The organism is Streptomyces sp. NPDC029674 (assembly GCF_044903205.1).
GTDB lineage: Bacteria > Actinomycetota > Actinomycetes > Streptomycetales > Streptomycetaceae > Streptomyces.
Genome location: NZ_JBJDPY010000033.1, coordinates 1 through 48,502, shown reverse-complemented (window position 1 = coordinate 48,502; position 48,502 = coordinate 1). Strand labels below are relative to the sequence as shown.

At 69.0% G+C, this 48,502-nt stretch carries 34 protein-coding genes and 1 pseudogene; 18 read left to right on the top strand and 17 right to left on the bottom strand.

The window, feature by feature from the left end; translation table 11 throughout:
- Positions 1 to 290: 290 nt before the first annotated feature.
- Entirely contained in the window at positions 291 to 3,809 is a 3,519-nt protein-coding gene (locus ACI2L3_RS39285; RefSeq protein ID WP_404757274.1) for a trypsin-like peptidase domain-containing protein, read from the top strand.
- Between the two features lie 142 nt (positions 3,810 to 3,951).
- The gene (locus ACI2L3_RS39280; RefSeq protein ID WP_404757273.1) at positions 3,952 to 4,899 is read left to right on the top strand and encodes a bifunctional riboflavin kinase/FAD synthetase; all 948 of its coding nucleotides are present in this window, start codon (positions 3,952 to 3,954) and stop codon (positions 4,897 to 4,899) included.
- Positions 4,900 to 5,001: 102 nt separating this feature from the next.
- Here the strand turns inward: ACI2L3_RS39280 and ACI2L3_RS39275 are convergent, their stop codons facing one another.
- From ACI2L3_RS39275 to eccE, 8 genes are all read right to left on the bottom strand, one after another.
- Positions 5,002 to 5,988: an ABC transporter ATP-binding protein gene (locus ACI2L3_RS39275; protein ID WP_404757272.1), complete on the bottom strand. Its 987-nt coding sequence runs from the start codon at positions 5,986 to 5,988 to the stop codon at positions 5,002 to 5,004.
- Positions 5,985 to 7,010 carry an ABC transporter ATP-binding protein gene (locus ACI2L3_RS39270; RefSeq protein ID WP_404757271.1) on the bottom strand — a complete coding sequence of 342 codons (1,026 nt, stop codon included), beginning with the start codon at positions 7,008 to 7,010 and terminating at the stop codon, positions 5,985 to 5,987. Before ACI2L3_RS39270 ends, ACI2L3_RS39275 begins: the two co-directional genes overlap by 4 nt.
- The gene (locus ACI2L3_RS39265) at positions 7,007 to 7,939 is read right to left on the bottom strand and encodes an ABC transporter permease (protein ID WP_404757270.1); all 933 of its coding nucleotides are present in this window, start codon (positions 7,937 to 7,939) and stop codon (positions 7,007 to 7,009) included. Before ACI2L3_RS39265 ends, ACI2L3_RS39270 begins: the two co-directional genes overlap by 4 nt.
- The gene (locus ACI2L3_RS39260) at positions 7,936 to 9,030 is read right to left on the bottom strand and encodes an ABC transporter permease (protein WP_404757269.1); all 1,095 of its coding nucleotides are present in this window, start codon (positions 9,028 to 9,030) and stop codon (positions 7,936 to 7,938) included. The genes ACI2L3_RS39265 and ACI2L3_RS39260 overlap by 4 nt, the downstream gene beginning before the upstream one ends.
- A gap of 3 nt (positions 9,031 to 9,033) precedes the next feature.
- Positions 9,034 to 10,920, bottom strand: coding sequence for an ABC transporter substrate-binding protein (locus tag ACI2L3_RS39255; protein WP_404757268.1), 1,887 nt, complete (start codon positions 10,918 to 10,920; stop codon positions 9,034 to 9,036).
- A gap of 321 nt (positions 10,921 to 11,241) precedes the next feature.
- On the bottom strand, positions 11,242 to 14,553 hold the full coding sequence (locus tag ACI2L3_RS39250) for an SCO5717 family growth-regulating ATPase (RefSeq protein WP_404757267.1): 3,312 nt from the start codon (positions 14,551 to 14,553) through the stop codon (positions 11,242 to 11,244).
- Between the two features lie 296 nt (positions 14,554 to 14,849).
- Positions 14,850 to 15,617 carry a hypothetical protein gene (locus tag ACI2L3_RS39245; RefSeq protein WP_404757266.1) on the bottom strand — a complete coding sequence of 256 codons (768 nt, stop codon included), beginning with the start codon at positions 15,615 to 15,617 and terminating at the stop codon, positions 14,850 to 14,852.
- Positions 15,617 to 16,852 carry a type VII secretion protein EccE gene (gene eccE / locus ACI2L3_RS39240; RefSeq protein ID WP_404757275.1) on the bottom strand — a complete coding sequence of 412 codons (1,236 nt, stop codon included), beginning with the start codon at positions 16,850 to 16,852 and terminating at the stop codon, positions 15,617 to 15,619. The genes ACI2L3_RS39245 and eccE overlap by 1 nt, the downstream gene beginning before the upstream one ends.
- Positions 16,853 to 17,165: 313 nt before the next feature.
- Between eccE and eccB the strand changes: the two genes are divergently transcribed.
- Positions 17,166 to 18,698, top strand: coding sequence for a type VII secretion protein EccB (gene eccB, locus ACI2L3_RS39235; RefSeq protein WP_404757265.1), 1,533 nt, complete (start codon positions 17,166 to 17,168; stop codon positions 18,696 to 18,698).
- 19 nt (positions 18,699 to 18,717) lie between these two features.
- Positions 18,718 to 19,992, top strand: coding sequence for a type VII secretion-associated serine protease mycosin (mycP, locus tag ACI2L3_RS39230; RefSeq protein WP_404757264.1), 1,275 nt, complete (start codon positions 18,718 to 18,720; stop codon positions 19,990 to 19,992).
- A gap of 5 nt (positions 19,993 to 19,997) precedes the next feature.
- Here the strand turns inward: mycP and ACI2L3_RS39225 are convergent, their stop codons facing one another.
- Positions 19,998 to 20,237: a hypothetical protein gene (locus ACI2L3_RS39225; RefSeq protein WP_404757263.1), complete on the bottom strand. Its 240-nt coding sequence runs from the start codon at positions 20,235 to 20,237 to the stop codon at positions 19,998 to 20,000.
- 224 nt (positions 20,238 to 20,461) lie between these two features.
- Positions 20,462 to 20,824, bottom strand: a complete 363-nt coding sequence (locus ACI2L3_RS39220; protein ID WP_404757262.1) for an alpha/beta hydrolase — start codon at positions 20,822 to 20,824, stop codon at positions 20,462 to 20,464.
- On the opposite strand from ACI2L3_RS39220, the pseudogene ACI2L3_RS39215 reads away from it, so the two are divergent.
- Positions 20,742 to 20,970: pseudogene (locus ACI2L3_RS39215) on the top strand (S8 family serine peptidase); the annotation flags it as partial. The gene ACI2L3_RS39220 and the pseudogene ACI2L3_RS39215 overlap by 83 nt on opposite strands.
- A gap of 1,574 nt (positions 20,971 to 22,544) precedes the next feature.
- Here the strand turns inward: ACI2L3_RS39215 and ACI2L3_RS39210 are convergent.
- From ACI2L3_RS39210 to ACI2L3_RS39200, 3 genes are read right to left on the bottom strand one after another with little or no spacing between them, the layout of a single operon-like run.
- Positions 22,545 to 23,177 (bottom strand): hypothetical protein, encoded by a 633-nt coding sequence (locus tag ACI2L3_RS39210; protein WP_404757261.1) that lies wholly within the window; start codon positions 23,175 to 23,177, stop codon positions 22,545 to 22,547.
- 7 nt (positions 23,178 to 23,184) lie between these two features.
- On the bottom strand, positions 23,185 to 25,479 hold the full coding sequence (locus ACI2L3_RS39205) for a hypothetical protein (protein WP_404757260.1): 2,295 nt from the start codon (positions 25,477 to 25,479) through the stop codon (positions 23,185 to 23,187).
- Positions 25,479 to 25,988 (bottom strand): hypothetical protein, encoded by a 510-nt coding sequence (locus ACI2L3_RS39200; protein WP_404757259.1) that lies wholly within the window; start codon positions 25,986 to 25,988, stop codon positions 25,479 to 25,481. The genes ACI2L3_RS39205 and ACI2L3_RS39200 overlap by 1 nt, the downstream gene beginning before the upstream one ends.
- Positions 25,989 to 26,320: 332 nt before the next feature.
- Between ACI2L3_RS39200 and ACI2L3_RS39195 the strand changes: the two genes are divergently transcribed.
- The 4 genes from ACI2L3_RS39195 (at position 26,321) to ACI2L3_RS39180 (ending at position 30,428) form a co-directional block, all read left to right on the top strand.
- Positions 26,321 to 26,794 (top strand): hypothetical protein, encoded by a 474-nt coding sequence (locus ACI2L3_RS39195; protein WP_404757258.1) that lies wholly within the window; start codon positions 26,321 to 26,323, stop codon positions 26,792 to 26,794.
- Between the two features lie 1,604 nt (positions 26,795 to 28,398).
- Positions 28,399 to 29,673, top strand: a complete 1,275-nt coding sequence (locus tag ACI2L3_RS39190) for a S8 family serine peptidase (protein ID WP_404757257.1) — start codon at positions 28,399 to 28,401, stop codon at positions 29,671 to 29,673.
- Positions 29,674 to 29,729: 56 nt separating this feature from the next.
- Positions 29,730 to 30,068, top strand: coding sequence for a WXG100 family type VII secretion target (locus ACI2L3_RS39185; RefSeq protein WP_404757256.1), 339 nt, complete (start codon positions 29,730 to 29,732; stop codon positions 30,066 to 30,068).
- Between the two features lie 57 nt (positions 30,069 to 30,125).
- Positions 30,126 to 30,428, top strand: a complete 303-nt coding sequence (locus tag ACI2L3_RS39180; RefSeq protein WP_404757255.1) for a WXG100 family type VII secretion target — start codon at positions 30,126 to 30,128, stop codon at positions 30,426 to 30,428.
- A gap of 119 nt (positions 30,429 to 30,547) precedes the next feature.
- Here the strand turns inward: ACI2L3_RS39180 and ACI2L3_RS39175 are convergent, their stop codons facing one another.
- A complete protein-coding gene (locus tag ACI2L3_RS39175) occupies positions 30,548 to 30,853 on the bottom strand; it encodes a DUF397 domain-containing protein (protein ID WP_404757254.1) in 306 nt (101 codons plus the stop codon).
- A gap of 137 nt (positions 30,854 to 30,990) precedes the next feature.
- Positions 30,991 to 34,965 carry a type VII secretion protein EccCa gene (gene eccCa, locus ACI2L3_RS39170; RefSeq protein WP_404757253.1) on the bottom strand — a complete coding sequence of 1,325 codons (3,975 nt, stop codon included), beginning with the start codon at positions 34,963 to 34,965 and terminating at the stop codon, positions 30,991 to 30,993.
- 367 nt (positions 34,966 to 35,332) lie between these two features.
- On the opposite strand from eccCa, the gene eccD reads away from it, so the two are divergent.
- The 7 genes from eccD (at position 35,333) to ACI2L3_RS39135 (ending at position 44,172) form a co-directional block, all read left to right on the top strand.
- Positions 35,333 to 36,859, top strand: coding sequence for a type VII secretion integral membrane protein EccD (gene eccD / locus ACI2L3_RS39165; protein ID WP_404757252.1), 1,527 nt, complete (start codon positions 35,333 to 35,335; stop codon positions 36,857 to 36,859).
- A gap of 51 nt (positions 36,860 to 36,910) precedes the next feature.
- A complete protein-coding gene (locus tag ACI2L3_RS39160) occupies positions 36,911 to 38,386 on the top strand; it encodes a PQQ-binding-like beta-propeller repeat protein (protein WP_404757251.1) in 1,476 nt (491 codons plus the stop codon).
- A gap of 265 nt (positions 38,387 to 38,651) precedes the next feature.
- Positions 38,652 to 38,939 (top strand): 30S ribosomal protein S15, encoded by a 288-nt coding sequence (gene rpsO, locus ACI2L3_RS39155; protein ID WP_362994044.1) that lies wholly within the window; start codon positions 38,652 to 38,654, stop codon positions 38,937 to 38,939.
- 359 nt (positions 38,940 to 39,298) lie between these two features.
- Positions 39,299 to 41,527, top strand: a complete 2,229-nt coding sequence (locus ACI2L3_RS39150; protein WP_404757250.1) for a polyribonucleotide nucleotidyltransferase — start codon at positions 39,299 to 39,301, stop codon at positions 41,525 to 41,527.
- Positions 41,524 to 42,903, top strand: a complete 1,380-nt coding sequence (locus tag ACI2L3_RS39145) for a M16 family metallopeptidase (protein WP_404757249.1) — start codon at positions 41,524 to 41,526, stop codon at positions 42,901 to 42,903. Before ACI2L3_RS39150 ends, ACI2L3_RS39145 begins: the two co-directional genes overlap by 4 nt.
- A 34-nt stretch (positions 42,904 to 42,937) precedes the next feature.
- Positions 42,938 to 43,690 (top strand): 4-hydroxy-tetrahydrodipicolinate reductase, encoded by a 753-nt coding sequence (dapB, locus tag ACI2L3_RS39140; protein WP_404757248.1) that lies wholly within the window; start codon positions 42,938 to 42,940, stop codon positions 43,688 to 43,690.
- 8 nt (positions 43,691 to 43,698) lie between these two features.
- Positions 43,699 to 44,172 (top strand): hypothetical protein, encoded by a 474-nt coding sequence (locus tag ACI2L3_RS39135; RefSeq protein WP_404757247.1) that lies wholly within the window; start codon positions 43,699 to 43,701, stop codon positions 44,170 to 44,172.
- Here ACI2L3_RS39135 and ACI2L3_RS39130 read toward each other — a convergent pair.
- Positions 44,169 to 44,750, bottom strand: coding sequence for a PH domain-containing protein (locus ACI2L3_RS39130; protein ID WP_404757246.1), 582 nt, complete (start codon positions 44,748 to 44,750; stop codon positions 44,169 to 44,171). The two genes, ACI2L3_RS39135 and ACI2L3_RS39130, sit on opposite strands and share 4 nt — an antisense overlap.
- A 117-nt stretch (positions 44,751 to 44,867) precedes the next feature.
- On the bottom strand, positions 44,868 to 45,107 hold the full coding sequence (locus tag ACI2L3_RS39125; protein ID WP_404757245.1) for a hypothetical protein: 240 nt from the start codon (positions 45,105 to 45,107) through the stop codon (positions 44,868 to 44,870).
- A 390-nt stretch (positions 45,108 to 45,497) separates the two neighbouring features.
- Between ACI2L3_RS39125 and dapA the strand changes: the two genes are divergently transcribed.
- Together dapA and ACI2L3_RS39115 are read left to right on the top strand one after the other, a co-directional pair.
- Positions 45,498 to 46,397, top strand: coding sequence for a 4-hydroxy-tetrahydrodipicolinate synthase (gene dapA, locus ACI2L3_RS39120; RefSeq protein ID WP_404757244.1), 900 nt, complete (start codon positions 45,498 to 45,500; stop codon positions 46,395 to 46,397).
- Positions 46,398 to 46,556: 159 nt separating this feature from the next.
- Positions 46,557 to 48,242: a ribonuclease J gene (locus ACI2L3_RS39115; protein ID WP_404757243.1), complete on the top strand. Its 1,686-nt coding sequence runs from the start codon at positions 46,557 to 46,559 to the stop codon at positions 48,240 to 48,242.
- Positions 48,243 to 48,502 lie beyond the last annotated feature (260 nt).

The window sequence follows — 48,502 nt, the reverse complement described above, 5'->3', positions numbered from 1 at the left end:
GGGGTGGGGGGTCTGGTCTGATCACATGTCGCTGGGCGCGCTAGCGGCCGGGCGGGGGCGGCCCCCCCCCCCCCCGCCCGCGGGGGGGGGGCCCCGCCCCCCCCCCCCCCCCCCCCCCACCATTCCCCCCACTAGAGGTGTTTCCACCGCCACCCGCCGATTCACCCCATCGGGCAGGCGCTCGGAGTGAACCGGGGGGTCGGAAGGGGGCGCGTTCGCGCCGCCTCCTGTCCCACTGATCACCCCCGACCTACGGTCGGGAAAACGGGGCAAGGTGGGGAGGTTCGAGCATGGCGGGACGCGGCGGGGGAGAGGCCCCGGTTCCGGCGCCGGACCGGTCCCTGGTGCGGATCTGCGACCTCGCCGGGCGCCCGCGCGGCACGGGGTTCGCGGCCGACGAGCAGGGCACGGTCGTCACCGGTCACGAGGCGGTCGACGGACTCGCCCGGATCGTCCTGCACGCGCCGGGCGAGCGGACGTGCGTGGTGCCCGCCGACGCCGTGGTGGCACTGCCCGGAGCCGGTCTCGCGTTCATCCGCACCGAGGGGCTCGGGCTGCGGCCCCTGCCGGTCACCGCGCGGAGCTCCGTGGCGACCGGCACCTATGTGCGGATCGCCGCGTGCGGCTGGCGCGAGGCACGCGTCCTCGGCACCTCGGCCGTCACGTACACGGCGACGGACCGCTTCCACCTGGTGGGCGCCGCCCTGGAACTCGCGATCGGCACCGACGGCGCCGACGCGCTGCGGCTCGGCGGCGGGGCCGCGGGCGGACCGGTCGTGGACGCCTCCACCGGAGCCGTCCTCGCCGTCATCGGGACCGCCCTGCTGCCCCAGGCCCACGGGCCCGCCGTCCCCGGAGAGGACGCCTGGACGCACCGCCCCGCGGGCTTCGCGGTGTCGCTGCGGGACGCGGCCGCCGCCGACCCCGGCGGACCGCTCGCCGAGCTCCTCGCGCGCAACGCAGCGACCGTCCCCGCGTACGGCGAGGACCTCAACCTCGCGGGCGCGCTGCACCTGACCGCCACGTCGGCCGGCTCCGACGGGCCGCGCGCCCAACTCCACGAACCGGTCGAACGACCTGACGTGTCGAAGGAGTTCGCCGCCTTCACGGCCGGCCCCGCGCACGTGCTCGGCCTCGTCGGCGACCCCGGCACAGGACGTACGACCGAGCTGGCCGGGCTCGCCGCCCGGCGGGCCAGGGGCGCCGAACCCGCCCCCACGCTGTGGCTGCGCGGCGCCGACCTGCTCGGCACGGACGCGTCCGTGGCCGACGCGGTGGAGCGGGCGCTCGACCGCGCGGGACGGATCCTGGCGGCCGCGGCCGACGAGGAGCCCGCGGCCCGGGACCTCGGGGACATCTCGGCACGCCGGGTGGCCCGGCTCGTGCGGGACGCGGGACGGCCGCTGCTCCTGCTGCTCGACGGCCCCGAGGAGATGCCGCCCCTGCTCGCCCACCGCCTCGCCGAGTGGAGCGACGGCACGGTCCGGTGGCTGCGGGACACCGGCGCGCGGCTCGTCGTCGCCTGCCGTGCGGAGTACTGGGAGCAGGCCGGGGCGCACTTCGACGCGGCGTCGCCGCACGGGCCGGACGGCGGCGCGGAGTACCCCGGCTGCGTACGCCTCGGTGAGCTGCCGGAGCCACAGGCGCGCCGGGCCCGGGCGCGGTACGGCATCCCCGACAGCGCGGTGGCCGACGCCGACGCGCGGCACCCGCTGGCGCTGCGGCTGCTCTCCGAGGTGCGGGCCGCCCGGCCGGACGCGCCGCCGCCGGGCACTCCGGACCGGGAGGAGATCTTCGGCGCCTATCTGGACCTGGTGTGCCTGCGGGTCGCGGTCCGGCTCGCGGCGTCGAAGGGGCTGCGCGGGAGCGCGGTGCGCCGCCTCGCGGCGACGGTGTCCGGCCAGGTCCACGAGGCGGCGCGACGCTGCCTCGGGCCCGGCCAGGGAGAGCTGGACAGGGCCTCCTTCGAGGCGGTGTTCCCGTGGGGAGCGCTGCCGGGTCGGGGGAGCGGCGGCTGCACGGGGTGGGCGTCGGCCGTGCTCACCGAAGGGCTGCTCGTACCGGCCGGGACGGGATACCGCTTCGCGCACGAGGAGGTGGCCGACTGGCTGCAGGGCATGCACCTGGATGTGGACGGGGCGCTGACCTCGCTGGTCCACCGGCACCGGGAGGCGGCACGGAATCCGACGGTTCCCGAACAGCGGCGGCGCGATCCGGCCCGCCCTGTGCCCGTGCCGCGGCACCGCATCGGCCCGGTGATCCAGGCGCTGCTGGCCCTCGGCAGGCAGCGAGGAGCCGCCGAACTGGCCTCCCGTCTGGTCGAGTTGGCGGACGCACTGGCGGACTTCGAGGCCCCGGGCGCGGACGGTTCCGGGGACGCCGTGTGGTGGGCCCGCCGGCTGCTGAGGGAGGTGCTGCTGAGGGTTCCCGACGCCTCCCCGTACCTCGCGGTGCTCGAACCGCTCGCCGACCGGCGGGAGTTCGGCACCGCCTTCTGGCTGCGGCTGCCGCTGGGCGAGGCCGAGCGATTCTCGCTGCTGCGGCGGCTCGTCGTCCACGACGCACCGCCGGGCGCCCCGGACCGCTGCCTCGACGCCGTCGCCGAACTGCTCACCGCCGACCCCGCGGGCGTACAGCCGCACCTCGCCCGGTGGTTCGACGACGAGCGGCCGCTGGCCGCCACGCCCGACGCCACCGTCGCATCCGCCGCGCAGGCGCTGCTCCACACCCACCGGCGCCGCGCCATCGACGACCTCACGGAGGCTCTGGTCGACCGCGCCCACACCCGCGCCGACGAGCTCCTCGCCGCGCTCGCCGAGGAGGAGCCGTCGGCCGTCTGTCGCGCGGTCGGCCGCTGGGCCCGTGACGAGCGCCCCGCCCGGCGCGTGGCCGCCGCCAGCTACGGCCTGCGCGCCGCCCCGCACGCCACCACAGGCGCCGACCGCGAGCTCCTGCGGCAGGCCGCCCGCGCACTGCTCGCCCGCCCCGCCGACGACACCCTGCACGGCGCGGCGCTCGCTCTCCTCGTCCGCGACCCGCAGACCCGCGCCCGGCACCTGCCCCACGCCCTGCGCCGCTTCGCCGCCGGGGACCCGCACCTCCCCGCGAGCGCCCTGGCCACCGCCCTGACCACCGACCCCGCCCCCGTCCTCGCCGCCTTCCGCACCCGTCTGCACGCCCAGGGCCCGGCCGTCGACGACGTCCTGTGCACCCTCGCCGACGTGACCACGCCCGCCCTCGCGCGCCGTGTCGCCACCCTCGTGCACGACCTGCTGGAGGCCCGCCCCGAGGCGGCCGGACCCGTCGCCGCGTACATCCACCGGCGGCTCGAACACGGCCCGGCCGTGCGCGGCGTCCTCTACCCGCTGGTGGCCGGGCTGCTGCACAGCAGGCCCGTGCGGGTGCGGGCCGCCCTCGCGCCCGTCCTTGCCGCCCCGGGCACCGCCGTCTCGCACGACCTGCGGGGCGAGCTGCTCGACGTACTGCTCAGCCAGGAGCGGGACGCCGCGGTCCTGGAGAGCGTCCTGCGGTCGGTGGCGCGGGGCGTGGCGGAGAGCAGGGCCGGGGAGCACGGGGAGGACCGGGCCCGTGAGCTCGTGCACCGCGTCGGGCTGCTGCTCGTCCGCACTCCGGAGGGCGCGTCCTGTTTCGACCGGTGCCTGGTCGAACTGGCCCGCGACCGGCCGGGCTTCGCCGCGCTCGTCGCGCGCTGGACCGGCGCCGCCCCGCAGGACTGGGCCGCCCTGATCGGCCCGAGCGCCCACCGCACGATCGAGAGCCTCGCGGGCGGCATCCGCGTGCTCACCTAGGCGGTGCCCGGAGGGAGTGACCCCCGCCACTCCCTCCGGTGCGAGCCGCGACCTGTCGGCATGGCAGTCTTAGACCTGCGCAATCGGCAATGGGAACGTACAGATGTACGTGACGTACACGGGTTCGGCGAGGAGCAAAGAAGTGCAGCGCTGGCGTGGCTTGGAGGACATCCCCCAGGACTGGGGGCGCAGCGTCGTCACCATTGGTTCCTACGACGGCGTGCACCGCGGTCACCAGCTGATCATCGGGCGTGCCGTGGAGCACGCGCGTGAGCTCGGCGTGCCCGCCGTGGTCGTCACCTTCGACCCGCACCCCAGCGAGGTCGTGCGTCCCGGCAGCCACCCGCCGCTGCTCGCCCCGCACCACCGGCGCGCCGAGCTGATGGCGGAGCTGGGCGTGGACGCGCTCCTTATCCTCCCCTTCACCACCGAGTTCTCGAAGCTGTCGCCCGCCGACTTCGTGGTCAAGGTCCTCGTCGACAAGCTCCACGCGCGCGTGGTCGTCGAGGGCCCCAACTTCCGCTTCGGCCACAAGGCCGCCGGCAACGTCGACCTCCTGGCCGAGCTCGGCCAGACGTACGACTACGAAGTCGACGTCATCGACCTGTACGTGAGCGGCGAGGCGGGGGGCGGCGAGCCGTTCTCCTCGACGCTGACCCGGCGCCTGATCGCCGAGGGGGACGTGACGGGAGCGGCGGAGATCCTCGGCCGCCCGCACCGTGTCGAGGGCGTCGTCGTGCGCGGCGCCCAGCGCGGCCGCGAGCTCGGCTTCCCCACCGCCAACGTGGAGACGCTGCCGCACACCGCCATCCCCGCCGACGGCGTCTACGCCGGATGGCTGCACGTCGACGGCGAGGCGATGCCCGCGGCGATCTCCGTGGGCACGAACCCGCAGTTCGACGGCAGGGAGCGGACGGTCGAGGCGTACGCGATCGACCGGGTCGGCCTTGACCTGTACGGGTTGCACGTGGCGGTGGAGTTCCTGGCCTTCGTCCGGGGGCAGGCCAAGTTCGACTCGATCGACTCGTTGCTGGTCGCTATCGCGGATGACGTGAAGAGGTGCAGGGCGCTTATTGAGGCCGCCGCCTAGTCGCCGTAGGGGTGGCGTCTCTTTCGCGGCTGCGGGTGCGTCGTGGTTGCTCGCGCAGTTCCCACCGGCGGTCAGCCGCCCGAGAACCGGCCCCGGCAGGGCCTAACGCGCCGCCGCCCAGTGGCAGGCAACCTGCGTCCCGCCCCCTCCGGACAGGAGAGGGAGGTCCACCTCACGGCAGCGCCCCGCCACGCCGACCCGCTCCGCCTCGCCAGAGGCAAGCACCTGACACCGCGCATGGAACCGGCACCCCCCGGGAATCCGCGAGGGATCCGGCGGCTCACCCGTGAGGACGACCGGCTCACCGGGCGCCTCGGGCAGCACGGACAACAGCGCCTGCGTATAAGGGTGCTGAGGAGACGTCAGTACCTCCTCCACCGTTCCGGTCTCGACGATCCGGCCCAGATACATCACCGCGACCCGGTCCGCGATGTTCCAGGCGAGCCCCAGATCGTGCGTCACCACCAGCGCGGACAGGCCGAGTTCGTCCCGCAGCCGGAGCAGCAGCGCGAGGATCTCGCCGCGTACGGACGCGTCGAGGGACGCCACCGGCTCGTCGGCGACGATGAGTTCGGGTTCGAGGACGAGCGCGCCCGCGATGACGACGCGCTGACGCTGGCCGCCGGAGAGCTCGTGCGGATAGCGCAGGAAGAAGCGGTCCGGCGGACGCAGCCCGGCCCGCGACAGGGCCTCGGCGACCGCGGCCCGCTCGTCGCCCGCGTACCCGTGGATGCGCAGCCCCTCCGCCACGGCGTCGTACACCGTGTGCCGGGGGTTGAGCGAGCCGCTGGGATCCTGGAGGACGAGCTGGACCCGCTTGCGGTACGCCTTGAGCGCGCGGCTCGAGTAATCCAGCGGCTCACCGCCGAACGTCACCTTGCCGGAGGTCGGCGGCACCAGGCCGAGCAGTGACCGGGCCAGGGTCGTCTTGCCGCACCCCGACTCGCCGACCAGGGCGACGATCTCACCGCCCTTGATGTCGAGGTCGACGCCGTCCACGGCACGGGCGGTCGGCGCGCCGCGGCGGCCGGGGAAGGCGATGTGCAGGTCGGCGGCCGACAGCAGGGGGCCCGCGGCTTCGGTGGTCATGCGCTGCTCCTGATCATGCGCTGCTCGCCCGCGTGGACGCAGGCCGCGCGATGGTGCGGGCCCGCGTCCCGCAGGGCCTGGTCCTCCGTGGCGCAGGAGTCGAGGGCGACCGCGCACCGGGGATGGAACGTGCAGCCCGTGGGGAGCGCCGAGGGGTCGGGCGGGTCGCCGGGCAGGCCGCGCGGGGCGAACCGTGACGCCGGGTCGCCGATGCGCGGGAAGGCGGCTGACAGGGCCTTGCCGTAGGGGTGCCGCGCGTTCTCGTAGACCTGGGTGGCCGGGCCCTCCTCGACGACGCGGCCCGCGTACATCACGGCGAGCCGGTCGCAGGTGTCGGAGAGGACGGCCAGGTCGTGGCTGATCATCAGCAGGCCGAGGTCCTGCTCGGCCACCAGCTGCTCGATGAGCCGCAGGATCTGCGCCTGGATCATCACGTCGAGCGCGGTGGTGGGCTCGTCGGCGATGATCAGCCGGGGGTCGCAGGCGAGCGCCATCGCGATCATCACGCGCTGGCGCTGGCCGCCGGACAGCTCGTGCGGGTACGCGTCGGCGCGCGCGGCGGGCAGCCCCACGTGTTCGAGGAGCTCGCCGACCCGCTTCCGCGCGCCCGTCTGCGTCGCCTTCCTGTGCAGCAGGATCGGCTCGGCGATCTGGTCGCCGATGCGGTGTACGGCGTTCAGCGAGTGCATCGCGCCCTGGAAGACGATCGAGGCGCCGGCCCAGCGCACCGCGCGGACCTGCCCCCACTTCATGGTGAGGACGTCCTCGCCGTCGAGCAGGATCTCGCCGGACACCTTGGTGCCCGCGGGCAGCAGCCGCAGCAGGGCGAGCGCGAGCGTGGACTTGCCGCAGCCGGACTCGCCGGCCACGCCGAGTTTCTGGCCTGCGTCGACGTGGAGGTTCACACCGCGGACGGCGGCGGCGCCGTTCGCGTACGTCACTTCGAGGTCGCGCACGTCGAGGAGGCGGGGCCCCTCGGGTTTCTGTACGTCTTTCTGTGCGTCGTTCTGTACGTCGGTCAACGGGAGGCCCCCAGCCTGGGGTTGAGCACGGATTCCACGGCGCGGCCGCACAGTGTGAACGCCAGCGCGACGATGGCGATGGCGAGGCCGGGCGGTGCGAGGTACCACCAGTGGCCCGCGCTGACCGCGCCCGCCTCGCGCGCGTCCTGCAGCAGACCGCCCCACGACACGCTCGTCGGGTCGCCGAGGCCGAGGAACGCGAGCGTCGCCTCGGTGAGGATGGCGCCGGAGATGACCAGCGTGGTCTGCGCGAGGACGAGCGGCATGACGTTGGGCAGCACGTGCCGGCTCATGATGTGGCCGTGGCCGCCGCCGAGCGCGCGGGCACGTTCGATGTACGGACGCGACTCGACCGCCAGCGTCTGCGCGCGGACCAGGCGTGCCGTGGTCGGCCACGTCGTCACGCCGATCGCCAGGATGATCGTCCAGATCGTGCCGGACATCACCGCGGCGAGCGCGATGGCGAGCACCAGCGTCGGCATCACCAGGAACCAGTCGGTGACGCGCATGATCACCGTGGCGTACCAGCCCTTGAAGTGCCCGGCGGTGATCCCGACGAGCGTGCCGATGGCCACCGAGAGCACGGCGGCGAGCAGCCCCACGGTCAGCGACATGCGCGCGCCCCACACGAGCAGGCCCAGCAGGTCGCGCCCGAACTGGTCGGTGCCCAGCGGGAATTCACCGCTCGGCGACTCCATCGGGTCGCCCGGCGCGTCGGTCACGCTCTGCGCGTCGGAGCCGACGAGCAGCGGCGCGAAGACCGCGGCGAGGGCGATCAGGACGAGCACGGCGAGACCGACGAGCCCCGCGCGGTGTGCGCGGTACTCGCGCCAGAAGCGCGCCGCGGAGTGCTTGCGCCGGGTCCAGGCGATCGACCGTGCGCTCTTGACCGGCGCGGCGGGTGTGGTCGGTGCGGATTCGGTCGTCATCGGCCCACCCGGGGATCGAGCAGCGGATAGATCACGTCGGCCAGGGTGTTCATCAGGATCACCGCGACGGAGAAGACGAAGAACAGCCCCTGCACCAGCGGCAGGTCGGGCACGCTCAGCGCCTGGTAGAAGAGCCCGCCGAGGCCCGGCCAGGAGAAGACGGTCTCGACGAGGATGGCGCCCGCGACGACCGTGCCGAGATTGACGAACATCAGGGTGACGGTCGGCAGCATCGCGTTCGGTACGGCATGCCGGCGCCGTACGAGATCGTCCCTGAGCCCCTTGGCGCGCGCCGTCGTCAGATAGTCGCTGCCCATCTCGTCGAGCAGCGACGACCGCATGACGAGCAGCGTCTGCGCGTACCCGACGGCCACCAGGGTGATGACGGGAAGCACCATGTGGTGCGCGACGTCGACGACGTACGCGAAACCGGTCTCGCCCCCGGACTCCAGACCGCCGGTCGGGAACATCCCGGGAATCGGCCCGATGCCCACCGAGAACGTGATGATCAGGAGCAGCCCCAGCCAGAACGACGGCACGGAGTACAGCGTCAGGGCGAGCCCGGTGTTGAAGCGGTCGCCGAGCTTTCCATTGCGCCAGGCGGTGCGCGTGCCGAGCCAGATGCCGATGAGGGTGTAGAGAACGTACGCCGTTCCGGTGAGCAGGAGCGTCGCGGGCAGCGCCTCCGTGATCTTCTCCATCACGGGCGCGTGGAACTGGTACGACGTGCCGAAGTCGCCGCTCAGGACGTTGCCGGTGTAGTCCCAGAACTGGGCCATGACCGGTTTGTCGAGCCCGAACTCCTTGCGCATCGCGGCGAGTTGCTCGGACGAGACCCGCTTGCCGCCCGTCATCTGCTTGACGGGGTCGCCGGGGATCAGCCGGAACAGGAAGAAGCTGGTGACGAGCACGGCGAACAGCGACACGATCGCGCCGCCGAGCTTGCCCGCCACGTAGAGGAGGTAGGCGCGGGTGTTGCGGGCGCGCGGCCCGCGGGCCGACGCCGGCCCGGCCTTCGCCGGGTCGCCGTCGGCCCCGGGGCCCAGTGGGCCCTCGGTGTCGAGCAGTGCGGGATTGCTGTCAGCGGTCATGCGTTACTCGCGGTCCTCTGCGGTAGAACGGCGGCGCAGGGCGAACAGGACTCCGCCGCCCACGAGCACCACCGCGGCAGCGGCGATACCGATGATGACACCGGTCGAGCTGCCGTCCTTGGAGGAACTCTTCCCATCCGCGGGGACGGCCGACCACCAGCTCCAATATCCATCCTGGCCGTAGATGTTGCCCGCGGCCGTCGGCATGGTGGTGATGGACTCGATCTGGTCGGTGCGGTAGGCCTCGACGGCGTTCGGGTACGCGAGGACGTTCATGTATCCGGAGTCGTACAGCCACGACTGCATCTGCTTGACGATGTCGGCGCGCTTGGCGGGGTCGTACTCCGCGAGCTGCTTGGCATACAGGTCGTCGTACTTCTTGTCGCAGATGAAGTTGTCGGTGGCGGCGCTCTCCTTGGCCTTCTCCGGCAGCGCGGCGCAGGTGTGGATGCCGAGCACGAAGTCCGGGTCGGGGTTGACGGACCAGCCGTCGAAGGCGAGGTCGTACTCGCCCGCGTACCACGGCACGGACACGTCGTCGAGGCAGTTGACCTTCAGCCCGATGCCGAGATCGCCCCACCACTCCTTCAGGTACTTGCCCACGGCCTTGTCATTGGGGTCCGTGGCGTGACACAGGATGCGGAAGTCGAGCGGCTTGCCGTCCTTGCCGACGCGCTTGCCGTCACCGTTCTTCTCGTACCCCGCCTCGTCGAGGAGCTCGGCGGCGCGCTCCGGGTCGTACTTCAGCTCCTGATCGGCGGAGGGCTTCCAGGCGTAGTCGGAGAAGCGCGGCGGAATGTAGCCCGCGCCCGCGACGGCGTTGCCCTGGAAGACCTTGTCGACGAGGGCGTCGCGGTCGACGGAGAGGAAGAGCGCCTGGCGGACCTTCTTGTCCAGCAGGGCGGGGTGCCCGTCACCGAACTTCTTGCCGTCCTTCGTCTTGGCGCCGGGGTTGGTGGCGATGGCGAAGAAGCGCCGCCCCGGCCCTTCGTTGACCTTGATGTTCTCCACGTTCTCCAGCGACTTGGCTTGCGCCGGGGTGAGCGCGGGCTGCCCCGCGACGAACGACACCTCGCCCTTCCGCAGGGCGGAGACGGCCGCGTCCTGGTCCTTGTACGTCTTGAAGACCAGCTCGTCGAATTTCGCGGGGCCGCGCCAGAAGTCCTTGTTGGCCTTGAGCTTCACGTACTGGTCGACCTTGTAGTCCGTCAGGATGAACGGCCCGTTGCCGACGACCGGGAAGTCCTTGTCGTTGTTGAACTTCGAGATGTCGTCGACCTTCTCCCAGACATGCTTGGGAACGATCGGCACGTCGAGCGCGGCCATCGTGGCCTGCGGCTTCTTCAGCTCGATGACCAGCTTGGTGGGGCTGGGCGCGGTCACCTTCTTGAAGTTGGTGACGAAGTTCGAGTTCGCGGTGGCGGTGCCCTCCTTCGACATCACCTTGTTGAACGTCCAGGCCGCGTCCTCGGCGGTCGCCGGCTTCCCGTCCGACCACTTGGAGTCGTCCCGGATGGTGTACGTCCAGGTCAGCTTGTCGGCCGACGGCTTCCAGTCGGTGGCGAACCCGTCGATCGCCTTGTTGTTCTTGGCGTCGTAGTTCGTCAGGTACTCGTATGTCAGCCGGTGCATGCTGGTGCTGAGCAGCCGCTGGGCGAGGAACGGACTGAGTGAGTCGACGCTCTGCGCGACGGCGACGGTGAGCACCTTCTTGCCGCCGTCCTCGGCCCGCGCCTCCTGCGGACCCGGATTGAGCGGCGTGGCGAGACCGGCCGTCAGGGTGAACGCGGCGGCGCCGCCCGCGAGCACGAGCCTCAGACGGCCGCGGGGCCGATGCGGTGCCGCTGTCTTCGGTACTGCTGGTCTGCCGTGCTGATCTTGTGTGTCCATGGATCGGTGACCTCGCGTCATCGCTCGCGCAGGGATGGCTGGTTACACGCTGGTGGATCAAGGAACGTCAGCTGGTTGATGTGTGTTTACCAGCGCCAGTCTGCACGCGTCAACGGCGGGTGAACCCCATGTGGCCTGCGGAAATAACGAGTTGACCGGGATTTCATCCGCATTGGTCAAGACCACTGACGCACGGCTGGTGAGGGGGTGGCGGCGGAGGCAGGGGGGCCTGACCTGCCGGTCTGCGCCGACTGCCCAGCCGGTACGCCAGTGGGCCCGCACCGGAGAACGGTGCGGGCCCACTGGGGTGTCGCGCGGCGGCTACTGCTGCGGAGGCGGCGGCTGCTGGAACGGCGCGCCGGGCTGGACGGGGGGCGGGGCCTGGCCGTCCTGGGGCTGGGGCTGAGGCTGGGCCTCGGGTTGCGCCTGAGGCTGCTGGGGCTGCTGCCAGCCCTGCGGGGGTGCCGGCTGCTGCGGGTAGGGCTGCGGGGCCTGCGGCTGCTGGGGGGCGTACGGCTGGGGCTGCCCCGGAGCGTACGGCTGAGGGGGCTGGTGTCCTCCGTACGGCTGAGGTTGCGGCTGGGCGGGTGGCTGCGGTTGCTGCGGCTGCGGTTGCGGCTGTCCGGCCGGGTGGGCCTGCTGCTGGCCCGGCACGGGCTGCTGCCCAGGCACCTGCTGCTGGCCCGGCATCGGCGGAGCCATGTGCGGCGGCGGATTGCCGTCCGACGTCCACAGCCCCTGCTGCTGCTGAGCCCGCACGAAGTCCTCGGCCACCATCGCCGAGAGGTTGAAGTACGCCTCCCGCACCTTCGGCCGCATCATGTCGAGATCGACCTCGGCACCGGCGGCGAGATGCTCGTCGAAGGGGATGACGACGACGCCCCGGCACCGCGTCTCGAAGTGCGACACGATGTCGTCCACCTTGATCATCTTGCCGGTCTCGCGCACACCGGAGATGACGGTGAGGGAGCGCGAGACGAGATCCGCGTACCCGTGCGCGGACAGCCAGTCGAGCGTCGTCGACGCGCTGCTCGCACCGTCCACGGACGGCGTCGAGATGATGATCAGCTGATCGGCGAGGTCGAGGACCCCGCGCATGGCGCTGTAGAGCAGCCCCGTACCGGAGTCGGTGAGGATGATCGGGTACTGCTTGCCGAGTACGTCGATCGCACGCCGGTAGTCCTCGTCGTTGAACGTGGTCGACACGGCGGGGTCGACGTCGTTGGCGATGATCTCGAGCCCGGACGGTGCCTGCGACGTGAAGCGCCGGATGTCCATGTACGAGTTGATGTACGGGATCGCCTGGACGAGGTCACGGATCGTGGCCCCGGTCTCGCGCCGCACGCGACGGCCGAGCGTACCGGCGTCGGGGTTGGCGTCGATCGCCAGGATCTTGTCCTGGCGCTCGGTGGCGAGGGTGGAGCCGAGCGCGGTCGTGGTGGTCGTCTTGCCCACGCCACCCTTGAGGCTGATGACGGCGATCCGGTAGCAGGACAGCACCGGCGTCCGGATCAGCTCCAACTTGCGCTGCCGCTCGGCCTCTTCCTTCTTGCCGCCCAGCTTGAACCGCGAACCGCCACCGGTGGGCCGGCTGCTCTTGGCCTTCGTCTTGGTGTTGCGCAGCAGCCGGTCGGAGGACAGCTCGACGGCGGCGGTGTAACCGAGCGGGGCGCCGGGATTGGTGCGCTCCCGCTGATCGTGCCGCACGGCCTGCGGCCAGGCGGCGCCGGTGCGGGGGTCGATGGGGGGCTGGGTGGGGTTGGGCTGGGGCTGGGGTTCCGGGTGGGTGGTGCCCGGCTGTCCCGGCTGTCCCGGCTGTCCCTGGTGGGGGGCGGGTTGTTGATGGGGGGCCTGGGCCTGGGCGGGCACGTGGGGCTGGGGCGGCTGGGGGTGTGCCTGCTGGGGCTGGGGCTGCGGCGCCTGATGCTGGGGTGCCTGCGGCTGCCCCGGGAAGGGCTGACCAGGGAAGGGATGCCCCGGCTGAACGGGCTGCTGGCCGTGCGGCGCCGGGGGCTGCGGGAAACCGTATGCCGGCTGGGGCGCCGGGGGAGCGGGAGCCTCGGCGGCCGGCGTCACCGGGGCGGGCGCTGGAGCGGGCTGCGGGAAGCCGTAGCCCGGCTGGGGCGCGGGGGGAGTCTGCGACTCGGCGGCCGGGGCGACCGGGGTGGTCGGCGCGGGCGCGGGCGCCGGAGCGGCTTGCGGGAACCCGTAACCGGCCTGCGGTGCCTCCGGCGTGGAGTTCTGCACGGGCGGGGCGGGCGGGGCAGGCGTGAAGGGCGTACCGGGGGAAACAGGCGCGGCCTGCGGGAACCCGTATCCCGGCTGGGGCGCCTGCGGTGCTTGGGGAGCCTGGGTCACCGGAGGGGCCGGCGTCTCGGCGGCGGGCGTGGACGCGGGCCAGGCACCCGGCGCGGGCTGCGGAGTCTGCGGCTGCGCCGGTGCGGGGTTGGGCGCCGGCGCGGCAGGCGGTGTCGTCGTGGGCGCGGGCCACTGCGGCGCGGAGGTCGGCGCCGCGGGCTGGAACGCGGGCGGCAACGGCGGAAGCACGTCCTGCGGCGAGGGCGGCGGAGGCCAAGAGGACGGCACGGAGTCCTGCACGGCGTCGTCGGCGGCACCGGGCGCGGCATCCTGCGGAACGGGGTCGTCGGCCCCGGCCTCACTCACGGGACCGGAGTCACCGTCAGGGGAGCCCTGCGCCTCGTCCTCACCCGCACCGTCGAGGTCACTGCCGGATTCCCCCGACCCGGAACCTGATCCCGTATCCGTATCCGTATCCGTATCCGCGGTCTCGGCAGCGGCGGCGGCCCGCTCCTCGATCTCCTGCTTCAGAGCGCGAGCGGAGAACCGCATGGTGGCGCCACTCTCAAGGTCACCACTGCCAAGGCTGTCAGTGGCTACGTCATCCGAAGAAGCGGACGCACCCTCGGCGACACTCGAGCCTTCGCTCTCGCTGTCACCGTCATTGTCACCGTCGTCCTCGGCCGCCTCGGCCGCCTCGGCCGCCTCGGCCAAGGCATCGACCTCGTTCTTCGGCACGACACCGGTCACGTGAACTGAGGCGGCGGGCCCGGCAAGAGCCCCGCTCCAGTCGGCGGCGCCACCACCGGAAGCCGGCGGCGAGACGGGCGGCTCAGAGGCCGGGGCACTCTCACCCTCACCGGCGTCCGGCTCCTCCACCGCGTCCGGAGCCGCGGGCTGGAACCCACTGCCGACGGGCAGCTTCGGCACCACACTGGGCACGCTGCTGGAAGGCGGCGGCCCCACAGGCGCCGGCGGAGGCGGCGGAGCGGAGAAGGACGGCATGGCGGGCGGCGCCGAAGCACCCGTGGAACCGGAACCAGACGAACCAGAATCAGACGAACCGGGCTCATCCGGAGCGGAGGCATCCGGAGCCGAAGCAGCCGGCGTGGACACGGACGGCGTGGAAACGGACGGCGTGGAAACGGACGGCGTGGAAACAGGCGGCGCCGAAGGCGTCTCCCCCGCGCTGCCGGAAGCGTTCTGCGTGTACCAGGCGGGCGGCGCGTAGTCGATGGTGAACTCGCCCGTCGTCTCGGCGGCGGACTCCGCGTCGGACTGATCATCGACGGGTGAGTCCCAGCCCCCGCGGATCTCGTCCCGATCGCTGTTCACAATGCCTCCTGGTGTGGTCGAGCACCCTCGTGCCGTGGTGGGGGGCGACCGTTCCTGTCGTCCGATCCGCCTGGCTCTCCCCGTTACGGGACGCGCACGACCCGCTCGAGGGTTCTGGCGTCGCGCCCTGTCCCAGCCTAATCACCAAAACCACCAGCACGGCAGGGCAGTCCACCCCACCAATGCTGTCCATTGCGTCACGCCCCACCCGGGAGCGATCCACGTACATCAAACCGTGACGGACAAATCCCCCAACGGCCGACACCTCGCCCCGAATTGCCCGGCGCCCCGTCGGGTCAGTCCATCCGCCGAGCGGTACCCAACAATCCGGTCTCGGCGTCGGTGGCCTGCGTCATCACGTACTGCCGGTCACGATCGGCACACCACAACGTCACCCCGTCGGCAAGCGTCGGCAGCGAATCGACATCGCCCCCCGGCAGTCCCAGCAGCCGCCCGATCTGCACCGCCTCATCCGGCGACACCCGCTGCACACCCACCAGCCGCGCCTGCCGCACGAGCCGGGGCGCGACGGGACTGAGATACGGCAACACCGTCAACACGGACTGCCAGGGCGCGGACGCGACCCGCCCCCGCGGCGGCCGCATCCCGCAGTCCCGCACGACGAGCACCGGACTCCCCGCGGAAGCCCCCTGAGGCGGCACCCGCCCCACGTCATGCACGGCCATCCCGCTCTGCCCCACCCCGAGCGCCTGCACCAACGCCCCCCATGCCCCGGCCCGCCCGGTCTCCACCGCCACCCGAGCCCCGGTCGCGGCCGCCCGCAACGCGATGACCTGCGCCGTCCACAGCCCGCCGATGAAGAGGATGTCGTACGGAGTGGGGCGATTGACGCCGAGCGTCGCGGGACTGCCCTGTGCGTCCACGCCGATCACGACCCCGTCGTCACCGATCGGCAGCGCCAGCGCGTCCACCTGGTCCGCGGAGAGCGCGTGTCTGCCGTGTCGAGGACCGATCAGCCCGAATCCGCCCCGCAGCGCAGCGGTGAACGATCCCCTGGCCGGGTCACCCGGCGAACCCGTGACCGGCGGAGTCGAGACAGCCATCAACGAGCACCCCCGAGCGGCAGCGTCGCCAGCATTCCCGGCAACTGTTCGCGGTCCAGCCGTACCAGCCCCGTCCCGGCCTGGCGGGCAGCCTGCTCCAAAGAGCGCCGCGCCGCGACCAGTTCGGCATCCCCGCGTCCCGTCACCCGCAGATGGCCGCGCAAGGAGATCTCCTGCCGTGGGCCGCGTCCGAGCGTGAGGCTGAAGGTCGTGGTCAGCGCCGGAACCGCGGTGAGGAGGGCTACGAGCTGCGGCAGCGCAGGCCCCCCGGACCTGCCCAACTGCGGCCAGCGCGCCACCCAATAGGTGGTGTGGCGCCGGTTGTCACACCGCCAGGCACGCGGGGACTCCTCGGTCCTGCGCTCCGGAATCCCGGTCCGGCCGGCCTGAGCCGTCACCAGGGGATTGGCACAGGCGGAGGTCGCGATGGCGGAGGCCACCCCTTCCTCGTCCAGGACAGTCACGTGAAATCCCGCTCCAGTGAGTCGGCTCGCGAGTTGGTCGGCGACACGCACCACGCACTTCTGCGCACCGGCCAGACCGCCCCCGCGCGCCGCCACGGCCTCGGGGCAGAGTTCCGGATCGAGTTTGAGGGCGATCCAGGTGATCCGCACCGCGGGCGCCCCCGTGAGGGCTTGCAGCGGTGCGTAGTTGCTGACGGCCAGGGACTGTTGTGGAAGGTGCAGCGCGGGGGCGGGCTGGGTGTGCAGAACGATCTGGGCGGACTCGAGCCGGATGCCGTCCACTTCGAGCGCGTCCCGCACCAGGTTCACCGGCAGCGGCTGCCTTCCGCGGTCGGCCCGCAGCGCGGTCACGTCCGATTCCACCTGCAGCATCGCGGTCACGAACGTCCCGTCGCCGACCATTCCGACCTCGCGACGGTCGCGGCCGCTGTAGGCGTACGTACGAAGGGCAGGGTCGCACTCGACCGCAGGGGCGAACGCGGGGTCCGTACCCGGCGGTACCGATCTCTCCGCGGAGCTGCGTTGCCGGGCTTTCAACGCCTGTGCAGTGCCCAGCCATTCATGCAACGGGCGCCCACGGCGCCGTACGACGGCGAACAGCACCAACACCGCGGCGACCACGGATGCCGGGGCGAGAGCCAGTGGACCGATGATCCAGGCCGCGACGAGCAGAGCGGCGGCGAGCTCCATCAGAACGAGCCGCGGGAGGCGAAATGAACCCAACTGGCCTGCGACCGGCCGCAGATGGAGCGTGGCGGCGGGCCCGGGAATCCCTGGCGTATCCGGCAAGCCGTCGCCAACCCGTGTCGGCGTCCGAGTGGCGGACTCCGTACGCCTTCCCCTCCGCCTGCGCGACGTTGAAGCCACCAGCCCCACCCCTGTAACTGTCCCGAACCGCCTTCTTGAGCAAGGTGCTTGGACCTCAATAACCTCACCCAGCCCGCACGTGCGATTACTCAACAGGCATAGTAGGGGCCCGGCCCGACAACGGAGAGCGCGGGCATGGGCATGGGCCGCCACCGCACGGGGAGTAGCAGCGGAGCAGCAGCCACTCAGGTCGCTCACGGGGAGAAACCGGACACGCATGGCATCACGACGGGACGAACTCAACGCGTACATCTTCGCGAAGCGCCGCACGCTGGCTGCGTTCATCCAGCCCTCACCCTCGGGCTCGGAGGAAGGAGCGCCTCGCCCCCTGCGTGCGGTGGTGCCCGGACTCATCGTCGCGGTGATCGTCCTTGCGGTCTTCGGCGCGTGGGGGATGTTCCGGCCGGCGGCGAAACCCGGCTGGGACAAGCCCAAGGAACACGTCATCATCGCGAGCGACTCAACGACCCGTTACGTCGTCCTGAAGACCCACGGCAAATCCCAACTGCACCCGGTCCTCAACATGGCGTCGGCGAAGCTCCTGCTCGACTCCGGCAAGGGCGAGGTCATCAACGTCGACGAGTCCGTGCTCGACAAGGGCACGATCCCGCACGGCGCCACCATCGGCATCCCGTACGCCCCCGACCGGCTGCCCTCGGCATCGGAGGCCGGCTCCGCCAAACGCTGGGCGGTCTGCGAACGCCCGGTCGAGGGCGGCAGCAGCATCCAGAAAGCGGCGTTCGTCCTCGGGGAGCGTGACCGGAACAGGACCGAGGGGCGTGAACGGCTTCGGGGCGGCGAGCTGTTGTACGTCGTGGGCCCGGACAAGACACGCTACGTGGTCGACGCCCACGGCAGGGCGTACCGGATCTCGGAGAGGGAGGAGCGTGGACTCCTGCTGCGCATCCTCGTGGGGTCCGGGCGTGAACCGCAGCGGGTCTCCAAACAGTGGCTCGACACTCTGCTTCCCCGGGACGCGATCGCCTTCCCCGAGATCGACGGCCCCCCGGGTACGGATGCGAAGGTGCCGGGCCTGCAGGACCACGCGGCTGACAAGGTCGGCATGATCCTCAAAGCGACGGACGGCGAAGGTCCCCAGCACTACGTGGTTCTTCCCGGACGGATCGCCCCGGTCTCCGACTTCACCGCGAAACTCCTCCTCAGCAGCCCCGACCTGGTCACCCTCGGACAGAACGGCCGGGCCCGGCAACTGAGCGCCGCGGCCTTCAGCCCCGGGACGAAGGAGTTCGGGGCGGAGTACAGATGGCCGCGTGAGGAACCGAGAACCGCCAACGAAGCGTCCACCACGCGCGGCAGCCGCAACACCGTGTGCAACGTCCTGCGCGACGTCGACGCCGACGACGGCGCGACGACTCTCAGCACCTGGGCAGGCACCGACTTCCCGGCCCCGCTTCCGACCGGCTCGTCCAGCGCGTACGTCACGCCGGGCTCGGGCCAGCTCTACCGGCAGTTCCTCGGCTCCGAGACGAAGGCCGGCGGCGTCTTCCTGGTCACCGACACGGGCCTGCGGTACGCGATGCAGTCCAACAGCGACAGCGCGACCGACGACGCCGGCATCGGCACCTCCGCGAAACAGCGCAAGCAGCAACAGCAGGAGGCACAACAAGCCCAGACACGCCTTGGATACGGGGACACGGACGTGACCCCGATCCCCGCGGCCTGGTCCAAGTTCCTGCCCACCGGGCCGCGACTGTCGACGGCCGCGGCACGCCAGCCGCAGGGCTCCTGAGGCGTGAGGGAGCGCTGAGATGACGAACGCTTCCGTCGCGTTTTCCCGTGTGGTTTCCCGCGGTACGAGAAGGGCAGCCGGGGCAGTCGCGGCTGCCCTGACTCTCGCAGTGGCGACACCGACGCCGGCCGCCGCCGATCCCTCGTCGTCCGGACAGTGCACGTTCCCCTCCAAGCCCTACGAGGGGCGCCCCTGGTCCCTGCAACGGGTGCTCCTGGACGAACTGTGGCTCCAGTCAACGGGCAAGGGGGTGCGCGTAGCGGTGATCGACACCGGTGTGGACACCAAGAACCCGCAGTTGAAGCCCGCGGTGGACGCGTCCCGTGGCCGCAACTTCCTCCCCGCCAAGGACGACAAGGGAGAGAAGATCGAGCGAGGCAAGGCGAACGGCACGACGGACGGGGTCGGTCACGGCACCCGCGTCGCGGGCATCATCGCGGCACGCCCCGCCAAGGGCACCGGCTTCGTGGGCCTCGCACCGGACGCGACGATCATCCCGATCACGCAGAACGACGCGGAGGGCCACGGCACCGCGACGACACTCGCCAAAGCCATCGACCACGCGGTCGACGCCGGCGCGGACGTCATCAACATCTCCCAGGACACCGCCAACGCGGCGAGGCCCGCACCGGAACTGAAGCGGGCGGTGGACAGGGCCCTCGGCCGGCGAGTGGTCGTCGTCGCCTCAGCGGGCAACGACGGCCTGGGCGGCAACATCAAGAAGACCTACCCCGCGTCCTACGACGGCGTGCTCGCGGTGGCGGCCTCGGACCGCAACAACGAACGAGCCGCCTTCTCCCAGTCCGGCGACTTCGTCGATGTGGCGGCCCCTGGTGTCGACATGATCTCCACGGTCCCGGGCGGCGGCCACTGCGCCGACAGCGGCACGAGCTTCGCGGCCCCGTACGTCGCAGGCCTGGCCGCCCTCATCAAATCCAAGCACCCCACCTGGAGCCCGCGTCAGATCACGGCCCAGATCCAACAAACAGCGGAACGCTCGGTACCCGGCCACGACCGCTTGGTCGGCTGGGGCATAGCGGACCCGGTGCGCGCATTGACGGAGGACGACCAGCCGATCCAGACGCCTACCCCCGGAGAAGGCCTCACCCGTGCGGAAGCTCCCACTCCCGCGAAACTCCACCTGGGTGAGACAGCGGAAGAGCGCACGGCACGTATCGCCACGTATGCGGCGGTGGGGGCGGTGGTACTCGTGGCGGGGCTCGGTGGAACGGGGGTGGCTGTGCGGGACGCGCGACGCCGACGGACGCGGGAACGTCAACGCGAGGAAAGGTGAAGACCTCAGTACTGGTCGGCTCTTTCACCTTCGGGTACCTGGTAGCACCCTGAGATGACTCGTACGGCCAAGTTGGGAGGGTTGTCCTTCGCGTAGTGCGTGACGTGGACGCTGAACTTCCTCTTGTTGTTGTCGGCAGTGAGGTTCAGGTTTTTGTTCGGGCTGGTGTCGCGATCGTACTCCACGACCTTCCATCCATTCTTGGGCAGTTCCTCCATGAGGCGGTTCATCACATCGTCAAGCACCTTGGGCGATTCCGGCGTGAAGCTCCAAGGGGTGCAGCATGCGAAAGAACTTTTCGGGGTCTTTCTCTCCGCCGCATCGAGTCACGTCCGGCCCGGGCTCGGAGACCCTCCTCTTCAGGCTGATGATGTCAAGGATGTCGCTGGATACCTTCTTCGTTTCAGTTCGTGCGACGTCAATGCTCCGTGTACCGGAAGAGGGGGTGGAGTCATTGGCTCCGTTTGAATCATTCATGCCGCATCCCGTGAGTAAGAAAGAAGTGGCTGGTGGTGCCGCTGCCCCAATAGTCGCTGTGTCCATGACTACATGCCCCCTGGGAACATCTCTCCGAGGCTGAACCAACCTGCACTTCCGGGCTACCCGCGAAAACTACGTCGTCTGCACTGAGCTCGCCCTGTAGGGCCGCGGAGCCGATCAGTGTGGTGCCGTATGAGTGCCCGATGACGGTTCGATGGCCCTCCGAATCGGCGGTGCGCAAGGCATCGAGTCCGTTCAGAAACCGGGCGGCGGCCTCGGACCGCAACAACGCACGAGCCGCCTTCTCCCAGTCTGGCGACTTCGTCGACGTGACGGCCCCTGGTGTCGACATGATCTTCACGGTCCCGGGGCGGCGGCCACTGCGCCGACAGCGGCACGAGTTTCGCGGCCCCGTACGTAGCCGGCCTGGCCGCCCTCATCAAATCCAAGCACCCCACCTGGACTCCGCGCCAGATCACGGCCCAGATCCAACAAACGCCTCGCGCCGGATCTGACGGCATCCCGTCCACCTGATTTATCTGACGTTATAGCTTCAGTACCCCCCCGCCAAGTCCACCCGGAGGCGAGTACGACGCTGGCGAGAGGCTCGGTCACCTCCCGCGTGTCGAAGCGGTACACCTCAACCTGGCGGCTCTTGCCGTCGCCTCCTTGCACAGTTTCCCGCTGACTAAATACAGCGGGTGCGTGGCCGCGACCGTACTGGGAACTCGAGTTTCCAGCCGAACGATTCTCCCACCGCTCGTGCAGGACGCGCACCTCGTGCTTCTGAGGGACCAGGCGCATACTGATCTTCATTTTCAAGCCCACCCTCATGATCTGGCACTCCGCTACCAGGTCGGCCTTCTCTGTGGGCAGGGCATTGCGTACGCGATATGACGCATCAGGCCCGTTAGGTGCGAGTAGCGCGGCTCGGACTTCCATCGGATGCAGCGACACTGCGTCACTGCCGGGGAACTGTGTGCCGGTGAGCTTGCTCCAGATCCCCACGACTAATCTCCCGATTCCGAGTCCAGGCGAACTGTACGGACGAATTTATGGAAATCAGTCAAGACTGTGTCATGCTGATTTTCAGTGGCTGTCAGGGTGGGCTGGACGCACCTGTTCGCCCCAGGTCTTGTGAGCTTCTTTTAGAGCACCGGACGTAAGCCACCCGCCATCCGCTCGTAGAGCCGTGACGGCAGCCCTCGTCTCTTCGTCAGCCCATGCGCCCGCCGCCATGGTGCCTGGCTCGATGTGATCCTCGATAGCTCGCGCCGCGGCTTGCTTCTCGGCGGGAGAGGACGCCAAATCTGGCGGGCTGTGCATCGGCCCGCTTGGACTCGGATCGCCGGGAAAAGCATTCAACTGAGTACCGACCGGTTGCGTATCGCTTCCAGAATCCGTTGTGTTGTGTTCCTCTGCCTTCATTGCAAGACGCCCCATCTCTCGACCAGTTGTGCTGCGCGGTGTCCGACGGCGTAGGTAGCCGTTGGGAGTGACGCCGCAGCGCCGCTGTGGCAGACACCCAGGGTCAGCATGACTCCGTATCGAAGCAACTTAACAACGGGCCGCCCTGTGAACGGTGTTGTTGCGTGCCTGCCCGACTGTGTTGGCCGGTAAAGGTTCGCCGGTGAGCCTCCTTATGACTTGTGGGTGGTTTTGCTCCACAGGCGTGTGCCACTCATTGGCTCAATCACAACTTATGCAGGCAACAGCCCAGCTGGGGCGCAATGCGCAGCGACTGAAGTGGCGTAGGGATAACTGGTGACTAACGCGGGCTGAAAGTGTTGAAGCGTTCCGGCGGCGCGTCAACTCGCTTCTCACAGAGCTCGAAGGTGCAGCAGGCGCCTCCCCGAAGGTTCTTGCGCAGAAGGACACCCGCGCTTCCTTCAGCGGCGCCGGCAGCGTCTTCCCCGAGGCCGAAGTGCTGTACTGGCAGTACGATCAGGTCCGCGAGCGGCTGACCTCGCTTTCGAAGACATTCCCTCGAAGAGGACCTGTGCCAGCGCTTATGGACGATCCAGACCCGGGCCAGCCGTCAGGAGATGCCCTGGCGAGGCGCCTCAGGGAGCCTAGATTCTTGACGGCAGCGTGCACTTGGACACCTTGTGTGCATAAGCGGCGGCGCTGACCGTCAAGTCGATGAGGCTCTTACGTGCTGTGGCCTCGCTGGCGTCTCCGCGCTTCTTAAGATCCACAACTACGCTGAGGTTGTAGCTGCCGCCCGGAATCTTTCCTTCTGGCACGCAGGGAACGAATGCTGCCGCCTTGTCAAGAGACACCACCCCGCGGACGCCTGCTTCGAAATGTGTAACTTTCGATGCTCCGCCCGCATCGCCTTGGAGAAGCTCATTCTCCCAAACCTTGGGTGGCTCGGCAGTCATCATGCGCGCCCTGGCGCTGAGGAGCAGATCTTGCTCGCTGCGAACGAAGCAGCTGGTCGAGAAGCTGCCACTGGCCTCTGTTGAGTAGCTACCCGGGGGCTCCTCATCGAATGAATAGTCAGAGCGATCCGGGAGTACCGCATTCAATGCGGCTATGGCTCGATCCGTACTCAGTGAATTGCACGAATCGGATGCTCTGATGGTCTCGGGATTATCTGACTGGGATGTGCTTGTCAGATAGATGACGCTTACCGTCAGGCTGGCGGTGATGGCCAGAGCGCCAAGGATGAGGTATCGCTTAGGAACGGTGATCACGATCATTTACCCTCTATCCGAGCTGCCCTGGAACGCCTTGGCCTTCGATATAGTCCTTGATGTTCACATGCGCCTGGCCGAATCCCTGCTCTGCCGCAGTGCTGGCGGCAGAGACGATATGCGATGAAGAGTTCTTCGACCTGCTGCCGGCTTCATGCGCAGATTGTTCGATGAGGCGATATGTGGAGTCGCGGGTCCCGTTGATGTCTTGCCCGCTTCGATAAATCACCTCACCTGAGCTGTCCTTCATAGTTCCATCCACAAGGGAGCCGATAATCTCATCTGCCGCAGTCCCGGTGATGCCCCCCACGATAACTCCGCCTGGACCTATGAGTGGCGCCGTGCCAAGCCCGATGCCGATTCCTACCGTCGTTCCTCCCCATGTGCCGACCTTTTCCATGACCTTGTTGTAATCGCTGTCCTTCGCGCCGTTCTCCAGTTCAGATTCGTAAGCCCGGCCCGCGCCAATTGTGCCTTCGATCTCTCCTCCGACACGCGCGACGTCTTCAATCGTCTTCTTCAGATTGTCGGCCTGCGTGAAATTCGGGTCATTGATGTACGCATCCGGATTCTTGAAGTGATATTCCATGATGGAGGTGGTATAGCTGTGCTGTCCCAGGTTTACTGCTGTATAGCCCTCAGGGTTTCTTCCGACCGTATAGAGGAACCGCGTGATGTCGGATTCCCCCAGCTTCGCCGAAGAGCCGGCGACAGGAAACAGACCCTCTTCGTCGACAGCACCAGGATGCAGGCCGCGATGTATATCGGGCATGTACTCGGCCGCGATCTGGCCCATACTGTCCGACATGTAACCGTTGTCGATCAGACGGTTTGGCTCCTCGGACACCGAAGAGAAGATGCTCTCCACGAGTTTGGCCTGCTCTGCATTGTGTGCACGGGTATCTGCCGTGGGCATCTCGCCTGCAGGGTGTCCTGTCGTGGCTGCCTCAAGAGCGAGAGCAAGGTTGTTTCGCCCCGTGTCGCTGCTCTCCCCCTCGCTGTCCGTCTCTGCGGGCCAGTCCCGTTCTTCGAAGAGATACTGAAAATTGGACAGAGTGGCAGGTTGCTTTTCGCCGTCCACCTCACGCTCAAATGGGTTTCCCTCGTCGTTCTTCGAGATGAATTCGGAATTGAAGAAAGACGTAGCCGCGTCAGGGCTGTTCGATAGGCCTTTCAGGTAGCCGGTCATGGGGTCCCACCCGGTGTCGCTTCCCGTCCGGTTGAGGTGCAGATCCGGCCCGATGCGCCTCCAGGCCGCGCCTTCGCCGTTACCTGTCATCTTCTTTTCGGCGTCAATCAGCCGAGAGCCGTAGTCGGTCAAGAACTGATCGTCGTAATTTCCCCAGCGCATGAGGTTGCTCATGACCTGGAACCCCATGGGTCCGCCATTCCCAACGGGGCGGTTTCCTAGATCCACCACCTTGCTCGTCCACTCGGTCATGCCGAGCGAGTCGCTTTGAGTGGCGGTGGCCAAGGTGAGACTGAGGTTCTTCTGAAGATCGTCGAATTTGCCGTGTCTCGCATGGTTCAGTTGTGGATTCGCGTTCGGGTCATTGATGTCAGCCCAGAACTCCAATGTCCCCTTTGCGCCCAGGTTGGTGGCGAACCGTTCTGAGAACAAGGCGTCGTCTGCGTACATCTTCAGACCGGCGTTGAGACGGTCAAATTCTGCGACACTCAGATCGGATGGATTCTTCTTCGCCAGTTTGGACAGCGCATCGGCTTCCGTGACGGCCTTGGCGGCGGCATCCCGGCTGCCATATTTGGAATCAGAGAACCCGAATCTGCTCTGGTCTGCGATCGCCTTAAGGACCTTACTCGCGGAGTTATCGCTCTCGGTTGCCTTGTCGAGGATCTTCTGAACGTCATCCCGAAGCGCGTCGACTTCAGCTTGTCCCGCTTCTTCGACTGACGTTCCTTTTGCAGCACGATCGGGATGGATGTTCATGACGACAGTAAAGCCGCCGCCACTGCTCGGCGAGACCGTCAAGTTCTTCTTCGCACCCGCCGCAATGACCTCGGTAAGTTTTTGTTGGTGCCTTCGCAGCTCACCCAAGGCGTCTCGGAGTATGTGCCAGATAGTCTCGGCCTGAGTGTGAGCATCGTTGAACTCTTCTGCCGTCTTACCGATGAACTCTCTCGAGACGGTGGCGTTGTATCCCGCCCAGTCGGCCTTCTTGGCCGCTCCCTTAAGCCCCTTCTCGGCATCTTCCTTGAGCTCGTCGAGTTTGTCGACCATCTTCGACCACTCGCTGACAGCATCATCGAGCAACTTGAATTCAGCGAAGCGGAGCGCGTCGAGGTCCATCAGTCGTCCTTTTTGCTCGGCGGGCCGTAGATGCGATTCTCTTTTCCGGGCCTGTCTACTCGCTCGTCGAACCCTGTATCGAGCATGTCGATGCTGCTCATCTGGCGCCTGATGTAATGCTCGTCGCCGGCATGCAACTTCTTTGTGACCTGCATGTGGTTGGAGATGTGCGCGCACGCGTCTCTGAGGGACTTGAGCTGTTCGTCCCAGCGCGTCGATACGTGCTGGAGGGCGGCACCCAGCGCGAAGCCCTGCCCTGAGAGGTCACCCGCGGCCTTGTCGCTACCGGAGAGTGCGCCCCGGCCCTCTTTCCACAGTCGGTCGTACAGCTTGAAGGCGTGTTCACCGATCTTCGCCAGATCAGCCTGGGCGACGCGCAGATCACCGTACGAGGCTGGGTCGGGTGCGGTGCTGCCCCCTGCGCCCGGCTCGACTTGGTTCAGCTGCATATGCGTCGACTGTCGGTCGGCCGCCTGCGCCTTCAGCTGTTCCCACTCGTCCCACGCCATGCGCCAGTCCCTTCCCCCATAGTCGGATGCGCTTCCCCAGATGACAGGGTCCGAAGCAACCTAGCAACTCGCCTGCCAGCGAGCCGTGTTGTCGACCGAAGATCGAACGGGTGGCCCAAGAACAGCTCTCGGAGGCCATATTTGCGGCTTCTGGGAGCCTACGGACACCATGCGACCGGTTCCTCGTGGCTTGATGTCAACCGCCCCGGCGTGTAACGAAGTTGGACCGCACACCGTGTGTGACTAGAGTGACACGGGCGCGATAAGTGACCACCAGCCGCGCCGCGATCACGAGAGGGTCGGGCAGGCAGGTAACGGGGAGGGAAGGCCTAGTGCTTCCTACGGACGGGCACGGGGATGCTGCGCCGTCTTCAGGCGCCGATGTCAAGCGCGGGCTGGAAGCGTTGAAGACGTTCCGGCGGCGCATCAACACGCTTCTTACTGAATTCGAAGGTTCGGCCGGCAGTGCGTCGAAGGTCGGTGCGCAGAAGGTCTCTAGGGGCTCCTTCAGTGGCTCTGGCAGCGCCTTTCCCGAGGCCGACGCTCTGTACTCGCAGTACGACCAGGTCCACGAGCGGCTGACCTCGCTCTCCAAGATGCTGGGCGATCAGATCGACGCCATGGGGATCGCGGTACACGGCGCCGACGTCGGCTTCGACAACCTTGAGGAAGACCTGCGGCAGCGCTTCTGGACGATCCAGACCCGGGTCGGCCGCCAGGAGCTGCCGGACGGGCACGAACGAAACGGCAAGCCTGATGCACAGGGCGGCCACGGCAGCGACAAGTCCGATGCAGGGTGGTCCTAGTGGGCTTCGAAGGGCATCGCCTCAACGACATGATCGACCTGGTCGAGCAGGCCAAGCCGGGGGACATGGAGAGCGCGGGGGAGGCGCTGCAGAGGGCGCGGAACGCGATCGCCGCGGCCGCCGGTGAGCTCGGGCGGCACATCGACAGGGTCGATTGGGAGGGTGAAGCGGGCCAGGCGTTCCGCAAGTGGGGCAGGAATCTGGTCAAGGACACGCACAAGCTCGCGGACTTCGCTGCTGCCGCGAGCGTTCATATGGCCTCGGCAGGTGCGGGGTTGGCGTCCGTCCGAGCCGCTATGCCGCCCCGGGACAACCGTGCCGATCCGAAGGCAGTGGAGGACATTCCCTCCCCGAAGCGGGTTGAGGGGAACGAGGAGTACGGCGCCGCTGTCACGGCGGAGAGACACCGTCAAGAAGCGATCAACCAGATGAACCGGTTGGCTTCGTTCTATCGGGTGTCACACGAAGGTATGGCGAGTCAGGAGCCGCCCACGTTCTCAGCGATGCCTGAGGTCGGGGTGCCGGAGCCGGTTCCGGGAGGCGGGTTCATTGCACCCGGGACTGGGAACGGGGAACAGCCCTCTGCGACAACCGCCGGCGGGACTTCTGCAGGGGCCCCTCCTCAATCCACTGCCGCGGCCATCTCGGGAGGAGAGGGCTCGTCGGATCGTTCCCTGCCCGCTCATCGTGAGGGGCTCGGCCCAATCGTCACTCCGGAACGTGCGGTGGGCACAGAGATTGACAGTGTGCATTCGATGCCTCCGCAGACCACCGCCCCAGTGCCCGGACCGCCGTCTCCGACCCCGGGCCCGACGCCCCACGACGGACTGCCGGTCCCCCCATTCGGGAGCGGCCGTCTGACTCCCATGCCTGGTGACCGCACCGCACGTGGACCGGCGCCTGTGGCGAGTTCGAAGCAGACGTCGCCGACGCAGGGGCGCACGGTGCCGAGCGCTCCCGGAAGAGCGCACGACAGCACCGGGCGCGGACCGGCGACGCCGACCGGTCGGACCGCGCCCGTCACCCCGACCGCGCAAGGGCGAAGTACAGGCAACCCCACGGCGTCCGGGCAACCGCCTGTGGGACGCAGCGTCACCGGCGGTACACCAAGACGTCTCGGTGAAATAGGCTCCCGGACCGGCATCCCGAACGCGACCGGCCCACAGCCGGCACAAGGCGTGGTCGGCGGTCGGCCCAGCCCAGGGCCGGCAACCGGGGCTGCAGGTCCCAGGGTGCCGCGGGGACCTGTCATCGGTGCCGAAGGTTCCGGGAGCTCCCGTGCCACGAACGGCAGCACCGGTCAGCGAGGGCTCGTGGGAAGCGCTCCGCCGAGCAACGGCGCCAGGCGGCAGGGGCCACGTGGTGTCGTCAGTGGTCCGGTCGGCGTGGTCGGTACTCCCAACACGGGTGAGCGCACCAGAGGAAGCCGCAGAAGCGGCTTCACCGCCGGGGGTACCGGTCTGGTCCGAAACTCCGACTGGGAAGACGGGGCGGAAGCACAACGGACCGACGATGCGGTCGAGGGCTCAGAGGCACAGCTGCCCCAGAGCCGACGCCATCTACCACCAGTGATCGACTAGTCCGTGGGCGAGGAAGTGCAGGGCATGGAGACGGGGCTCGACCGATGTGACAGGCGAAGTCCCGCGAGGACGAACCGTGAACGGAGACGGTTCATCGCTGCGGGCCCGGTGATCGGCGCGTTCACGCTTCTGTCAGTAGGGCTGGCTCCGAGTGCGGCTGCCGACGACGTTCAGTCGAAGCAGTGGTACTTGGAGGCGATGGAAGCGGAGAACCTGTGGAAGGCCAGTACTGGTGAGGGCGTCACCGTGGCAGTCATCGACTCAGGAGTTTCCAGGACTCCCTCTCTTCAAGGGCGTGTAAAGCCGGGCAGGGATTTCTCGGGGGCGCCCGGCGGCCCGCTGGACGACTACGAGAGCCATGGGACCACAATGGCAGAGCTCATCGTCGGGTCCGGGCGGGAGGGCCTGAGAGGTCTGGCCCCCGGAGCCGATGTCATCTCTTTCCGAATCGGCCTCGGGGAGAAGTTCAGAGATAAGAAGAAGAGTGGCATTACGGAAGCCATTAGGGCCGCGGCCGACAGCGATGCCCAGATCATCAGCATGTCCTTCACCGATAAGTACCTGAGGCCCAGCGAGCAGAAGGCCGTGGAATATGCACGGTCCAAAGGGAAGTTGATGTTCGCCGGTGTCGGAAATGACGCCGAAACGAAGAACTTTATCGGCTACCCGGCTGCATACCCGGACGTCGTCGGAGTGTCCGCCGCCGACAAGACCGGCAAGGTCGCCAAATTCTCCGAATTCGGAGAGTACGTCGACCTCGCCGCCCCCGGCCTCGACATCCCCCGCTGGTGCGACGAGACATTCCGCTCCTACTGCGCTGAAGGAGGCGGCGGTACCAGCGCCGCCACCGCCATCGCCTCCGCCTCCGCCGCCCTCGTCTGGTCCAAGCATCCTGACTGGACCGCCAACCAGGTCCTCCGGGTCCTCATCGACACCGCCGGCCGCGACTGGCCGAAGGACGAGCCCAGTGACTACCTCGGCTACGGACTGATCCGGCCGGCCCGCAATGTCGTGAAGGGCGAGGGGAAGCCCGGGCCCGCGGACGTCGACCCCATCACCAACAAGAAGGCTGCCGGTGCCGGTGCCGGTTCCGATGACGGCGGCTCGAAGTCTGACGCTTCCACGCCGCCGCAGCCCGCGAAGGAGGCGGCCTCGGACGGCAAGGGGGCTTCCGCCACCGAGGAGTCCTCGGATGAGGACAGCAGCAACTGGCTGTGGCCGACCTTGGGCGGTCTTGCGGTACTCGTGGTGATCGGCGGCGGAGCATTCGCGGCGAAGCGTGCTCGACGCCGGGCCTGAGCTCGGTACGACAACACCTGATACGTCCCAGCGACAGTTCATGAAGGGAGCCCGCCGTGGCTGACGGCCGGAAGTTGAACAACGAGCAAGTGGCGCTTCTGAAGAAGGAGATCGTGGGCAAGTACGACTCGGTCCAGAAGCAGCTCAAGCGCCTTCAGGGGACCCTGGACACGATGGAGACCCACTGGAAGGGCATCGGCGCACACGCCTTCGACGGGAAGCAGAGGGAGATCAATGAGCAAATGAGGGCGATCGGCGTCATTTTGGTGGACTTCCTCGATGGCATCAGTGGCAACGAGAAGCTCACCGAGGGACTCGAGGACCAGATCCGGTCGACGATGAGTGGTATCGATGTCGAGTACGGCGCCAAGCACTCGGCCATCAGTAGCTACTGAATCGATGAGCCGGTCGACCATTCGATTTCGCACACCTACCGAGAAACGGGGCAGGGCATGGCAAACGTCCACTTGAACGAACTCGCCGTCAAGTACAGCGGGCTTGACGTGATCGCTACTGAACTCGGCATTCAGGCCAAGCAGCTGGAGGCCGACCTCGCGGACATCAAGCGCGCTGTGGCCAAGGTGGCCGAGGGCTGGGAGGGCGAGGCGCACAAGGCGTACGTCGAGAAGCAGGAGAGGTGGGACAAGCACGCCCAGGCGATCCACCGCGCCCTCGTCGACATCGGCCAGAAGGTCGGACAGGCCGGCGGTGACTACCGGGGCGGCGACCTGAAGGGTGCCAGCTACTTCCAGTGAGGCTGGGGCGGTGCACGGAGAAGGGGTGGACGCGCGCGGGAGGCGTCCACCCCTTCTTCGTAGAACTGCCGCAGGGCTTCCGTAGGGCTTCGTAAGGCCGACGGAGACACGGACCGGCGTCACTCAGCCGCAGGGACCCCGCCATTGCGCACCGAAGGCTCCAGATCGAACTCCCCGTCCCGCGCCCCCAGGACGAACGCCCGCCACTCCGCCTCCGTGTACCGCAGCACTGTTTCCGGTTCCAGTGACGACCGCATGGCGACGGCGCCCTCGGGGAGATACGCGATCTCCACCCGCTCTTCGTGCTCCTCGGTGCCCGGGGCGCTGTGCCACTCGACGCCGGAGATGTCGAGGGCGTAGAGCTCCTCCTTCTCACGCTCCTTGCGAGCCTTGTCCTGCGCCTCGGTGTCGGGTGCGTCGGTCATGGCGGAGGGGTCCCTTCACAACGTACGAAAGAGCTGTGGACCTACCCTACTTGGGGGCCTCCTTCGCTGTTCAGAGGTTGGAAAGGCCCGGACGGATCCGATTCTTCCGCTCTCCGCCCGCGCCCCGTCCACGCCCCTCAGAACTCGTCGGCCACCAGCCCCGTCTGCACCATCGGCTTCCCCCGCTTCCGTGACACGAAGATCCCTCGCCCGGTCGGCATGGGACGCGGCCGTACGCCGCCCAGGATGTCGCCCTCGTCGGGATCACCCGCAAGGACGACCCCCTGCGCGCCCAGCTCCTTCATGCGCTGCATGAACGGTTCGTACGACGCCCGCCCCGCGCCCGCCGTCGACCGGGCGATGATGAAGCGCACCCCCACGTCACGGGCGAAGGGGAGGAGCTCGGTGAGGTTTCCGAGCGGGTTGCCGCTGGACGTGGAGACCAAGTCGTAGTCGTCGACGATCACGTACACCGTCGGGCCCTGCCACCAACTGCGTTCGCGGAGCTGCCGCGCGGTGACGTCCGCGGGCGGGGTGCGCCGCTGGATCAGGTCGGCCAGCGCCGCCATGTGGTGGTCCATGGTGTTGGACATCGGGATGTACTCGGCAAGGTGGGAGGCCGGGGTGGCGTCGAGGAGGGAGCGGCGGTTGTCGACCACGAAGAGTTTGCAGACGTCGCCGCTGTAGCGCTCCGTCAGCCGCTTGATGAGCAGCCGCAGCAGGTTCGACTTGCCGGACTCGCTCTCTCCGAAGACGAGGAAGAACGGGTCCTGCTCGAAGTCCACGAAGACCGGCTCGAGGTTGTTCTCGTCGAGGGCGAACGACAGGCCCCGGTCCGGGAAGACGTTGCCCGGGGGCAGGTCGCCGGCCGGCAGTTCCCGCGGCAGCAGACGGACCGCCGGAGCGCCCGGAGCCGTCCAGTGGCGGGTGACCTCGGTGGACATGGCTGCCGTGGCCTCGGCGAGATCCGTGTCGGAGGACAGCCCGTCGATACGGGGCACTGCCGCCATGAAGTGCTGCTTCTGCGGTGTCTGGCCGCGGCCGGGCACTCCGGCGGGGACGTTGGCGGCGACCTTCCTGTCGAACTCGGAGTCCATGGTGTCGCCGAGCCGCAGTTCGAGACGGTTCATGAGGTGGTCCTTGAGGTTCGCGCGGACTTCCATGGACCGTGACGCGGTGAGGATCAGGTGGACGCCGTAGCCGAGGCCGCGCGCCGCGATGTCGAGAACGGCGGGCTCAAGACCCTCGTACTCGGAGCGGAAGTTGCCCCATCCGTCGATGATCAGGAAGACGTCGCCCCAGGGCTGGTCCGTCACCGAGATCTCGCCGCGGGCCCTGCGTGCCCGGAAGTCGGCGATCGACGCGATGCCCGCCGTGCGGAAGTACTCCTCGCGTCGGGTCAGCACGCCGTACACCTCGGCGAGGGTGCGCCGCACCCGTTCGGGGTCGAGGCGCGAGGCGACGCCGCCGACATGGGGAAGCCCGGCGACGGAGGACATCCCGCCGCCGCCGAAGTCGAGGCCGTACAACTGGACCTCGTACGGGGTGTGGGTGAGGGAGAAGGCCGCGATCAGCGAGCGCAGCAGGGTCGATTTACCGGACTGCGGTCCGCCGACGATCTGCATGTGGCCGGCCGCCCCGGCGAAGTCGCACCACAGGGTGTCGCGGCGCTGTTCGTACGGCTTGTCGACCAGGCCCAGCGGGATGACGAGGCGTCCCGCTCCCTCGTAGCCGGGCTGGGTGAGGCCGCGCCCTTGCACTGCCGTGAGCCCCGGGAGCAGCGAGTCCAGTGACGGCGGGCTGTCCAGCGGCGGCAGCCACACCTGGTGGGCGGCCGGACCCTGCGCCTCCAGGCGGCGCACGATCACGTCCAGGACGGTGTCGGCGAGCGCGTCGTCCGTCTCCGGCCCGGTGGCGGCCCGCGGTTCGGGCACGGTCACGGCCGCGTAGTGCACCGGCACCTCGGCCGCGGTGAACAGCACCGGCCGGCGGTCCACGGGGCGTGGGCCGCCTGAAGCCGCGGCCTGCCCCGACCCCGACCGGTACACCCCGGAGACGTACGCCGCCTTGAAACGCACCATTTCGTCCGTGCCGAACTTCAGATAGCCCGACCCGGGCACGTTCGGCAGGTGGTACGCGTCCGGCACCCCCAGCGCCGCGCGCGACTCGGCGGCGGAGAAGGTGCGGAGCCCGACACGGTACGAGAGGTACGTCTCCAGACCCCGCAGCCGCCCTTCCTCCAGGCGCTGCGAAGCCAGCAGCAGATGCACGCCGAGCGAACGGCCGATGCGGCCGATCTGCACGAACATGTCGATGAAATCGGGCTTGGCGGTGAGTAGTTCGCTGAACTCGTCGATGACCAGGACGAGAGAGGGGATGGACTGGAGCGGCGAACCCGCCACCCGCGCCTTCTCGTAGTCGTGGATGTTCGCGTAGTTACCCGCGTCCCGCAGCAGTTCCTGTCGGCGGTTCAGCTCGCCCCGGATGGAGTCGCCCATGCGGTCGACGAGGGTGAGGTCGTCCGCCAGGTTGGTGATGACCGCGGCGACGTGCGGCATCTGCGCCATGCCCGCGAACGTCGCACCGCCCTTGAAGTCGGCGAGGACGAAGTTGAGGGTCTCCGAGGAGTGGGTCACGGCGAGGCCGAGCACCAACGTGCGCAGCAGCTCGGACTTGCCGGAACCGGTGGCCCCCACGCACAGCCCGTGCGGGCCCATGCCCTCCTGCGCCGCCTCCTTGAGGTCGAGCATCACGGGGCGGCCGTCCTCGCCGACGCCGATGGGGACACGCAGCCGTTCCGCGAGCGAGCGGGCGCGCCACGTCCGCCTCGTGTCGACCGAGTCGGCGTCACCGAGGTTGAGCAGGTCGGTGAAGTCCAGGTTGGCCAGCAGCGGTTCGTCGTCATCGCCTCCGGACGGAACGCGCAGCGGGGCGAGCTGCCGGGCCAACGCCTCGGCCCCCTCGTACGAAAGGACATCCGGAGTTCCTTCGTACACCAGGCCGTGGTCCGACTCGATCCGCAGCGCCCCGGGACGCACCGAGAGCGACAGACCGCCGCGCCCGTGCGCGAGTTCGCCCGGCACGACTTCCACGACCGTCACCCCCTGCAGCCCTTCGAGTGACGCGAGGGCCGCCGTCGGAGGCAGCGACAGGTCATCGAGTATGACGACGACGTGCGGCTCGTCCGGCAGAGGGGACCCCTCGGGGTGGAATCGCGGCCGCCCCTGCAGCCGGGCGGTGAGCATGGCCTCCAGTTCGACCGCGTCACGGGTGATGAGCCGGCGACTGCCCGCTCCGTCCGCGGCCCCCGGGACCTGGCTGTGCGGCAACCACTTGGTGAACTCCCAGGCGGGCGCGGCGGCCGTGCCCGCCCCGACAGCGATCACCAGATCCTGGGGGGAGTGCAGCGAGGCGAGGGACGCGGTGAGCGCACGCGCCGTGCCCCGCACCGTCTCGGGGTCCCCGCTGATCGTCACGTGGTAGAAGGCGCGCAGCGAGATGGCCATGGGCAGGTCTTCCAGCGTGCTGTGTGCGGCGAGGAAGCGCTGCATGGCGCCCGCGGTGAGCGGCTCCAACTCGTCCACCGGCCCGGTCTCGGGTGGCACGAGGGGAGTGGCGAGCGACTGCGGCCCCAGACCGATGCGCACCTGTCCGAAGTCCGCGTCGCCCGCGCGGCGCTCCCAGACCCGGCTGCCTTCGGCAACCAATGCCCACAACTGCTCGGGGGAGGGGTGCAGGTAGTACTGCGCGTCGCGCTGCGCCCGCGCCGTGTCGACGGCGGCACGGCGAGTCTGCTTCAGGTATCCGAGGTAGTCGCGCCGCAGGTCCGCCAACTGCCCCTGGTTTCCCCGGCGGTAGCGGATCAGCATGGCCACGGACATGGCCACCGTCGACGCCACCATCACCATGCCCATGACCTTCATGAACGGGTGGGCGCTCGGCATGAAGAAGAACACCACGGAGCCGCCCATGCCGAGCATGGGCAGCAGCTGCATCATCGCCCCCTCCTGCTGCCCGCGCGGCAGCTCGGGCGGGGGTTGCAGCACGACCTCGTCGGTGGGGACCGCGGAGGGCAGCGTGCGCGGCGGGCGCTTCACGACGATGTGGCTCACTGAGCACCAATTCCCTTGTAGGGGCGGGCGTTCCGTCCGCCGCCCGGTGGCCGGGCGATGCGATCGCCGTGTGATCCTACTGACACCGCCAGTCACCACTCGGGGATAGGGTGCCGGATGTGCACATGAGTGGCGGTTGAACCGGCCAGTCTGCGGGCGGGTCAACCGGCCGAAGTATGGGGGCATTTCGGGGTATGCGGCGGAGGGACGGCCCGACAATCAGCCAGGAGGGCCGGTTTCCGCGCGCCGCGCCGCGTGATGCGACACAGTCGGTGAACAGGGCGCGGGCGCCACATCAGCACCACAGGCACCGGAGCCGACCGCGACCGACGGCGACAGCGGCATCAGCATTGAGGGGGATCAGCAGGTGAGCACGACGGCCTCCACGAGGGCCACCGGATTCGGGCGGCAGCGCAGCGGAATCCCCCCTGAGAGCGCATCCGGACGCGGCTCGGGCGCCGGCCCCGGCACGGCCTTCGGCTTCTGCCGAGTCACCATCGTCGCGCCCGACAGCCGCATCGACGTGGCGCTGCCCGACGACGTCCCTGTCGCCGACATCTACCCCGAGATCCTGCGGCTCTCCCGGCAGAGCCCGGCCGAGGGCGCACCGGTCGGCTATCACCTCGTACGACGCGACGGCACCGTCCTGGACAGCGCCCGCACCTTCGCCGCCCAGCGCATCCTCGACGGTGAACTCCTCACGCTGCGTCCCTTCTCCGAGTCGCTGCCACCCGCGGTCTTCGACGATGTGTCCGAGGTCGTGGCGTCAGCGGTGACCCGTGACCGCGTGCTGTGGACCGGCGACCTGACGCGAGGCGCCGGGCTCGTCGGCGGGACCGTGCTGTCGACCCTCCTCGCCTACGTGGCCTGGGCCGCTGCCCCGGGCCACGACATGCACGGACTGTCGGGCATCCTCGCCGCCGTCGCGGGAGTCCTGCTGCTCACCCTCGCGGCAGTCCGCGCGCGGGTGTACGACGACCGGGCATCGGCCCTCGCTCTCGGTCTCGGCGCGCTGCCGAACGTGGCGGTGGCGGGTTCCGGGCTGCTCCCGGTGGCTGACGGGCAGGGCGTGGGCAGGCTCCAGCTCCTGCTGGCCTGCGCCGCCGTCCTGACGGCATCCGTGATCCTCGGCATGATCTCGCCACGTGGCGACGGCCCGTTCGTCGCCTTCGTCTTCGCCTCCGCGGTCGGTCTGCTCGCCACGTTCCTCGCGGCGCTGTGGCAGCTGGAGCCTGTCGAGACGGCCGCCCTGTGTGCCCCGCTGGCCGTGGGGGCGCTCGCCTTCCTGCCCGGACTGTCCATGCGGTTCGCCCGGCTGCCCATCGGCTTCGAACCTCCGCACGGCACGCGTGGCAGTTACGGGACGGACCCCGCGCCGCAGGAGCCCGTCGACGCCGAGCGCATCACGGCCCAGGCCCGCCGAGGCCAGGAACTCCTCATCGGGCTCGTCGGCGGTTGCGCGCTGGTGGCGATCGGCTCCACCGCGGTACTCGGCTTCTCCGAGGAGACGTGGGGACAGGTGCTGGCCCTGGCCACGGGTGTCGCGATGCTGATGCGAGCACACCTCTTCCGCTACACCGCGCAGGTGGCCGCCGTGCTGTCCGCAGGCCTGGTGGCCCTCGTCCTGCTCGGCATCGGCCTCTGCCTCGACCTGCCCGCAGGCCCGGCCGGTGACAGTGCGGCGCTCGAGCTGCGGACCATCTGGCTCGTCGCGGTGATCGCGGTGACGGCGGCCCTGGTGACCGGCATCGGCCTGGTCGCCTCACGTACCGGTGTGACGCCTTTCTGGGGCCGGTTCCTGGAGATCGCCGAGACCTTCGTCCTGCTGACCCTGGTGCCGCTGACCCTCGCGGTCTTCGACGTGTACGCCAAGGCCAGGGCCATGACCAGCTGAGCCCCGCAGCGCCCCGAACTCATTCGACCCGCGTAGGAAGGCTTCACCAGCGTGAGCTTCGGCCCGCCCCCGCCTGCCTGGACCCAGCCCGTGCCGACGGCCGCCGAGGGAAAGAAGCGCCGTACGGCGATTGTCATCGGCGTGCTGCTCGCACTGACCGCCGCGCTGTGCGCAGGCGGCTGGGTCCTCTGGGGCCCGGACGGCGACACCGCGTCGAAGCAGCGCGCGGCCTCGGCACCGCTGCCCCCCGACGCCATCAGGGAGACCGTGGAGACGCCTCCCAGGACCCCCGAGGGCGGCACCGTCGCCGAGTACGTGCACAAGACCCTCAAGGAGGGCGAGACCGCCCCGGCGAAGGGCACCTGGGCGACGGGAAAGATCGTCGCGAAGGGCATCGTGAACGTCGTCAAGGGCTTCAGGATCGGTGACTCCGAGGAGGTCTGGCAGCTCGACTTCCCCGGTCCCATCTGCGCGGTGACCCGGCACGTCAGCGTGGACGGCAGGACAGCGGTCGCCTTCTCGGGGGAACGGCCCGAGAAGGGCAGCGAGGGCGAGGGTGTCACCGCCCCGTGCGACCGGGTCGCGGTGTTCGACGTCGACACGGGCAGAAAGCTCTGGGACAAGAAACTGCCCGGCGGGAGCGCCCTCGCGATGAGCGTCAACGTGACGATGACGCGGGGGACCGTACTTGCCGCCACCGGGCAGGCCTCGGTGGCGTACGACATGACCAGTGGCAGGCGGCTCTGGACGGACACCGACGCCTCGAAGTGCACGGACATGGGGTACGCCGGGGGCAGGGGCCTCATCGCCCTCGTCCAGTGCGGCGACTCGGCGGAGCCCGAGTTCCGGATCCAGAAGATCGCCCCGCGTACGGGCAAGTCCCTGTGGACGTACACCGTCGCCGAGGGGATCAAGCAAGTCCACCTGGCCTCTTCGTCGCCGCCAGTCATCGCCGTCGCGCCCGGAGACTTGGGGTCCACCCATCTGATCGTCCTCAGTGATGGCAAGGGCAGACAGCGCGGCACGATCCCACTGGAGGATGATCGCTACGTCCACGGCTGCGATGAGGTCTTCAGCGCCGAGGTGGAGCGCTGCACCGGGGTGGTCGTCGGCAAGCGGCAGCTCTACATGGCGACAAAGCCGCGGGACTTCTCCCCGGAGACGGCACGCGGACGGGTGGCCAACGAAGTCGTCTCCTTCGACCTCGCGACCGGGAACACCGTGCGCAAATTCGACGCGAGGCCCGGCCGCCCGATGTTCCCGCTGCGGATGAGCGGCGACAAGGTGATCGCCTACCGGGAAGCGGCGAGCGCGCCCTCCGCCGCCGTCAGCCTGGACCCGGACACCGGGAAGGAGACCATCCTGTTGCTCTTCGGGGAGGATGAGGCGCCCGCGATGGACGGTCTGGAGCCGCCGCTTGTCGTGTACGAGCGCGGCCGTGTCTTCCTCGCCACGACAAGCGTCACGCGGAGTAAGGGCGACGGCCCCCACCAGTGGGTGATGAGAGGATTCGAGAGCAGCGGCTGACCAACGGTGCCGGCGGGCCGGCAGGCTCCCGGGCCCGCGACGAGCCCCACAAGCCGACTGGTACCCTGTGAAACAACCGCCTGTCTGCGCACCCGCGAATCCCCAGGGATCCGATCCCGGCCCTGCAAGGACCCGGACCCCCGGTTCCGCCAAGGACCCGGACCCGCGCCCGGCGGTCCATTCCGGCCTCCCGAGTCACGGAAGCTCCCCTGAGATGTAGACCAGGGGCACTCGGAGGCACTCGAAGACATCACGAGGAGTACGCGTGTCGCTCGACGCCGCTACGAAGAAGCAGATCATGACCGAGTTCGCCCAGAAGGAGGGCGACACCGGCTCCCCCGAGGTTCAGGTGGCGCTGCTCTCCCGCCGGATCTCGGACCTGACCGAGCACCTCAAGACCCACAAGCACGACCACCACTCGCGTCGTGGTCTGCTGATCCTGGTCGGCCAGCGCCGCCGCCTGCTGCAGTACCTGGCCAAGAAGGACATCCAGCGCTTCCGCGCCCTGGTCGAGCGCCTCGGCATCCGTCGCGGTGCGGCGGGCGCCAAGTAAGTACGCCGTGAAGGGAGCGGTTCCCACTCGAAGCAATCGAAGGGGACCGCTCCCTTTGCCGTACATGCGCGTTGTCACCGACGCTTTGTAGTCTGGTGACACATGCACGTCCCCGCGGGCGGGAAGAGCTCCCGGGGACCCAGAACGAAGACCCCCACGAGGGAGAGGCGCACGCAGCCGCCGCCGGTCCTCGGTAGTGGCCCCCGGGAGCATCCCGGGTGCTTCGATCGAAGACCGGCCCGCACACACGGCGCGCTTCTCCGCATGGTCCCGGCTCCGCAAGAGGACGCATGGGACGCCGTCTCCGGGCCACACGGGCCCAGGGGCGAGAAGACGAAACGTAGACACGTAGGAGAACAGTGGAGAACGAGACCCACTACGCCGAGGCCGTCATCGACAACGGCACGTTCGGCACCCGCACCATCCGCTTCGAGACGGGCCGCCTGGCCAAGCAGGCCGCCGGCTCCGCCGTGGCGTACCTGGACGACGACACCATGGTGCTGTCGGCCACGACCGCGTCCAAGAAGCCCAAGGACCAGCTCGACTTCTTCCCCCTCACGGTGGACGTCGAGGAGCGGCAGTACGCCGCCGGCAAGATCCCCGGTTCCTTCTTCCGCCGTGAGGGCCGGCCCTCCGAGGACGCGATCCTCACCTGCCGCCTGATCGACCGCCCGCTGCGTCCTTCCTTCAAGAAGGGCCTGCGCAACGAGATCCAGATCGTCGAGACGATCATGGCCCTCAACCCCGACCACCTGTACGACGTGGTCGCGATCAACGCCGCCTCCTGCTCCACGCAGCTGGCCGGCCTGCCCTTCTCGGGCCCGATCGGCGGCACGCGCGTGGCGCTCATCAAGGGCCAGTGGGTCGCCTTCCCGACGCACACCGAGCTCGAGGACGCCGTCTTCGACATGGTGGTCGCCGGTCGCGTCCTGGAGGACGGCGACGTCGCGATCATGATGGTCGAGGCCGAGGCCACCGAGAAGACCATCCAGCTCGTCAAGGACGGCGCCGAGGCCCCGACCGAAGAGGTCGTCGCCGCCGGTCTGGAAGCCGCGAAGCCCTTCATCAAGGCGCTCTGCAAGGCCCAGTCCGACCTCGCCGCGAAGGCCGCCAAGCCGACCGGCGAGTTCCCGGTCTTCCTGGACTACGAGGACGACGTCCTCGAGGCCCTCACCGCCGCGGTCAAGACCGAGCTCGCCCAGGCGCTCACCATCGCCGGCAAGCAGGAGCGCGAGGCCGAGCTGGACCGCGTCAAGGAGCTCGCCGCCGAGAAGCTGCTCCCGCAGTTCGAGGGCCGCGAGAAGGAGATCTCCGGTGCGTACCGCGCGCTGACCAAGAAGCTGGTCCGCGAGCGCATCATCAAGGACAAGGTCCGTATCGACGGCCGCGGCATCACGGACATCCGTACGCTCGCCGCCGAGGTCGAGGCCATCCCGCGCGTGCACGGCTCGGCGCTGTTCGAGCGTGGCGAGACCCAGATCCTGGGCGTCACCACCCTCAACATGCTCCGCATGGAGCAGCAGCTCGACACCCTCTCCCCGGTGACGCGCAAGCGCTACATGCACAACTACAACTTCCCGCCGTACTCGGTCGGCGAGACCGGCCGCGTCGGTTCGCCGAAGCGCCGCGAGATCGGCCATGGCGCGCTCGCCGAGCGCGCCATCGTGCCGGTGCTGCCCTCACGCGAGGACTTCCCGTACGCGATCCGTCAGGTCTCCGAGGCCCTCGGTTCGAACGGCTCGACGTCCATGGGCTCGGTCTGCGCCTCCACGATGTCGCTGCTGAACGCCGGTGTGCCGCTGAAGGCCGCCGTCGCCGGTATCGCCATGGGCCTGATCTCCGAGGAGATCGACGGCCAGACGCACTACGTCGCCCTCACCGACATCCTCGGTGCGGAGGACGCCTTCGGCGACATGGACTTCAAGGTCGCCGGCACGAAGCAGTTCGTGACCGCGCTGCAGCTCGACACCAAGCTCGACGGCATCCCCGCCTCGGTCCTGGCCGCCGCGCTGAAGCAGGCCCGTGACGCGCGTCTGCACATCCTCGACGTGATGAACGAGGCGATCGACGTTCCGGACGAGATGTCCCCGAACGCGCCGCGCATCATCACCGTCAAGATCCCGGTGGACAAGATCGGTGAGGTCATCGGCCCCAAGGGCAAGATGATCAACCAGATCCAGGAGGACACCGGCGCCGACATCACGATCGAGGACGACGGCACCATCTACATCGGTGCCGCCGACGGTCCGGCCGCCGAGGCCGCCCGCGCCACGATCAACGGCATCGCCAACCCGACCATGCCGGAGGTCGGCGAGCGCTACCTGGGCACCGTCGTGAAGACGACGACCTTCGGCGCGTTCGTCTCCCTGCTCCCGGGCAAGGACGGTCTGCTGCACATCTCGCAGATCCGCAAGCTCGCCGGCGGCAAGCGCGTGGAGAACGTCGAGGACGTCCTCGGTGTGGGCCAGAAGGTCCAGGTCGAGATCGCCGAGATCGACTCCCGCGGCAAGCTCTCCCTCATCCCCGTGGTCGAGGGTGAAGAGGCCGACGAGAACGCCGCCGACCAGAAGGACGACACCGACAAGTGACGTCGCGTAGCACCACGACGACGGCCCGCCCCTCTTCGGAGGGGCGGGCCGTCGCCCGTACCCAAACCCTCATCAAGGGCGAGCACGGCATCGGCACCGTCCGCAGGACCACCCTCCCCGGCGGCCTGCGCGTCGTCACGGAGACCCTGCCCTCCGTGCGCTCGGCGACCTTCGGCATCTGGGCCAACGTCGGATCACGCGACGAGACCCCGTCCCTGAACGGCGCCACGCACTACCTGGAGCACCTCCTCTTCAAGGGCACCAAGAAGCGCAGTGCCCTCGACATCTCGGCAGCGCTCGACGCGGTCGGCGGCGAGATGAACGCCTTCACGGCGAAGGAGTACACGTGCTACTACGCGCGCGTGCTCGACACCGACCTGCCGCTCGCCATCGACGTCGTCTGCGACATGCTGACGGGCTCCCTCATCCTTCAGGAGGACGTCGACGCCGAGCGCGGCGTCATCCTCGAAGAGATCGCGATGACCGAGGACGACCCGGGCGACTGCGTGCACGACCTGTTCGCGCACACCATGCTCGGCGACACCCCCCTCGGCCGCCCGGTCCTCGGCACCGAGGACACGATCAACGCCCTCACCGCGGACCGCATCCGCCGCTTCTACAAGAAGCACTACGACCCCACGCACCTCGTGGTCGCCGCCGCGGGCAACGTGGATCACAACAAGGTCGTACGCCAGGTCCGTGCCGCCTTCGAGAAGGCCGGCGCGCTCCAGCGCACCGACGCGGTCCCGATGGGCCCCCGCCAGGGCTCCCGCGCCCTGCGCACCGCGGGCCGCGTCGAGGTCATCAACCGCAAGACCGAGCAGGCGCACGTCATCCTCGGCATGCCGGGCCTGGCCCGCACGGACGAGCGCCGCTGGGCCCTCGGCGTGCTCAACACCGCCCTGGGCGGCGGCATGTCGTCGCGCCTCTTCCAGGAGGTCCGCGAGAAGCGCGGCCTGGCCTACAGCGTGTACTCGTACACGTCCGGCTTCGCCGACACCGGCCTCTTCGGCGTGTACGCGGGCTGCCGCCCCAGCCAGGTCCACGACGTCCTGAAGATCTGCCGCGACGAGCTCGACCAGGTCGCGGAGCACGGACTGACGGACGACGAGATCGGCCGCGCCATCGGCCAGCTCGCGGGCTCCACCGTCCTCGGCCTCGAGGACACCGGCGCCCTGATGAACCGCATCGGCAAGAGCGAGCTCTGCTGGGGCGAGCACATGTCGGTCGACGACATGCTGGCCAGGATCTCCGCGGTCACCCCCGACGAGGTGCGCGAAGTGGCCCGCGACGTGCTCGGCCACCGCCCGTCCCTGTCGGCCATCGGCCCGCTCAAGGACAAGCAGGCGGCCCGCCTCCACGAAGCGGTCGCCTAGCCCCGCGAGGGCTCAACCCAAAGGAATGAAGGACATGAGCAAGCTGCGCGTGGCGGTCATCGGCGCCAGGGGCCGCATCGGCTCCGAGGCCGTCAAGGCCGTCGAGGCCGCCGACGACATGGAACTGGTCGCGGCCCTCGGCCGGGGTGACAAGCTGGAGTCGCTGGCCGAGGCCGGCGCCCAGGTCGCGGTCGAGCTGACCCATCCCGACTCGGTGATGGAGAACCTCGACTTCTGCGTACGACACGGCATCCACGCCGTCGTCGGTACGACGGGGTGGACCGACGACCGCCTCGCGCAGCTGCGGACGTGGCTGGCCGAGTCCCCGGAGACGGGCGTGCTCATCGCCCCGAACTTCTCCATCGGCGCGGTCCTGACGATGAAGTTCGCGCAGATCGCGGCGCCCTACTTCGAGTCCGTCGAGGTCGTCGAGCTGCACCACCCGAACAAGGCCGACGCCCCCAGCGGCACCGCCACGCGCACCGCCCAGCTCATCGCCGAGGCCCGCCGGACAGCGGGCAGCGCCCCGCAGCCGGACGCCACGACGACGGCCCTGGACGGTGCTCGCGGCGCGGACGTCGACGGCGTGCCGGTGCACTCCGTGCGCCTGCGCGGCCTCCTCGCCCACCAGGAGGTCCTGCTCGGCGGCGAGGGCGAGACCCTGATCGTGCGCCACGACTCGCTGCACCACAGCAGCTTCATGCCGGGCATCCTGCTCGGCGCGCGCCGTGTCGTCAGCACCCCGGGGCTCACGTTCGGCCTGGAACACTTCCTGGACCTCGGCTGATCAGGGCCATGCGCGCGAAGATCACCTACGCCGTCACGGCTGCCGTCCTGGTCGTCTACTTCGTCCTGGTCGGCAGCCGCGGCGTGCTCCTGATAAAGCACGGCACCCTGCTCACCGTCACCTTCGGTGTCGCGGTGCTGATCCTGCCGGTCATCGGCGTCTGGTTCCTCTGGAAGAACACCCAGTTCGTCCAGCGCGCCAACCGCCTCGCCGCCGAGCTGGAGGCCGAAGGCGGCCTGCCCGTCGACGAGTTGAAGCGGACGCCCGGCGGTCGCATCGACCGCGACTCGGCCGACGAGGTCTTCGCCCGCCGCAAGGCGGAGACCGAGGACTCACCGGACGACTGGCGCTGCTGGTTCCGGCTGGCCGTCGCCTACCACGACGCCAGGGACACCCCCCGCGCGCGGAAGGCCATGCAGCGGGCCATCGCCCTGCACGCAGGCAAGCCCGCGACGTCAGACCAGGCGTCAGCTTCCGACTAGGCAGTGGGCTGGTACTCGGTGGCGGGCCGGTACTCGTCGGCCCACACCTCGATGGAGTCGGCAGCGCGGTTGAACGCCTCGTGCCGCGCCAGGAAGTCGGCGTTCCGGTCGGTGAGCAGCAGCTGCTGAGCCTCGGCAGCCTGCTGATCACGCCGTACGAGGATGAGCGCCTGCCCCTGCACCGTGCGGGGCAGCCCCAGCCAGCGCACGGGCTGCTGCGCGGTCCGCACCGCGGAGATCTGCCCCCACGGGACGGTCCGCGTCGTCAGGAAGCCGACCCTGCGCAGACCCTGGGCGCTCACCCAGATGCCCATGCGCAGCAGCCGCAGGGAGCTCGTGATCACGACAACGGCGAGTCCCGCGCAGATCGCGGCACCCGCGAGGGAGTCCGCGAACGCGATGATCACGGCGGCGAAGAGGACGAACGAGGCGAGCAGCAGCAGGAGCGCGGCCGCCCCGACCCGCCAGGGGCCGGGGCGGTAGGGCCTGCGCCAGTGATCGCGGTCGTCGAAGGGCAGCGCGGCGTCGTGCGCCACGTCGTCGAAAGTGCGATCCGCGGTCAGGAAGGGCAGGGGCACGGGCTGATCCTCACTCGATCCACACATGGGCTGTGCCCGGTGAGGCTATCGAGCCGTGTCCCCCGCTACCACCCTTGGGGGGCCGGACGAGTCGGTCCGGACGACGGTCGGCGCCGGTCAGCGGCCGTCGGCAGCTTCGGACTGCTGCGTGTGCGCCGGTGACTGGTCGGCCGACATCGCGGGCATCCCGAAGAGCAGGGATCCCACCAGACCGGCCACCACGGTCAGACCGATGAGCGTGCGGCCCATGATCTGACTGGCCGTCGCGCGCTCACGGGGTGGGGGAGTGACGTTACTGCGGAACTTCTCGGCTTCGGCGATGAAGGCGAACGGGACGGGCTCTCGCCGACGGAACATGGGGCGCGCTTCTCCTCACGGGTCTCGAACGGAGCTCTGTGGACTCTGTTGTATAGACAGACGCGTGAGCGGCCCAAAAGGTGCCCTGTTTCGGCAAATTAGTCGACGAATGTGGCGCCGAGTCACCGAATGGCCGATTGTCAGGGCCTGACCCGCTTCCCCGCGAGGTCCTCAACGGGGGCGGATGTGTGGCGCCGTACGGCACTGATGTGCGGGTGCGTCGAGCGAAGTGTCCGGATTGCGGCACTTCGTGAAGTTCATCTAGCCTGATCAAACGGACCCGGCACTGCTTGAACCCCCGAGCAGGCAGTGCCGGGTTCCACACTTGTCAGGTCCGCACACATCCCCCGAGGGGCGACCCCGCGCTGAGCAGCGAGTAGCGTGTTACCCATGGCTCCGACCTCCACTCCGCAGACCCCCTTCGGGAGGGTCCTCACCGCCATGGTCACGCCGTTCACGGCGGATGGCGCACTTGACCTCGACGGCGCGCAGCAGCTCGCCACTCATCTGGTGGACGCAGGCAATGACGGCCTGGTCGTCAACGGCACCACCGGTGAGTCCCCGACCGTCAGTGACGCGGAGAAAAACGATCTCGTACGAGCCGTACTGGACGCCATCGGAGACCGCGCCCACGTCGTCGCCGGCGTCGGCACGAACGACACCCGCCACAGCATCGAGCTGGCCCGCGCCGCCGAGCAGGCAGGTGTCCACGGTCTCCTGACCGTCACGCCGTACTACAACAAGCCCCCGCAGGAGGGCCTGTTCCGGCACTTCACCGCCATCGCCGACAGCACCGACCTGCCGGTCATGCTCTACGACATCCCGGGCCGCAGCGGTGTACCGATCAACACCGAAACGATCGTCCGCCTCGCCGAGCACCCCCGCATCGTCGCAAACAAGGACGCCAAGGGCGACCTCGGCCGCGCCAGCTGGGCCATCGCCCGCTCGGACCTCGCCTGGTACTCCGGCGACGACATGCTGAACCTGCCGCTGCTGTCCGTCGGCGCGTGCGGCTTCGTCTCGGTCGTCGGCCACGTCGTCACCCCGGAGCTCCGCGCCATGCTGGAGGCCCACCTCACGGGTGACGTGCAGAAGGCCACGGAGATCCACCAGAAGCTGCTCCCCGTCTTCACCGGTATGTTCCGCACCCAGGGCGTGATCACGACCAAGGCGGCGCTGACCCTCCAGGGACGCCCCGCCGGTCCGCTCCGCCTCCCGCTGGTGGAGCTGTCACCCGACGAGACGGCACAGCTCAAGGTCGATCTCGCCGCCGGCGGGGTACAGCTGTAACCACAGACTTCACAACTGAATAAGCGAAACCCCGCGGGCGACATACGAGGCGACCCAAGCCGACAGCCGCCCGCACCCCACACAACAACTGCTAATGCACGAACGTCATACGCGCCACGTGCCCCGGAGGTACGTGGCGCGCGTGGTGAGGAGAGTCTTTTGAGTCATCCGCATCCTGAACTCGGCGCCCCGCCGAAGCTCCCGAAGGGCGGCCTGCGGGTCACCCCGCTCGGCGGCCTCGGCGAGATCGGCCGCAACATGACCGTCTTCGAGTACAACGGTCGCCTGCTGATCGTCGACTGCGGAGTGCTCTTCCCCGAGGAGGAGCAGCCCGGAATCGACCTGATCCTGCCGGACTTCACGTCCATCAGGGACCGCCTCGACGACATCGAGGGCATCGTGCTCACGCACGGCCACGAGGACCACATCGGCGGTGTCCCCTATCTCCTCCGCGAGAAGCCGGACATCCCGCTGATCGGCTCCAAGCTGACCCTCGCGCTGATCGAGGCGAAGCTCCAGGAGCACCGCATCCGTCCGTACACGCTCGAGGTCGTCGAGGGCGACCGCGAGCACCTCGGCCCGTTCGACTGCGAATTCGTCGCGGTCAACCACTCCATCCCCGACGCCCTGGCCGTCGCCATCCGCACCCCCGCGGGCATGGTCGTCGCCACCGGCGACTTCAAGATGGACCAGCTGCCGATGGACGGCCGCCTGACCGACCTGCACGCGTTCGCGCGGCTGAGCGAGGAAGGCATCGACCTCCTCCTCTCCGACTCCACGAACGCCGAGGTCCCGGGCTTCGTCCCGCCCGAGCGCGACATCTCGAACGTGATCCGCGGTGTCTTCGCCGGCGCCCAGAAGCGCATCATCGTCGCGAGCTTCGCCAGCCACGTGCACCGCATCCAGCAGATCCTGGACGCCGCGCACGAGTACGGCCGGAGGGTCGCCTTCGTGGGCCGCTCGATGGTCCGCAACATGGGCATCGCCCGCGACCTCGGTTACCTCCGCGTCCCGCCGGGCCTCGTCGTCGACGTCAAGACGCTCGACGACCTGCCGGACAGCGAGGTCGTCCTGGTCTGCACGGGTTCGCAGGGCGAGCCCATGGCCGCGCTCTCCCGCATGGCCAACCGCGACCACCAGATCCGCATCGTCCAGGGCGACACGGTGATCCTGGCGTCGTCCCTCATCCCCGGCAACGAGAACGCGGTCTACCGCGTGATCAACGGCCTGACCCGCTGGGGAGCGAACGTCGTCCACAAGGGCAACGCCAAGGTGCACGTCTCCGGCCACGCGTCGGCCGGCGAGCTGCTGTACTTCTACAACATCTGCAAGCCCAAGAACCTGATGCCCGTCCACGGCGAATGGCGCCACCTGCGCGCCAACGCCGAGCTGGGCGCCCTCACCGGCGTCCCGCACGACCGCATCGTGATCGCCGAGGACGGCGTCGTCGTCGACCTCGTCGAGGGCAAGGCGAAGATCGTCGGCAAGGTCCAGGCGGGATACGTCTACGTGGACGGCCTCTCCGTGGGCGATGTCGGCGAGCCCGCTCTCAAGGACCGCAAGATCCTGGGCGACGAGGGCATCATCTCGGTCTTCGTGGTGGTGGACTCCAGCACCGGCAAGATCACCGGTGGTCCGCACATCCAGGCGCGCGGCTCCGGCATCGACGACTCGGTGTTCGTCGGCGTCGTCCCGAAGGTCCAGGAAGTCCTGGAGAAGTCGGCCCAGGACGGCGTGGTCGAACCCCACCAGCTGCAGCAGCTCATCCGCCGCACGCTGGGCAAGTGGGTCTCGGACAACTACCGCCGACGCCCGATGATCCTGCCGGTGGTCGTGGAGGTCTGACCCTCCTGACCGCGCCTTCTTCGGAGCGGGGCACCTCGATTTGCATCGGGGCGCCCCGCTCCGTTAGGTTTACGGCTCCGCCAGCGAGGGAAGCGACGCTCAGGTGCTTCGGACCGACCCGAACGGGGCGGGGAATCCGACTCAGAATCTCTGATAAAGTCGGAGCCGCCGGAAAGGGAAACGCGAAAGCCGAAAGGCCGGAGCGGGAACCGGAAAGGCACCGAGGAAATCGGACACGAAAGAGTCTGATAGAGTCGGAA

Bases quoted from the DNA above. Each gene is read 5' to 3' on its own strand.
- ACI2L3_RS39285 (WP_404757274.1), top strand. From the start codon at position 291: ATGGCGGGACGCGGCGGGGGAGAGGCCCCGGTTCCGGCGCCGGACCGG.
- ACI2L3_RS39275 (WP_404757272.1), bottom strand. From the start codon at position 5,988: ATGACCACCGAAGCCGCGGGCCCCCTGCTGTCGGCCGCCGACCTGCAC.
- ACI2L3_RS39265 (WP_404757270.1), bottom strand. From the start codon at position 7,939: ATGACGACCGAATCCGCACCGACCACACCCGCCGCGCCGGTCAAGAGC.
- ACI2L3_RS39260 (WP_404757269.1), bottom strand. From the start codon at position 9,030: ATGACCGCTGACAGCAATCCCGCACTGCTCGACACCGAGGGCCCACTG.
- ACI2L3_RS39255 (WP_404757268.1), bottom strand. From the start codon at position 10,920: ATGGACACACAAGATCAGCACGGCAGACCAGCAGTACCGAAGACAGCG.
- ACI2L3_RS39245 (WP_404757266.1), bottom strand. From the start codon at position 15,617: ATGGCTGTCTCGACTCCGCCGGTCACGGGTTCGCCGGGTGACCCGGCC.
- eccB (WP_404757265.1), top strand. From the start codon at position 17,166: ATGGCATCACGACGGGACGAACTCAACGCGTACATCTTCGCGAAGCGC.
- mycP (WP_404757264.1), top strand. From the start codon at position 18,718: ATGACGAACGCTTCCGTCGCGTTTTCCCGTGTGGTTTCCCGCGGTACG.
- ACI2L3_RS39220 (WP_404757262.1), bottom strand. From the start codon at position 20,824: ATGTCGACACCAGGGGCCGTCACGTCGACGAAGTCGCCAGACTGGGAG.
- ACI2L3_RS39210 (WP_404757261.1), bottom strand. From the start codon at position 23,177: ATGATCGTGATCACCGTTCCTAAGCGATACCTCATCCTTGGCGCTCTG.
- ACI2L3_RS39205 (WP_404757260.1), bottom strand. From the start codon at position 25,479: ATGGACCTCGACGCGCTCCGCTTCGCTGAATTCAAGTTGCTCGATGAT.
- ACI2L3_RS39200 (WP_404757259.1), bottom strand. From the start codon at position 25,988: ATGGCGTGGGACGAGTGGGAACAGCTGAAGGCGCAGGCGGCCGACCGA.
- ACI2L3_RS39190 (WP_404757257.1), top strand. From the start codon at position 28,399: ATGGAGACGGGGCTCGACCGATGTGACAGGCGAAGTCCCGCGAGGACG.
- ACI2L3_RS39180 (WP_404757255.1), top strand. From the start codon at position 30,126: ATGGCAAACGTCCACTTGAACGAACTCGCCGTCAAGTACAGCGGGCTT.
- ACI2L3_RS39175 (WP_404757254.1), bottom strand. From the start codon at position 30,853: ATGACCGACGCACCCGACACCGAGGCGCAGGACAAGGCTCGCAAGGAG.
- dapB (WP_404757248.1), top strand. From the start codon at position 42,938: ATGAGCAAGCTGCGCGTGGCGGTCATCGGCGCCAGGGGCCGCATCGGC.
- ACI2L3_RS39135 (WP_404757247.1), top strand. From the start codon at position 43,699: ATGCGCGCGAAGATCACCTACGCCGTCACGGCTGCCGTCCTGGTCGTC.
- ACI2L3_RS39125 (WP_404757245.1), bottom strand. From the start codon at position 45,107: ATGTTCCGTCGGCGAGAGCCCGTCCCGTTCGCCTTCATCGCCGAAGCC.
- dapA (WP_404757244.1), top strand. From the start codon at position 45,498: ATGGCTCCGACCTCCACTCCGCAGACCCCCTTCGGGAGGGTCCTCACC.